This window comes from Paenibacillus sp. J2R1T-4, assembly GCF_059692235.1.
The window spans coordinates 1-57,229 of sequence record NZ_JCAUBA010000024.1; the positions used below are offsets into that span (position 1 = coordinate 1).

A 57,229-nucleotide genomic window follows, 5' to 3' on the forward strand; every position below is an offset into this window, starting at 1 on the left:
ATGGACCAAATGCTTATATGAGCATGTATTTGCAGTATTCGTCATTTCTATGGGTGTTAAAATCCTGCGAGTGAGTGAGCATTCGTGAGAAAAACCCTTAAAACCGAGGGAAGGGCAGGAAAATGGAGCGGAAAAGCGTTAGCGGTCGCATTTGAACATCGCATTCTCACAACTAAAAAATAAATTCAAAGAATACGATTTCAAGAGCGATTGTAGCCCATCTTCCTGCACTCCCACGCGACTAACCGAACTCAACCACCAAGGACCTGGCCACCGGCCAGGTTCTTTAAAAGTAATAATTGGTGGCATCCAACCTCACAACTACTCTACAATCTCCCCAATAAAAGCTTCCCTTACCCGGTTCCAGAAAGGAAAAGGACGAAAGCGAGCGAAGCTGACCTTCTGCTCGGCAACCATACTGCGGATCGATATAATATGATTCATCTGGACGTTCATATGGTCGATCGTGAGCAGCATATTCATTTTTTTCTTGGGATAAATATCGCAGTGATGATGCTTCGGCAGCACAATAGAAGAACCGAGAGAGCGATACACCCGATTGTTGAGAGAGGCCATCTCTGCAATCTGAATCGCTTCCAGGGATGGATGCAGCAAAGCGCCGTTCAAGCTCTTATTATAGCCCGTACTTCCTGAAGGCGTAGAGATGCAGATGCCATCGCCTCGGAACATTTCGAATCGCTCATCGTTAATATGCAGCTCAGCAACTAATGTGGCATCGGCACCCTTCAGAGTGAACTCATTCAGGGCTAAGTGTGTTTGAATCCCTTTTTCCGTTGCAATCTCAATCTGTACGATGGGATATTTGACGGTTCGCAAGGGGGGTGAGTCGGATGCTGCAGCCATACTGTCTACAAGAGACTCTACTTCCTGCGGCTTCCAATCGGCATAAAAGCCGAGATGCCCGGTATGAATACCGACAAAGGAGGTTGTGTCCAACTTGCTTGAATACATATGAAAAGCGTGCAGCATAGTTCCATCGCCACCAACGGAGACGACTAGATCAGGTTCATTGATATCCTGTTTCAATCCGCGCTTGGCAGCAAGCTCATGGAGAAGGTCTTTCGTTTGAATAGATATGTCGTCGCCTCTATGGACTACGTTATATTTCACTGCGGGCTCACCCCTGATTGTGCTTAAACTTAGCTTTATCATAATCAATTCTGCGCCAAGACACAATCCCGAATCGATCTCTCCCTCAGTTAGCTTTGCCCCACCAGCTAAAAACGCTGCGTAACGGTCTTAACAAAGTATAACCTGCAAACATAGCTGCAATAGCAGCAAGCGCGACCACTGACATGGATATTGAAATCGAATAGAGCAGAGGCAATAGGTGAATACCCATCCCCTGTCCTGCATCAATTCCAGTCCCTACCCCAACGCCTGTGCTGACAACGGGGAATCCAAATGTCGGTGCCGCCTTCAGAATGGCATGTCGAAGAGGCTGGAGAGGCGACCAAAGAACATAGACTAACACCAGTGCCAACACAGAGTGCAATCCTCTTGCCGCGACAAAAGGCCAATAGCGCAGATTGGTCCGGTTCAGCAAGCTTACGATTTGCGCATGTACGCATAATCCGCCCCATGACAGGATGAAAGCTGCAACCGCTACTTTATGAATCAGGAGAAGGTGAATACCTGCATCGGATGAGGATCGAGCTCCTAATGTCACCTCGAATATCCCGTTTATGATCGATTGGGACAATTCTTGAGGGATAGAAGCCATTCTTAACACAGAGGCGGTCAATTGCGACAGACTGCTCATAAGATGAGTAATGCTCATGATTTCCAGAATGACACAGAAGAACACAACCAGGCCGCCAATAACCATTACTAGTCGAAGGGAAGCTTGTACGGCGTCCTGAAGCATCAGCCAGAAGCTGCGGCCGTCCTGAAGGCGAGTATGATGCATAGCTTGTAAGGCCCGCCGAAAGATACTAGCTCGAGATATTACTGGATTTGTTGCAGGTCCGGATTCTAAAGTAAGCTTTTTTCCATGCATCCGCATGAGCAGTCCGATTACGATGGCTGAGCCATAATGAGCAACGGCTAGAATAAGAGCCAGGCTCACATCATGGAAGAACCCAACCGAGACCGCTCCAATCAGGAAGATGGGGTCTGAGGAGGTGGTGAAAGCCACTAGACGCTCCCCTTCGTCGCGGGTAACAAGTCGCTGCTCCCAGAGCTGAGCGGTTAATCTCGCGCCTACGGGGTAACCAGAGGCGAAGCCCATTGCCATCACGAAGCCTCCGATGCCGGGAACTCGGAATAAAGGACGCATCATAGGATCGAGCAGGGTACCAAAGAAATGAACCACTCCGAAGCCTAACATAAGCTCGGCAATGACGAAGAACGGGAACAGAGCTGGAAACAATATATCCCACCATATAGAAAGCCCTTGTAAGGCTGCCCTCCATGCATCGGACGGGTAAATCGTCATAAGAACAATTAATAAGACAAGCATAGCTGCGAATACTGCTGTGGACCAATGCCGCAAGGTTAGCATGGGGTGCCTCCTAGTTCGATTATTACCTCCTATACGTATATGTTTACAGTTGAACAGTCATGCGGACAACCCAAATGAAAACGAATACAAAATGTTTGCGGCATTGCTGAAATTTCAAAAAATTTGTGGTACAATAAAAAAAAGAAGGGCGGAGTGATGCCTATGATGAGCGTAGTAGCAGGTCTAATCGTATGTGCCTTCGTTTTTGTAATTAAGGAAACATTGATGAGTTCCGCAGAGGAAGATATGGATAATTGAAGACTTACCAATTCTGTTCAACGATGTTATCTTTTCATAAGAAAAGATAGCATCGTCTTATTTTTGTATTGTATAATAATGGATAGAGTCAACATAGATATATCAGAGTAGGAGATCACAAGAAATGACATCCGAACATCAAGGTTTTACCATATATGAGGCTATTGGCGGAGAGACTGCAGTACGTCAGCTAGTAGAGTATTTCTACCCGCTTGTACAGGCGAATCCGATTATCGGTCCTTTGTTCCCGGAAGATATCACTCCTGTTGTAGAGAAGCAGTATTTGTTTCTGACCCAGTTTTTCGGAGGTCCTTCTTTATATTCGGACCAGTATGGGCATCCGATGATGCGAGCCAGACATCTCCCGTTTCCCATTACCCCTGAGAGGGCGGAGGCATGGCTTTCCTGCATGAATGCAGCGCTTCAGAAATTGGGTATCGATCCAGAGCTCCAAAAGGCAGTTCTACTAAGGCTTAAAGGTCCTGCACACCATTTCGTAAATAAGGAAGCCGAGTAGCCATTTCGATTCATGAATTCACAAAAAAACTCAGGAGAGGGTGGTTTGACTCATAGTGGAAATGGAACCGTTGTACTTGATAAAAGTAAAATGCATGTGCTGCGAACACTCTTTTGAAACATCACGCGTCCGACCTAGTTTCAAAAAATCAAAGGGGTCAGACACCGATTTCTGCCTCCAATACAAAGAGATCAATCCGGACTTCTACATAGTTCGGGTGTGTCCCTTCTGCGGTTTCTCGGTGACCGAGAATTTCTCTAATAAGATGACCCCCAAGCAGAAATCAGATTACTATGATCGAATCGGCAAAAGCTGGAGTCCACGAGAGTTCGGAGGCGAGCGAGACTGGGCTACAGCCCTTCAGACCTTCAAGCTTGCCCTGTTATGTGCACAGATTAAGGGAGAACGAGACCGAATCTTGGCAGGAGTACTGCACCATATAGCCTGGTTATATCGGCATAAGAACGATAAGGTACAAGAGAACAGGTTCTTGCAATTTGCGCTTGAGGCCTACATCCGTGTATTCGAAGCCGGAGAGGAAAAGATGGATAACGCCCGTCTTATGTATCTGATCGGAGAGCTTAATCGGCGCATGAAAAATTATAACGAAGCGGTTCGCTGGTTCGGGAAAGTTATCAACGACAAGACAATTATGGACGCTGCTATGATTCGCGCTTGCCGTGAACAGTGGGTGGTCACTCGGGAGGATATGCTGGCAGATAAGCTGGAGCTTCCAGATGAACTAATGAACAAGCCCAAGGGATAACTCCCTCGGGCTTGTTCTCATTCATTCCTCTCCGTAAGAGCCTCGGAGGGGGCGATCTGCTAATATATAATCGGAATCCACATTGATCGCGGTTACTTTTTCATGGCAACATGGAAATACAAGTAGTCGTTTGCTGCCTTGTTGAATCTGTTGGAGATCTTTCTTCTTGAGCGGAAGCATAACGTTAGGTTTTTGGCAAAAGGGACATTCATGTACATAAATATCTCCGCGGATCGCGTCATAAGGCCATGTGTTACGGAAAGGAATCATTGTTCAGTCTTCTCATTGGACGCATCCGTTTTCTGGCTGGATTGTTCCTCTTGGGCGAGCTCCATGAGCTTGCGTACTAGGATATGTTGCGGCATGTGCATCAGATGTTCCAATGGTACATTCAATTTTGCGGCTAGTTTCACAGCGGTTTCAGGAGATATTTGCAGTGGTTTCATAAGACATTCCTCCGTTGTTCGATTACTTTAGTTATACACTACTTTCTGCGGAAGTCCAACCTCTTCTATTCAAGCTATGGCATTTTATTTCACCTCTGAAGTATGATTAAATGGAAAGGTAGTTGAGTATGAAGTAGAAAGGTGAGATAGCCATGAAGCAACCGCTCAGTCTCGTTTGGGATATGGACGTCATTTTTGCAGGAGGCAGCGCTTCGCCAGCCTTTTCGCAATTTATGGAGGAGCTGGAGGGACAGATTCAACAATTCCGTTCAAGTCTGGAGAAATTCGTTTACCCGGCAAATGATGGAACAGGAGCTCCATTACTTCCCCTTGTGAATACGATGCAGAGCATCCTGCTTAAGATCCGCGAAGCGGACTCGTTCGTAGCTTGTTTGACCGCTGAGAATCAAGATGATAAGAAAGCTGTGCAACTGAACGGTAGAGTAGCTACAATGGGGGCGCAATTCAGCTCAGTGTTAACCCATTTTGACCAATTGTTGAAGCAGATTCCTGATGAAATTTGGAGCCGTCTTCTGCAGGAGGACGCTTTCGTACCAGTTGCATTTCCCTTAGACGAGCGTCGTCAATTAGCCAAAGAGAAGTTATCACCGGAACAAGAATCATTAATCAGTGATTTGTCCGTAGACGGTTACCACGGCTGGGGAGAATTGTACAATACAGCGGTGAGCAAATTCAGAATTCCTTTTGAGGACAATGGTACCATAACGGAGCTGTCAGCCGGTCAAGCGCATAACAAGCTGCATAGTCCAGATCGAGCCGTGAGAGAGAGGGTATTTGCGCAATGGGAGACCGCATGGGCGCAATCCGCTGATTTCTGTGCAGATGCTTTGAACCGTTTAGGCGGATTCCGATTGCAAGTGTACAAGAACAGAGGTTGGGATTCTGTTCTGAAGGAACCCCTCGATATCAATCGAATGTCCGATCAAACCCTGCAAGTAATGTGGAGTGTAATTGAACAGAACAAGCCTATATTCGTCTCTTACCTGCAACGTAAAGCGCAATTGCTTGGCCTCGAGACGTTAAGCTGGCACGATGTGGAGGCCCCGGTGGGCGCAGCAACCAAACCATATCCATTCGATGATGCAGCGACCCTTATCGTTGAACAGTTCCGTCGGTTCAGTCCGAAGATGGCGGACTTTGCGGAGATGGCGTTCGAGAAGAAATGGATCGAAGCGGAGGATCGTGCGGGTAAACGCCCTGGCGGGTTCTGTACATCGTTCCCGCTTAGTGAGCAAACCCGTATTTTCATGACCTATGCCAATACCGCTTCAAATGTATCAACATTGGCCCATGAGCTGGGACATGCTTATCACCAACACGTCATGAATGATATTCCTGGGCTTGCACAAGAATATGCGATGAACGTCGCGGAGACCGCTTCGACATTTGCTGAGATGATCGTGTCCGATGCGGCTGTGAAGAATGCTGCCAATGAAGAGGAAAGACTGGCTTTGTTGGAAGACAAAATTCAACGTTCCGTCGCGTTTTTCATGAACATTCATGCTAGAGTCTTGTTTGAAACGGAATTCTATGAAAAGCGCAGGAGCGGATTGGTAAGTGTCGAAGAATTAAATGAACTCATGATAAAAGCCCAGAAGCAAGGGTTTCAAGACGCATTAAGCGAATATCACCCCCATTTCTGGGCATCTAAGCTGCACTTCTATATCACAAGTGTTCCGTTCTACAATTTTCCATACACGTTCGGTTATTTGTTCAGTGCCGGGTTATACGCCAATGCGCTCAATGCAGGATCTGCATTCGAGGATCAATACATTGCTTTATTGCGTGATACTGGCAGTATGACGGTAGAACAACTAGCGATGAAACATCTGGGTGTAGATCTGACTCAACCTGAGTTCTGGCAAAACGCCGTTGATCTGGCAACCCAGGATGTCAAGACATTCCTGGAAATGACCGAGAAATAATCAAAGCCGCGTAATGCAGTCTCTACAATCGGAATATTTGAATGGTCCGCTGCAGTTGGCTCACGGATTGGGCCATCTGCTCGGACTGTACTACCATAGCCTCAACAGCGGCGATCTGTTCATTCATCGCCAGGGATACTTTTTCAGTACCTGCTGCAGATTGAATGGTGATGGTGGCAATGCTGTCCATAGTTGATGAGATCATCTTGGCGCTTTCTAACATGCGTTCGCTCTCGGCTGCGAACCCAGAGATCTGATCGGTAATGAAGCCGATACTCTCCACAATACGGGCAAAGATTGCCTCGGTTTCCTTGATCAGGCTGGTCTGGGTATCTACGATCCGCTCATTCTGAACGATCTGCTTAAGCGCAAGGTCAATACCTTGTCCAATGCTTCGAACCAGCCCAAAAACCGCCTTAGTAGAAGCAGCGGATTCTTCAGCGAGCTTACGAACCTCCTGCGCCACAACTGCGAATCCTCTTCCTTGCTCACCGGCTCTCGCTGCTTCGATAGAGGCATTAAGCGACAGCAGGTTGGTCTGCTCCGCAATCTCCGAAATGGTATGCGTAATAGTCGAAATTCCATTCGCTTCCTGAGCCAGCTTGTCAATCGTTTTGGAAAGCGTGGAGGTTGCTTCTACGTTGCGCACCATCCCCTCGCTCTGACTCTCAACAGCTGCCCTCCCTTGATTAATCAAGGAAATCATAGCGTCCGATTGAGTATTCATCTCTCTAGTGGAAGAAGCATAATTGGATACCTTCGTTTCAATCTCCTTAATGGCCGACGCCATTCGTTCTATCTCGGTAGCTATTTGTTGGGATCCGGAGGCGAGCTCGTTGGCGCTGAAAGTCACTTGACCCATCACCTGCTTCATGTTCTGGTTCTTGTTGCTGCTATCCCTGGTTGTATCAGCGACATGACGAGTAATCCCTGTCGTTTCGTTCAGAATATCGCGAAGTTTGTCGATCATACGATTGAAGGAGCGTCCCAGCTCACCCAATGCATCATCACTTGTGACGTCTACCTTAATAGAGAAATCTCCTTTGGAGATATTCAGGGCAATGCTAGAAATACTCTCAATTGGTCCTGTAAGCGCTCTCTCGAGAAAGCTGATTAAAGGGTAACTAATGCCGAACATGACTAGTGCAAGCACGATAGCCACCACAATAGACGCATCTGAAGCGGATGCAAATATCAGCAAAACCGCAGAAAATACGGCAACGAGTGAAAAACAACCTACCTGGAGCTTGCGTTTAAAAGATAGTGAATCAAACCAGGACATTAACAATTACCCCATTCCCCATTAATATTAGCTAAGACAGGTAAATTATAACATGTCGAAAGAAATCGGTCTATTACGGACTTGGGTATACACTAGTTCTCAAGTCTCTAGCAAACACTGGGATTTATTTGTATAATCAAGTAGAGACTCCCCCCGCAAATTCGCTGGTCTCAGCGAATGCTGTATACCAGACGGTATCAAATATGCTAAACGGTGGCTATTCACTGTGATTCGCAAAACCGTTTATGTTCGGAAGAGAGGGATACCAATGACATTAAGGAATTGTAAGGATTGCGGCAAGCTTTTCGTGATGCAAAAGGCGGAATACTGCAGTGATTGTCAGACTGCGAATAATCAGCAATTTATGAAAATCCGGGACTATTTGAAGCGTCATCCAAAGAGCACTATTATGGAAATACATACTAAGACAGGTGTCCCAGTCTCCAAGATCCTAGAAATGCGCAATACGGAATATGTTCCTTATGGCTAGCCCAATACACATTATCTATCCATAAAGACCCTCCTTCTAGTTAGAGAAAGGAGGGTCTTTTGTATTATTTTTGTAGTCGATAATACACATATATTGTAAAGCATTGTTGAAATAGGAATAAGTTGCTTGTATACTATGACTTACGACCTATAAATATACATAATATTACAAATTTAGCGAGAAAGGAGGAATTTATGATTATCACAAATCTTCCGCTTACCCGCCAGTTGGACATCGTATTCAGGGAGCTTAGGAATGAATTGTCGCAGTTGTCGTCAGGAACGGTGTTCATCCAGATCCGGAATAACTTGATCGGGAAATTCGGCGTCCGTCATCTGCCGCTTGAGGCTAGAGACGGGAAAGTCGAACAACAAGTGAAGACAGGGTTATCCACGACACAACAAACGTCATTTCTGAGCATGGCTTTGCAATCGTTGGAATACAAGAAGCATTGGACGCATGGCGAGATCTGTTTCGATTTCACCATACGGCAAAGTATGCTCTGTGCAAGCGTTCAGTTTGAGTCGAATTACAACATGGCAAGTTTATTGACGGACAGATAATACTCTTATTTCTACTGCAATTATTCCGATTTCATGCTAAAGTTGTCCGGCAGCTTATTGCTGCAGGGCAGCTTTTTTTCATTACTCGCTCCCTATCTCAATGAACAGCAAAAAGCCTGGCACGTATCCGGGGCGATCTAAAGCACCAGAGGAGCCAGACTTGTTCATTCATTTGGATTAAAAAATTTTGTTTCCGCCTAATTGCTGCTCAGCGATCTGAACCAGACGTTTCGTTATGTATCCGCCCAGTGCTCCTGCGTCCCGAGTAGCCATATAACCCATATAGCCGTCTGTAGGGATTTGTATACCTAATTCTTGAGCAATTTCATATTTCATTTGGTCAATTGCAGCTGAAGCTTGTGGAACCAATAGGGAGTTGCTGCGGCGACTTCTTTGTTGTCCTGCTGCCATTTGATATCACCTCCGTTTGATACGTATTATGGACATTATGGGAAATTATACTCCTTGCATGAATTGGTAAATGTAACCACACCGGGTAGTCTGGTATAATTAATACCATTAGTAGTGTAGGAGGGAAAGGACCATGCAGCAAAGCTTTCGATTGGAATGTAAAGGGATGAAGCTTGAGAAGGAGCTTCACATTGTGCAGGCTGAAGTCATAGTGGAAGCAGATGGGGAGACGGTGATCGATGAATCGATGTGTGTGGATGTAGGCTTGCCTGCCTTAATGCTGAGCTGCTTCCAACCAACACACCCGAATCGGTGGGCGTCTATTGATGAATGGCAATCGATCCCTTTTTTTGTATGCGGCTGCGGAGATCCGGAATGTCGGGGAATCTCGTTCAGGACCCGATTATTGAATGAGGGGAAGGAGATTGAATGGGTACTGGTAGAACAAGCGGAGGATCGGTCCTATAGAGAGCAGGAGACCTATGTATTCAATTTGCGTTCCTACAAACAACAAGTATTACTTGTATCCGATCAATTCCTGACAGTCATAGACGAAAAGGACTACCGCCCTCTGATGAAAGATACAGAAGAGGTAGTCCGCCGTATGGCTGATGATATAAGGACTAGCTTAGCTCGTTAAGAGAGATGTAAGAATAGGGTCCGCTGTTATCTTGGCACGCAGCGTCTTGCAGTTATTCTCGGGGGACTCGATTGTCCATCCGGCTACCTTGGTACCGCATATTACAGCTTGCGAGAGAGGGAGCCCTTGAATAAGCCCCATAACGGTTCCGGAGAAGAAGGCGTCGCCAGCCCCACTAGAATCCTCAACCGATACCGGGAATATCGTCTGAGTGCCGGATTCGTCTGTTCCCTTATCATAATATACGGAGCCCTCAGCACCCAGTGTAATGACTAATTGCTGCAAATCCAGCTTCAAGGCTAATTCACGAATGGCTTGGATTCGGCCAGCCTCGCCCAAGTCAATATAAGAATATCCAAGTAATCTTTCCGCCTCAACATGATTACAGATAAAGCAAGCAAGCTTGGATAATAGCTCAGGCTTCTGAAGAATAACGTCCAGATTGCCTGGAATGCCGTATACGGGCTTCTTGGCCTCCTCGGCGAGCTTAAGAACAGCTGAGGACAGCTCAGCATTGAGGTCCAGCTCTAGCAGGATATGGGAGGAAGTCTGCAGCATCTCCAATCCATGTTGATCGAAGCCGTCTGTCATGGAGGTCAGATCGGGCATCTGGGAGATGGAACCAGCCAGATCTCCGCTCTCATCCAGCACAGCTAACCACATTCCCATCCCTTCCCGTTCCGCCTTGACCATGAACTTGGTATCCACATTAGAAGCTTCAAGACGTGTCAACACCTCTTGTCCTAGTCCAGATGCATCGACTGATGAGAAAAGCCCGGTAGGGACACCCATCAGTCCCAGATTCTCAGCTACATTCCTCCCTACTCCTCCATGAACGAACTGAATCCGCCCCAAATTACGACCTGTCGGAAGATAAGTATTGAAAGGAAATCCCTTACAATCAATAAATACAGTACCAATAACAATAGCAAAACCTTGATTAGATTTCATTGTATAATAACGCTCCTATTCTCGGGTAATCTTCATGTCAATCCACAAGTTCCGTGTCTCCCCTGGAGCAAGTGAGCTGAATCCTGTTATCGCAGGATCCATCCGTAAATTAGGCGCATTGGTTACCCATGTGTAAGGTTCAATGCAGATATAGTCCTGTGCCAATCCCTTGGTGTAGATTACCCATTGTTTGAACGTTTCCGAAGCGCTGTACGTAATCGAGTAGCCTTCCTTGGATAATACAGCTTTTACTGGGTTCGAGCCGATCTGGAATATAGTATCCATGTTCTGGCCTGCCAATGAAATACCGGCAGTCAGCTCAGAATAGGGTCCGGGCGGAAGCAAATTCTCTGTCGGCATTGCATCAGGGTCCAGCTCCCAAATGGATTCGACCGGCAGCTGGAACGTCCATTGCTCAGGCTTCCCATCTAACATAAACCACGTATGCAGACCAAAGCCGTAAGGAGCGTGGAGATCGCTGTGATTCGTGGCGCTTACTTCCTGCAAGAGGCCATTGACAGTGAGGGTATAGGTAACCTCAATGGTTAGATCATGCGGGTATTGCTCGGCCAGTTCAGAGAAATGTGCCGTGCGAAAGGAGGTTGTGATCGATACTCCTGCAGCAGTCTCTTCCGTGCGAGCGATCTGCCAAGGGCGGCTTCTTAATATACCATGAATATGATGTCCGGCCGGTGTGTTAATCGCCAATTGATATTTCCTGCCATCAAATTCGAACGCTCCATGTCGAATCCGGTTCGGAGGCATCATCATAGGGATGCCGAAATGCCCGGGCTGCTCCACAATCGCATCAAGGCTTTCAGGAACACGCAATAGTTCCCGTTCAGCCGCTTTGTCCCACATCCGTATTACATTGCTTCCTATGGAAGGGAGCAGGGTGATCGAGAATTGCTCGTTGTCCAGTATGTAGGAGGGAACACCTTGCCATGTTCCTTGGGTAATAGACATTTGGAATGGATGCTCCTTTAACAATCGGAATACTTTCCTTTAATTTATCTTACTTCAGAAAGAAACGCCTTTAAGCCAAACTCATTTTAACAAAGTTCGCTTATGTCTGTCACGGACTAATGAATAGTGATGTGAAGATTGTTGTGTCAAGCGCCAAATTCATAATTAGGGTAAACGTACAGCTCCTTAGGCGCTTCGATTTTCTGAATTCGACTTGCTTGAATAACCATAAGCTTCGTTCCCTTATATTCGGTTTGGTCAATTTTACCTGTTAGTTGGATCCACTGATCGGTCGCGTACAGATTGCCCTTGTCGAATTGAACAAGCACCCCGTACGGGGCGGCGTCTGCAGAACAGCATTGTACTGTGAACCGTCCGATTACGAACTGATTATCACTCATATCCTCGTCTCGATAGACAAAGCCAGATAAATGGATCGTTTTACCTACAAAAGAATCCGCATACAGGTCTAAAGTTGTCAACGTCTCGATGTACAGTTCTTCTGGTACTTGGATAGTTGGTTCCTTATACAGTTTTTTGGCGTGCTTGGCGTATGGTTCTGTGTATTTGTCCGATGGAAACAGCTGCTTCAATTGTTCTTCGGTCAAGGCTGTATTCACTTCTTGGGTTCTGGCAGGGGGTCCCGGACTGAGTGGCTGTTGCTCTGCTATGACCTCTTTCGATTTGACGCTGCTCGAGCTGTTCAGGTTCATCCCTTTTTTGGCGGCCAGCGCGGTCCCCATAGAGGAGTCAGGCATTAGAAACCCGATCAGGAGCGGGAAAGCGAAAAGTCCGTAAAATATAACATTTTTGAACAGGGAACGGGAAGGCGTATGGTCATGTCCGTCATCTCCGCAATCACAGGCGGACTGTTGGCCCCGGAACAGGCGGAAAGAATCGTATAATTGGTAAGCCCCTACAATGTACAAGGCGATCGCCGACAGCTTGACATAGAGCAGCATACGGGGGGCGATATAATAAAGAATGGCGTCAGATTTGACCAATGTGGCTATATAGGCTGCGAAACCGAACAACAAGATAGCTTTTAACAGCGAATGAATTGCTAGCGTACGGGATGACACGAAACAGACTCCCCTTTCTTACTCCCCTATAAAATAAATCTTTCAAATAACAAGGAGCTTGCCAATACGAGAACAGCAACCCAGAATGTTAATACCAGCACAAACCGAGCACGGAATACGGATAACAGCATTAGTGTGTTTTTGAGATCAATCATAGGTCCAAATACAAGGAAAGTAAGCAAGGAACCGGCTGTAAAAGTTGCGGTAAAGGATGAGGCTACAAAAGCATCAGAGGTCGAGCATAGCGACAGAACATAGGCGAAGCCCATCATGAACAAGTGGGAGCTGTATTCCCCTTGCCCGATTGAGATTAGACTTTCTCTAGAGATTGCAGCTTGAATGCAGGCAGTGAGCATAGCACCAAATATCAGGAATTTGCCCATCTCAAAAAATTCATCTGAAGCGTGACCCAGAATAGAGAACAGTTTATTGCCGCTGGGGCGGGCATGAGTGTGACTGTGTCTTTGTTGATTGTCGTGAATATGAATTTGAGAGGGTTGGCTGATAGGAGCGGAAGGACTGACCCCTCTCAAGGGATTTGTTCTGAAAAAGCGATAAATGATAATTCCGATACAAAAGGCGACTAGAAATGCCATTCCCATACGCGAGTATGCCAGTTCTGGACGTGATCGAAATGCCATATAAGTAGCGGCGAATACTACCGGATTCAGGATGGGGCCTACTAGAATGAATACGACTGCTATGTACAAGGGCATTCCTTTCAACATAAGCCGTCTCACGATTGGGATCATCCCGCATTCGCATAAGGGGAATATCAGACCGAGCAGACAAGCGAATAAAATTCCTAGCACCGGATTGCGGGGAATCATTCTGCGTATCGTTTGTTCGGAAACGAAGGTCTGCAATAAGGCAGAGGTGACTACACCTAGAAGTACGAAAGGAATGGCTTCTAATACAATACTAATGAACAGTGTCTTGAAGTTAGCCCAATCAAAGGAAGCCAGAAAGGATATGTCCGGTAATGGTTTGCGGGTATAGATAAGTGCCATCAAGCTTATACAAGCTAGTCCAATCACAATGTGCAGACGTAAGCGTAATATCGTTTGCAACCGACATTCTCCTTTTAAGAAAGAATAGAACACTATAACGTATGCGGAGATTAAGCTGGATAGGACAAAGTTTGTGCCTGATGTCTGATTACGACAAGGAGCCCTTGCGGTCTTTGTAAATCTCACGCATGACATGCTTCAGCTCAGGTACAACAATCCTTGTCATAGCAAGCTTGACGGCGCCTGATGAGCCTGGCATGGAGAATACAGCTGTATTCCCGCATACACCTGCCACAGCGCGGCTAAGAATAGCGGCGGGTCCGATGTCTTCAGCGAAGCTCAAGTAACGGAATATTTCGCCGAAGCCCGGCATTTCTTTATCTAATACGTCACGCACTGCTTCATAAGTGGTATCGCGAAGGGCGATTCCGGTTCCTCCGTTCAGTAGTACGGCTTCTATATCCGTCGAGGCGGCTGCAGAACGAATCAGATCCTGTATAGGGGCATACTCGTCCTTCACAATGCGGTAATCGGCTATGATATATCCTTCTGCTTCTAATAATTGTTTCATTAGTTGGCCGCTCTTGTCGGTTTCTTCTGTTCGGGTGTCCGACACCGTGATGATCATACAGCGGACTGTTGTTGGAGCTTCTTTGCGATGCTCTTCGGTTGACATGGGAATCCTCCGTCCATAAGTAGGTGATGATACCAATATATCTCGTTTAATCGGTCCGTACAATCTCTTTCTACAGGAAGTTACCCGTCATTTTGCGGGGAAAAGTTAAACTTTATTTGACGCAAGACGCGACGACTGTTATTATATTAATTATGCGATTCTTGCGTGACTTACTGTTATGTATTGTAAAGGAGGTGTGTACCGATGCGCGTTATCGTTACTTTGGCTTGTACCGAAACGGGTGACCGTAACTATACAACCACTAAGAACAAAAAAACTCAAACTCAGCGTATTGAGATGAAGAAATTTTGCCCACGCCTGAAGAAAGTTACCCTTCACCGCGAAACTCGTTAAGTTTCGATCCGATGTTGGAGTGAATGGCGATGACAGGAAAAAGTAGGGAGCGTCTTCCGTTTCAGAGAGCCGATGTTGTAGCTGTGAGTCGGTGCGGAGCGTTTCTCGAATGGGTCCTGGAGCTTGAAGCCGAACCTTCGCATTACATGCGAGTGTGTGTAGGCTTAACGGAAGTTCCCCGTTATCGGAACAATAGGTTTCCATTGGTGAATTCTCTGTTCATGCGGAAACAAATTAGGGTGGTACCACGGCCTCTCGTCCCTTGCGACGAGGGCTTTTTTGTATTTTATTTGCGGTTAACATGTAATAGCAATAAATGAAAACGCGGGAGGTTATTCCATATGAAACGTGTGCTATCAGGTATACAACCAAGCGGTCAGCTTACACTAGGCAATTACATCGGCGCTTTGCGCAACTACGTGCTCCTTCAGGAAGAACATAAGTGTTTTTTCATGGTCGTCGATCTGCATGCTATCACAGTACCTCAGGACCCTGCTGCGCTGCGCGAGCAGACGGAATCGGTTACTGCCTTGTTCTTGGCCTCGGGAATTGATCCAGCCAAAGCAAGTGTCTTTCTTCAATCTCATGTCCGTGCGCATGCAGAGCTAGGCTGGTTGCTCACTACCTTAACTTACATGGGTGAACTAGAACGTATGACCCAATTCAAGGACAAATCAAGCGGCAAGGATTCCATTGGAGCCGGTTTGTTCACTTATCCTTCACTGATGGCTGCTGATATATTGCTGTATGGCACTGATCTGGTACCGGTTGGAGATGACCAGAAACAGCATTTGGAGCTGACGCGTGACTTGGCGGGCCGATTCAACCAACGCTTTGGTGATACTTTCCAGATTCCGGAACCATTCATCCCTAAGGTGGGGGCTAGAATCATGTCTCTTGACGATGCTTCCAAGAAGATGAGCAAGAGTAACCCGAATGCGGGCAGCTATATTGCCATGCTGGATGAGCCAGGAGTGATACGGAAGAAGATCAGCAGGGCTGTTACAGATTCTGGGCGCGAAGTGAAGTTTGATCCGGCGAATAAGCCAGAGATTACGAACTTGATAAGTATTTATGCGAGCTGCTCTGATCTGTCAGTTGCAGAGATTGAAGCGAAATACGAGGGACAAGGCTACGGACCGTTCAAGAAGGATCTGGCGGAGCGTGTCGTGGAAACGCTGGAGCCGATTCAGAGAAGATACAAAGAAATTCGCACCTCTGATGAGCTGGAAACTGTTCTTCGCCAAGGAGCGGAGCAAGCTGCAGCTATTGCGGATGAAACAGTGAAGCAAGTGAAAGAGAAGATGGGCTTCGTCTTGCCCCGCTAGAAGAGTAGAGAGAGGAGGTTTCGGAACATTAACCTCCTCTCTTCCTGCGCATGCGTGCGCTTAAGACGAATCCGTATCCCATGAAGGCTATGGCGCCTACTATGCAAAGAACAGCACCCAAGAGGCTGCGGTAAGCGATAGATAAGCTTACTCCACAGAGTAAGGCAACACTAATTACGGCGAATAACAAGGCTAATGAACGGTTCATACAAAGACCTCCTAAGTGTGTGTGCGGGTCGGAATAGCCCAAAAATTAGTAATTGTAATCTGCATACTCCCTAATCTATCGTAACATAATAAGCTTGCAAGCTTGCAAATGCAACTTGAGTCCCACCAAAGAGAAAGCAGAAGCTGATGAAGCGTATGCCGATTATTTGGACGGGGCCCGGTCATACCCATTACGTAGAATGAAAGGAGTGCTTATTATTATGGCGCGCAGTAACTCTCGGAACTCTCTGGTCGTACCGCAGGCAAGCCAGGCAATTGAACAAATGAAGTTTGAAATCGCTCAGGAGTTGGGGATTCAATTCCCTCAAGGCGGCTATTACGGTGAAATGACAAGCCGCGACACCGGATCAATCGGTGGTAACATAACTAAGAGGTTGGTACAAATTGGTCAACAGTCCATATCTGGTGGTTCACGCTACTAGGGTTACAACATAACAAAGCATGATAGAAGCTCAAGGGATTATTCCCTTGAGCTTCTTTATTGTACATATGAACATGCTCCGAATCAATACGCATCCATCTTCAATCGCTTCTCCAAGCGATCCTCGTTCAACCAGCCTACGTAAGAATCCATCGTATTATATTGCTTATCCATCAGCATTACGGCAACGAACGGATATTGCTTGCGGTGGCGATACCTTACATCTACCCAGCGCACTTCAAAGCCCCAAGAATGCTCCTTGAGCTCCGCGCAGGCATGTGAGGTTAAGTATAAGAAAGCTGCAACATCAGGATGACCCGTGGATTCGTCGATAGCCGGATGGGATTCGCATTCTACCTTGTCAATCCAGCGTAATTTGCCGTTCTTAAATTCTCCAAGCACATAGCGGCCGTTTCCCATCGATTTCACAACATTCCAGTTATACAAATGAATCGTGGGGATGACTAAGTAGCCATGCTCAGCTTCAAAGCTGTTGTCCTGCAGTTTCACTGTGCGAATCGCAACCCAATGGGCAATCGTCCGCCAAACGTAATAAATAGCGAGTAAAACATAAAGGGTTGGAAAAACAACATCTGGCGGAGCTAATCGGACCGACCATAGAAATATGGCAATGACATGACCAGCGAACAGAATAGGGTCGAAAATATGGATAATATTCCACGAAATCCACTTCTCACTGAACGGTCGAATGGCTTGTGTGCCGTAAGCATTGAAGCAATCCATGAATACATGGACTGCAACTGCTATGAAAGTCCATAAAGCTATGTGAGGGATCGAGGCGCCTTGAATAACAATAGCCAAGACTAACGTTATTAACACAGTCCAGATGGCAAGAGCCGGCAAGGAGTGGGACTTGCCGCGGTGGTTGCGGATATAAGAAGCATTTCCTCTGAACCTGAGCAGACCGTCTGAATCGGGAATCTGAGATCCAATAACCGTAGCGATCAGGACGGCGGTTGCGGTCAATGAATCAGAAGCAACAACGGGATCGACATATGCTAACCCAGCCAAGCCTACTCCTACGACTAGATGTGTACCAGTGTCCAAAAGAAGTCTCCTCCTAACAAGTCTGAACCAAATGGTGATACTATTATTGTATCATGATCTTCTTGAAAAAATAAATCTTACGAGGTGATTTAACAATGTATAAAGTTTTCGTTGAGTATAAGGTTAACCCGGAATATCAAGAAGCATACATCGCATTTATGAGCACCGTCCGGACGCGGTATCCGCATCTTGAGTTATTGGAAGCGACAGATCAAGATTCATTGTATGTTGAAATATGGCTGCTTGAAGAAGATGAAGATTTTAATATGTTTAAACAAGAACGCAAGGATGTGAAACACCCGCAATGGTCCATTATACTTCCGTGGATCGTCGGAGGTTCTGAAAAAACGAACATATGGAGGTTTCATAAGATACTATAATCCAATAAATGAATGATAAGATAGTCCATTATTTACGATGTTTATATCCATTGAATGTTCCATATCAGGCATGTAATCTTACAATAGGGATTCAACCTGATAAGGAGGAGAGCGAATGATTAGAAAAAGCATTCTGTGGGGTCATATTGTCCAGTACAGAGTTTCCTATCTTTTCGGTTTTGCATTATTGTCCATTTCTTGTGTGCTGCAGCTAGTCATTCCTAACCTGCTGGGGCGGTTTACAGATCAGTTAGAGGCATCAGAGCTTACCTATGCGGGAGCCGTCGAGATTGCCTTGTGGATGATGGCGGCAGGCTTTGGAGTTGCCTTGTTCCGATCAAGCTCGCGAATTTACTTGTTTCGCTTGTCGCGTGTGTTGGACAGAAAAGTGCGCGACGATTTGTTTCGCCATTGGGAAACCTTATCGGCCCAATATTTCAAGAACAAGCGGATCGGTGATTTAATGTCACACGCGATCAGTGACGTCAGTGTCATTCGAGAGGTGACGATGCAAGGAATTTTTAATACCTTGGAAGCGGCCTTTCTGATTTCAATCACGGTTGTCGCCATGGTTGCTTGGGTAGATCCTTACTTGACTTTGATTACCATGCTGCCCCTTCCCTTCCTCAGCCTGTTAGCCTATCGGTTCAACAAGCGCATTCAGAAGGAGTCGACCGATGTTCAGGAGACGATTGGGGACCTGACAAGCCGGGTTCAAGAGTTCGTGGCAGGAATCAGAGTCGTTAAAGCGTTCGTGCAAGAGAAAGAACAGATTCGTTTGTTCCATGAAGATAATCACAATGCGGTGAAGATGAACCGCAAGCTGGTGCGGACCAATTCCCTATTCGGAGCTTCGAGCTCAGCTGTTGTCGGCATTAGCTTCTTGATCTCGGTTATATTTGGCGGTATTCTCGTTCTGAAAAGAGTCATTACACTCGGAGAATTTGTTGCGTTTAACACTTATTTATCCTTATTGATGGGTCCGATCGAGAACTTGGGAAAAGTCGTTAATACGATGCAGCGGGGCAGAGCTTCAGAGAAAAGAATTCTTGAGATTCTGAATACGCAGCCTGATGTAGCAGATGATAATCAAGCAGATATGAGTATTAATCGGCTCGAAGGAAACATCCAAATCCGTAATTTATCGTTCCGCTATCCCGAAGCGCATACGCTTTCTCTGAAAAATATTTCTATGGATGTTCCGAAGGGAAGCAGTCTTGCTATTGTAGGCCGAGTTGGGAGCGGTAAGAGTACGCTGATAAATTTACTTATTCGTCTCTATAACCCGCCTGCGGGTACCGTGTTTATTGATGGAAGAGATATACATGAGATTCCCCTTAAGGTACTTCGTAAAGAAATCGGTATGGTGCCCCAGGATCAGTTCTTATTCTCCTCCACCATACGTGATAATATCAGCTTCGATCCGAAGCCATACAAAGACGAAGAGGTAGAGGAAGCGGCTAAGGTTGCACAGGTATATGACAACATCATTGAGTTCCCGAATCAATTCCAGACTGCGCTCGGTGAGCGTGGGATTTCTCTGTCTGGCGGGCAGCGTCAACGCGTAAGTATTGCTAGGGCGATTATCAAAAAACCAGCGGTCCTGATCTTCGATGACAGCTTGTCGGCAGTGGATACCGAGACTGAGGACCGTATTCTTGAAGGATTGAATCAGGTCATGAACGACCGTACGACGATCATTATTGGTCACCGCATTTCTTCAGTGAGAGCAGCCGATCAGATTATTGTAATGGATGAAGGAGAAATCGCAGAGCGCGGGACACATGACTCCTTACTAGAGCTGAATGGTTTGTATGCGGATATGTATCATAAACAGCTTTTGGACGAGGCTGCGAAGCAAGAGTTCATTGAGCCAGTATCGCCCGGAACGAACAAGAAAACGCTGCCGGGGGGGAAAGTCGGTTGAGCATTCATTCAGAGAAACAATTAGTGAAAGTAAAAGATTCTCAGCTAATGCGCAAAATGCTTGCTTATGTGAAGCCGCATTGGAAAATGGTCAGCTTATGTATCGTAATGGCTTTTCTCATCGTCATTACCGATTTGGCCAGACCGTATCTTATGAAGGTAGCTATTGATGATCATATTAATGGATTAAATCGGCCGATGATTACCGCTCCAGCTGAGCAGTCGGATCTGTTAAAGGATCAAGGAAAGCCATTCGAGGTCGGAACGCAGGCCTACGTGCGGTTGCCTCAGGGAAGTGAGCTCGAACAACTCCCTGCAGGGACGGAAGCTGTCCAGATCGTAGAAATACATGGGGAGCCTTACTTGATCCGGGGTGGTTGGTTAGAGGATCAGGCTGTAGCTTCGGCGAGTGTTGTGAACGATAATGGACGAGTAAGCGTCAAGACGGATCAGATGGCATATCCGGCCGAGCTGCTTACTAATGAAACCATTGATGAGTTCCATGAAAAGGATATTAGAGGTTTTCTGGTACTCGGTGTCCTGTTCCTGTCAGCTGTATTAATAGGCTCTGTGCTGAACTATTTGCAAACCAATTTCTTGCAGTATACAGGACAGCATATCATCTATAAAATTCGGCAACAGCTATTCGTTCACTTAAGCCGCATGTCCTCGTCTTATTTTGACCGCAATCCGGTTGGACGTTTAGTCGTACGGGTGACACAAGACACGGAATCATTGAACCAACTGTATTCACAAGTCGTCGTCAATCTGGTAAAAGACATCATTATTCTAATCGGTGTTCTCGGGATTATGTTCCATTTGAACGTTCGCCTGACCTTGCTCATGCTAGTGGTGATGCCGCTCTTATTCGGGATGACGTTCTGGTATAGGATGGTTGTGCGTGAAGCGCAGCGTACAATGAGGCTTTTGCTGGCTCGTCTGAACTCGTTCCTGGCTGAGAATTTATCCGGTATTCGCATTACGCAAATGTTCATTAGGGAGCAGAAGCAATGGGAGCAATTCGATGACCTGAATACGCAGCATTACAAAGCCGGCATGCGAGGAACGGTCATTAACTCGGTGTTCCAGCCTGCTATTGGTTTCCTGGGAAACCTGGCGATCGCGCTGCTGATCTGGTATGGGGGCGCGAGCGTATTGGAAGGCTCGATTACATTTGGTATCGTGTATGCCTTTACCCATTATGCAAGGCAGTTCTTCAACCCACTGATGAGCTTGGCGGAGAAATACAATCAGATCCAGACCGCAATGGTCGGAGCCGAGCGCATATTCGACATGTTAGGCGAGAAGCCGGCCATCGTCGATAGCGAGAACACCAAGCCTCTGCCCAGTGCAGTACGTGGTGAGATTGTGTTCGAGAATGTATGGTTCGCTTACAATGAAGAAGAGTGGGTACTAAGAGATGTAAGCTTCCGAATTGAGCCCGGGCAGACGATTGCTTTCGTAGGGGCAACTGGAGCGGGGAAGAGCTCGATCATCCAACTGATCAATCGTTTCTACGACATCCAGAAGGGAACGATCAAGCTGGATGGTATCGACATTAAGGATATTCCATTAGAACAATTAAGGCGAACGGTCAGCATCGTGCAGCAGGATGTATTCCTGTTCACTGGCGATATTGCCTCTAATATTCGTTTGAATGAGTCATCGATCTCAGATGAGCAGGTCAAGGAGGCGGCCAGAATGGTGAATATGACCTCTTTCATTGACAAGCAGCCGCTAGGATTTGCTACACGGCTTGGTGAGCGCGGTGTGAATTTATCTCTTGGTCAGCGTCAACTGCTGTCATTCGCTCGTGCTGTTGTTTTCAAGCCGGAGATTCTGATTCTGGATGAAGCCACATCGAACATTGATACAGAAACGGAATTGGTTGTACAGGATGCGCTTAAGTCTATATCGAAGAATCGCACTACGCTGATCGTGGCTCACCGCTTATCCACGATTCAGCATGCGGATCAAATCATTGTGATGCACAAAGGAAAAGTGCGTGAGATCGGGAATCACTACCAATTGCTCGCGGTAAAAGGGTATTACTTCCGATTGTTTGAGCTTCAGTACAAGGATCAACGTTCTGACCGCGAAGCGGCTGCAACCGTTGATTCGCGTCAGATATCTGCCGGGGCAGGCTGATGAGTAGAAACAAAGACCGTCATGATGAACTCCGAACAAACTTATAGTAGACTTGTCGAAAGCGAAGACCTGTTAAAAGGAATCTTCGCTTTTTTTGTCTATCCAACTATTCAAGCAGGAAGTCAGATGGCTAACCTTACTTAGGGAATGGTACTATATAGTTCATAGCAGTTTATAGGGAAGGTGTACAGGATTGAATACGCATATATTAGTAGTAGATGATGAACCGAACATTCGGGAACTGCTGAGCCTTGTATTGAAGAGGGAAGGTTATGTGGTGCTTGAAGCAGAGAATGGGGAGCAGGGCTCGGCTATAATGGAGCAGGAGCTGGTCCATCTGGCGGTGGTGGATGTAATGATGCCAGGAAAGAATGGCTGGGAGCTATGCGAGGAAATACGAAGGTACTATGATATACCGGTCATTATGCTAACGGCGAGAGGTGAGATTGTGGATAAAGAGAAAGGGTTCCTGTCAGGAACGGATGATTATATGGTCAAGCCATTTGAACCGAAAGAGCTCTTGATCCGGATCAAAGCATTGCTGCGCCGTTATCGGATCCTCTCATCCGAAGTATTGCGATTGAATGAAACTTCTATTGACCGCAACAGCTATGAGGTAAAGAAAGGGGAGAAGGTGCTCACACTACCTTTGAAGGAATTCGAGCTGCTGTCGCAATTAGCAAGTCATCCAGGGCGTATTTATACACGTGAGCAATTGTTGCAGCAAATATGGGGAACCGATTATGAAGGCGACAGTCGGACGATCGATGTGCATATCAAACGGCTGCGCGAGAGGTTCGCAGATCGAACGGATGATTTCATCATCACGACGGTACGCGGGCTAGGATACAAGCTTGAGGTGCAAGGGGTATGAGATCGCTGTATGTAAGGATCGTCGTTACGTTCGTGCTTATTTCATTAGTCAGCGGGCTGATGGCTTTGTTTCTGACTAATTTATATTATGTCGAGAAGCTGAAGGGATATAACGAGAGCCATATTATGGACATTGCCGAGGAAATACGGACGTTATATGAAAAAACACCGTCTCTGGATCTAGGGGAATATTTAGCCCACATCGGGAATATGGGTTTTCAAATCTATTCTGTCGATGACCAGCAGAATGGCAAGTTTTATGGTGTTCCGTTCAAACACCAGCATATCAATAACGAGCAGATCGAACGGGTTCTTCTAGGTGAAATATATAACGGCTTGTCCGAAGATCGGAATCTGCTTATGATTACGAGCTTGTTCGAGAGCAGCATAATGAACAGCATCGGAATTCCAGTTATCTCGCAGGGGAACCATTACGCTGTATTCATACGTCCGAATATGGAGCAGCAAATCGGTGTAGTGAGAATAGTACTAGGGTTGTTGTTAGGTGCGAGTTTTTTGTTAAACATCCTTTTTATTTTCATTTCAACCCGGTATATTGTTATGCCTGTGAAAAAGCTGACTGAGGCTACGAATAGAATCGTTAGAGGCGACTACAACATTAAGATGGATATTGCCCGGCGTGACGAATTAGGCAATCTGGCCCTGCATTTTGCGCAAATGGCAAGATCGCTTAAGCAACTCGATGAGATGAGGCAAGAGTTCGTTGCTAACGTGTCCCACGAAATTCAAACACCTTTAACCTCGATCCAAGGTTTCTCCCAGGCAATACTTGAACGAAGCGTTACGCCTGACGAAGAGTTGCGCTACATGCATATCATTGAAGAGGAGAGCAGGCGTCTATCTTCCTTGAGTAAACAGCTTTTAACTCTTGCAACATTGGATAAGGAAGAACATATTTTGAAGCCAACCTCTTACAGACTGGACGAGCAGATTCGCCAAGTATTAATTGTGACAGAGTGGCAGTGGTCGGACAAACAATTAAGGGTGGAGCTTGATCTGCCGGAAATCGTAATTACAGCGGATTATGGACTGCTGCATCAAGTGTGGCTCAATCTGATCTCGAATAGCATTAAATTCTCAAGGAAAGGCGATACCATTCGGATCGGAATACAAATCAATAACGAGCTTGAAGTCGAAATCACCGATACAGGTCTAGGTATTTCTGAAGCAGAGCTTCCCTACATATTCGATAGGTTCTATAAGGCGGATAAAGCAAGGAATCGCAAACTTTCAGGGAGCGGGTTAGGACTTTCTATCGTTACTAAGATTGTAGACATGCATCAAGGAAGTGTAGACGTACAAAGTCAGCTCGGAGTTGGCACAACCTTCATTGTGAAGCTGCCGCGACTGTAACATTCCGTTCATCCTGCGTTCATATTCCTGTCCTACACTTGGATTGTAGAGAGACAGGAGGTATGACAGACAACAATGATTAATCTTATAACGAAGATCGGCCGATTGACTGCTTATATTAATTTTAACGAATTCTAGTAAAGAGCGTAATATAAATAAGGATGGTGAAGGAGGAAGATTCGATGTTTGAAGTAATGCTATTCTTACACCTGGTAGGCTTGTTAATATGGGTAGGTTCCTTGCTAACGATGATGGTAGTCATGTCTTATTTGAAGAACAAGACTATATCTACAGAGCTTGGCGCGCTTGCCAAGCATTCCATTCGAATAAGCGGCATGCTGGCTCACCCCGCAGCTGTAATTGTGCTTATTAGCGGGATTATTATGCTAGTAACGATGGAACTGGGAGCAGATCGCCCGCTGTGGCTGCTGATTATGGAACGCGGGGGAGGAATGATTATCCTGGTTGCTCTTGTGCTTACGGGTATTTTCGGTCGAAAGGTTAAGCAAAGGCTGACTGCCAACGATGGATCTATCATCAAGTTTTCTGGGTTCGTCCCCGTCATGACTGGCATTCTGCTCTCTATTATTGGTGTCGTATTTGTTGTAAGCATGAGAATATAAAAAGCTAACATTTACAACCAAAGGTAAAACATGGTACAGACTAATTCAAAAAAGAACGAACCTTCAATTCCACTTAGAAGACGTGGTTTTAGTAGGTTCGTTCTTTTATATGTGCTTCTATAAAAGTTTATCGTTCCGCTTCTGCTAGGGCTAAGGGCGAATATCCTGCTGCAGCATAGATAGACTCGGTGAGCTGCAATACCTTCAGCGCATACTCTCCAGGAACTGCAATCTCGCAATTGCCCCGAACGGCATTCACGAAGCTTAGGTCCGTACTGGTTGTTGCAGCAGGCAGCTCTGGTACGATTGGGTCAGCACCGTTCCGACGAAGCACGATTTTGCCGTTGTCATAGAAGATGCCTCCTTCTTCACCAATGAAGGCATACGTCTCTGAGAACATCGCTGCCGGTGATTTGCCAATAATGTTCAGACTGCCTATCGGCCCTTCGGCAAAACGAATGGAGGTAAACGTGTCAATCTCCACGGGAGAGCCTTGATCGTGCATCTGGGTTGTGACCGACTGCGGGGTAAGATCAGTCGTCCATAGCAGAACATCGATAATGTGACTGCCTGAATCCATAAGCATGCCGCCGCCGGACAATGACGGGTTTTGCCGCCATGTTCCCGCCTGCGAATCTTTCCAGTCCTGATATAGTGTAGCGGTCACAGATGTGAGGCGTCCAATTGCCCCGTCGGCAATCGCTTGCCGTATATACATAAAATGGGGGATGAAATGCCTCTGGAATGAGACTTGAAGTACTTTTCCAGCCTGTTCGGCCTGAGCGATCAGTCGTTCCGTGTCAGCGGACGTGCAAGTTAAAGGTTTTTCGACCAGTACATGCTTCCCTGCCGCCAGCACATCCGAGGCATGCCGATAATGAAGCGTATGCGGCGAACAGATGATTACCGCGTCCAATTCGCTTTGTTCCAGCATCTCCTCGTGACTGGCGAATTCAGATGCGTGATCCAATGCGAATTTTTGCTTAAGCATCTGCCTGCTGAGCTCGCTTGGATCAGACAGTGCTACAATTTGTACGTTCTCGATACTTTGCAGATTCTTCACGTGAGTATGAGCAATATTGCCCGTACCGATCATGCCGATGCGTATGGATTCCATATCCAACACCCCTTAGGTAATGTGTATTTCACTGTTTCTAACCTAGTATACGAAACACGGGGCTTGCTGTATTGGTCTCAACCCGTCTAATAATTGTGCAAAAGGCGCTCTCGGAACTGCGAAGGAGAGTGACCGAACGCATTACGGAATGCCCGGCTGAAGGAATTAATAGAGTCGTACTGCATGATGGCAGCGATTTCGGTTATACTGTGATTTCCTTCTCTGAGCAGATCTTTTGCTTTATGCCATTTTCTTTTGGTAAAGTAGCTGCGAAGGCTGTCCCCGGTTTCCCTAGAGAACTGATGGGATAAGTAGGAGAGGCTATAACCAAGCGCATTGGACACCTCTACCAAATCTTTTATTTGCAGCAGTCGGTCATCGATATAATGGATCGCGGAGTATACGACTCTCTTAGCTGCATTGTCGAATCCTTCTCCAGGGTATTTGGCCTCCCAATCAGAGAAAAAATTACGGTACATCAACACCAATATTTGCTCCAGATACACTTGAAGCATAGTGTCAGAAAATCGGCTTGCACTGCTAAGTTCCTTAAGTGCGTTCATGAACGGAGCTCGAATATCCAGACGATCGCGGCACCAAGGGGTTTGGGTATGATCCATCATATTGCGAATATGTAAGAAAGAGTTATCCTCATCCCCGGTTGAATTAAAATGAAAGCCTAAATAGTAATATCGAAACGGGTTCGAAGGATCGACTCCCCCTTGATGGATTTCCTGGGGCTTGCCTATATAGATATCACCTGGTTGAAGATCTGTACGGTTACCGTTGGTGGCAAACCATCCTTGACCCGATACAATATAGGAGATTTCATAACACGGCTGTGTATGGGGATCCAGAATGAAACCGGAATCGCAGATCAAGTCGCCTATCTGATAGAGGGAGATGGCCCTGAATTGCATTTGCATGGGAGCATGCGTGCAGTCAAATTGAAAGCGTCGAAAGCCAGGGACACTCGAAATTTTTGTAACACTGGAAGCACACATCATTCTTAACTCCTTTCCAACTCTAGCCGTTCTCTCTTCGTTCAACACGTAACTCTCTATGCTACCTATTATACAGCGAAAGGCTTTGTGCAGGGGGTAATATATATGACTTGGGAAAACAAAAAAACAGGGCCTGTCAACAGGCTCCTGCTTTTTGTCGTTTGTATATTGCGATTCTCGTCATTCTTATTGCCCGGGGGTAACATCTGTCAATTTCTTGCGATCCCATAGCTTTCGAGCATATTTGCGGACCGTGTAAATCACTAATCGAATAATGCTGTCTGCGCCGTATGCAGCGGCTATGGCAAGAAAGGGAACGGCTGGAGCCTTGTAGCGGTACATACCGTCAATGAAGAAGGCGATACAAAATACAAAAACGGAGAGAATGATAAACCATACGATGGACACCTTGCGGAATACCCCGTTGATAAAGGCAGAAAGGGTACCGATCCCGAACAGAAGCCAAGGCAGCATATTCCAGAAAAATTTCTTGAGTCCAACAATGTTGGTTACATCAATTCTCCACACCCATAAGCCGAGGAAGGCAAAGGCCCTCTTGGCATATAGGATCAATACGTGATCCCAATTGTTAATTAGAAAGCTGAGAATCAAGCTGTTAAAGATGTTAATCGTATAGTCCGGTCTGAAGAAATGATCGTACCGAGTGGGATGATCATATATCCAGCCTTTGGCATACACATTGTAAAGTACCATTTTGGCATTAAACTGAATGGAATGAATAAAGGGTGAAAGCATCTGTCCCGCTAGAATATAAGCTAAGACGGCAATCGCAACCGTGAAGACGCCTCCAACTGCATATTTATGTTTTTTTATGAAGGTGAATATTGCGCGTTTGTCCATCCTGAATACGTAATAGATCATAATAAAGAATATCGTCAACAGGCCGGTTGGCCGGAATACGCATAAGTACAAAGCAGAGAGTACGAAAAGCCATTTATATATCTTCTTCTCGGATTCAAGACTCTTGAGAAGAAAATATACACATAAGAGCAGGAGGCTTATAAAGAAGCTGTCCGTAAGAATGTATGTGGACCATAAAGTAATCTCCCAAGAATACGCATATAGCAGGGAAGCAATAATTGCGGTTGTTTTATTGAACAGCATGTTGGAAATTTTGAACACAAGAATAACGCAAAGACTTGCAACTACGGTCTGAACGAATAGAATCGCAACAGGTTCTTTAAAAATAGCCAGTAGGATGGTGAGTAAAATATTATACCCGAAGTACAGAATGTCGTTCATATGAAGATTCAAATCAAAATCGGCAAGCATAGAACGGGCATACGTAAGGTACCACTGACTGTCAGCAGAGTCAGGGAATCCTTTGCCGGAATTTTTGAGGAAGAAGTAATACCTTAGTCGAACCCAGAGAGATAGCGCAATAAGCGGAATAAGGTAAACAAAATCGTGATTCTTATACTTATGAAATAGCTGAACCATGTGCACTACCCCAAGTTCTTAAGTTAGTTTGTATAGGACTAAAGATGCATTATTTCTACTATAGCAAATGAATATGATACTGACAATCCTTAAGGTTAACTTAAGTTGTTAGTTCAAAATAATGAATCAAGGTCTGTTGATATAGAGCTCTGTGCGCTCTTGGACTTGCCCTTCTCCTACCACTACAAGGATATCGTTCTGCCTAAGAATAACGTGAGGACCTGGTGAAATGGACACCTCTGTGTTTCGGCGCAGCGCCACGATTGTTGCTCCGGTATGCTGCCATATCTGGAGGTGGGCTATCGTCTTCCCAATTGCAGGCGAATGCTCACTCACTTTGATTTCCATAGGGTGGTATGGCTTCAGATTCTGCATGCGATCCGATGCATGAATGATCTCCGAAATAAGCGCTTCAAACTTGCTGTCGACTTCCTTCTTTTGCATCATTAACTGCTGAAGATCTTGCTTCAAAGAATATACGGACTCCAGGTATTTGTTACGGCTAATATAGGCAGCTGCAAGCTGATCCGATACGATTGTGATTTCCTTTCCTTGTGAGACGGAGACAATATTTTCGTTTTTCAACAAACTAACCGCTTTGCGAATCGTTTCAGGTGAGACATGATACTGGCTTGCGAGCAGAGAACGTCCCGAGATCTTGCTCTCCACAGGGAGCTCTCCTCTAACGATTCTATGAGCGATATCAAGTGCTATAGATTTGTAACCGGTCGACTCTGGCATGTTCTAATCCTGCCCCCGTTTATATGTATTCATACGAATTTGGAAATATTAACTGCCATTTATGCACGCTTTCATAGTATAACATCCCATACTCGATGAGTTATAATATTAATATAAATTTATATCGGGAGTGGGTTCCGCTTATGAATGAGGAGAATAGGAAGTCAAACAAAACAGAGATTGTCCATGAGCAGCCTATGACCTACAATGACTATGCGGCAAGAGAGGACGACGGAAATCGATACGAGCTTGCAGATGGAAAATTGGAGCTAATGAGTCCCGGGCCGCCAATTAATCATCAATTTTTTATAAAGGAGCTCTATTCGAGACTTACACAGTCCTGCAATTCACAATACTTTGTTATGTTTGCTCCATTGGATGTCATTCTTAGCCCGACGGAAGTGAGGCAACCGGATATTATGATGGTTCATCGGAGCCGTATCCATATATTAAGTCAGAGAGGGATTGAAGGGCCGCCCGATCTCGTCGTTGAAATCATATCCCCCTCTACAGTAAAACGAGATCGTCTCGATAAGCATATCGTGTATGCGCGTTATGGCATTCCCGAATATTGGCTCGCTGACCCCGCTAACGGAGCACTCGAGCAGTATGTACTAACACAAGAAGCTTATAGGCTTGCTCATGTCTACTCAGGCGATGAAACGATATGTTCTGAGAAATTGCCTTGTGTTTCCTTTACTATGATGGAAATCTTGCAGCTCATCCCGGATGTATGAAGAAACTATCCATCAGCAAAGCAGTCTCCCTGTCGCTCTTACTGGTAGTTTGTCTATATGTCTACTTCGCCCATAATACGTCTGATCAGGATCCGTACCTGATTACGGATTACAGCAGGCTGCATCCGGTAAAAGTCGAACGGGTTGTGAGAGGGAAGGAGGAAGCGCAGTTAATAGCTTTGGTGAAGGAAGCGCGCGAGAACAATTTGAAGCTGTCCATAGCCGGTCAAAGGCACAGTCAGGGAGGACACACCTACTACAAGGACGGTATTGTAGTCGATATGACTCCGTTTCATCAAATTCTCTCCTTCGATTCCGCACAGAAGACGATCCGTGTTCAAACAGGGGCTACGTGGAAGGACATTCAGGATTATATTAATCCTAACGGGCTGTCAGTCAAAACCATGCAATCTCAGAATATATTCACAGTCGGCGGTTCTATCAGTATTAACGCACATGGTCGGGATATCAGGAACGGATCTTTGATCAAAAGCGTGGAATCGTTCCGGTTGCTAATGGCAGATGGCCAGGTCAAGCAGGTTAGCCGAACGGAGAATGCGGAGCTGTTCCCTCTTGCTTTAGGCGGATTCGGGTTGTTCGGCATTCTATTAGATGTAACCTTGTCATTAACGGATGACGAGGTGTACGCTGTGTCTCTTGCTGATACGAATGTAGAGAGCTACAGCGAATATTTTATCAGCACGGTTCTGACAGACCCTGACATCCGAATGCACATAGCTCGTATATCTGTTGCGCCTGATAACTTTCTAACGGATATGTATGCGTTGAACTATTCCGTTGATCGAACAGTTGAGCTAGGGAATCATAACAAGCTCGCTATAAGAGAGAAGGGTGTCGGGATCAGCAAGCTTCTTTTTAATCTCAACCGGACGTTTGACTGGGGAAAGAATGCATTCTGGAAACTGCAGCACTATCATTTCTCCAATCAGGATGTGCAGGAGCGGATTAGCCGCAATAATGCGATGAGGTCAGAATCCACTTTTATGGAATACAGAGCAGCTGGACGCAACGATCTATTACAGGAGTACTTTGTTCCGGTGAACGAATTTGCCGGCTTTATGAAGAATCTACGGGAACTTATGCTGGAGGAAGAGGATTTGGATCTCCTTAATATCACGGTTCGGTATGTGAATGAGGATAAGGAAGCTGTTCTGTCTTACGCAAAAGAGGACATGTTCGCGCTTGTTTTTCTGTTTAACATGCCTTTATCGGACAAGGGGCAAGCAAGAAGCAAGGAGAGTATCGAGCGGATTCTGGACCTGCTTATTTCCCATAAAGGAACTTATTACTTGCCCTATGCACCTTTTCCTACCGTGGAACAATTCCGAACCGTGTACCCGCATTATAAGCAATTTTTAGATAAGAAACTTATGTATGATCCGGTGCAGCTTTTTATCAATTATTTCTATGAACAATATATAGGGGAGGCCGCATCCAAATGAATTTCAAGTGGCTTATTCGATCTCAGAGCGTATTTACGCTGGCGGCAGGTATGATCTACCCTTATTACTTGCTGTTCTTGAAAAATCTTGGTAACAGCTACTCCAAGTACGGGCTCGCGTTTGCTGTGTTTACCATCAGCTCAGCGATCGTTTCCCAGTGGATCGCACCTAAGCTCGATCAGAACGGACGTAAGATCCTAATAGGGAGCGCTCTAGGCATGATGGGGGCCATGTTAAGCTTCCCTTGGGTTATGAGTTATACTGGAGTGATTGTGCTGCAGCTTGTGATTGGGGCTTGCAGTGCGATGCAGCGCATGAGTGAGCGACTGCTGTTAGCCGATAATACGGAACAAGGCGCAAGAGGGGAAGCGATAGGGAGTTATCACTTTTGGACTTCTGTTGCTTCCGGATTTGCGGTTATAGCCGGGGGTTACCTGATTGACTGGCTTACCATTGATGTTTTGTTCTACACCAGTGCGCTCTTGTATGGAGCTAGCGCGTGGCTCGTGTGGCGGCGGAGCTGAACAACAGCCAAAGACCTCTGAAGCGATAGGCTTCAGAGGTCTCTTCAAAGGTTCGGATTAACGGAAGGGATACGTGTAGTTGAGCTCTTCGTCGAATGTAATGTAGTCCAAATTGACCATGAGAAGCAAGTAACGCATGCCGGTAGTGGGGTCGGACACAATGATATGGTCACGTCCTGCTGCTTCGAGTCTGCCTTTGACGATTTGGGCGTTCCATTCCTTATTGTTCTCGTAGGTCATGTACAAGGTAGCCATTTTACCCAGGTTCAAACGCAAAATATTCTCAATGTACGACTCCTCCGCTGGAAGTGGTGCTGAAGGAGCCGTGGTGGCTGGCATTGTCTGTGTGCTCGGCAAGTAACTGCCGCTTGGTGTAAGAGGACCACCTGCTGTTGGATAATGGGCTTGAGGTTGTTGGTACATCGGATACATGAATTGCGGGTTTGGATTCCCCCGATAAGTGTTATAACAGGACATAATGTATAAAAGCCTCCTCTGTGGGATTAATAAGTTTTGTAGACTTCGGGACAGTCTTCATTAGTGGGTGCGAAGAAACAGTGTGCCTTGAAACGACCGGTGTTCGGCTGATTGTACCATGTACTGGGGCAGTCGCCGCTTGGACGGTAAAACCATAAGGCATTGCTGGCTGGATGTACACGTTCGCCATCAATAACCCGCTTTGCAAGACGAATGTCCTTTTCACGTGCTTTTTGATAGAAATAGCCTTTTACAGTGGCTTCGAAGCCGCCGGGCCGTTGAAAGACCATATCTTCAATCGACCTGATGTCTTTGAAATCCATACAATTGCTCTTCACTCGATTCACTCCGACATTGCCAACCATCAGCATGCCTTGTTCGCCTTCGCCTTCTGCTTCAGCACGCATCAGACGTGCTAGCGTTTTGACGTGCTCGGAGTTAGCTTTGATGACTGCCATGTTCTGCTTTGTCACTTCCCTTTCCGTAATCGGATCATTAGTCTAGGCTAAAACCACATGATCATCATATTGGGCGGGTTGCAGATTGGTGACAGTTTTCTGAAATAAGTACAAAATCTTCGATATCGACGCAGTGTTCGACAATTTTATGAATTCGTACCCGCTTTTATTGTAAAAACAAAGGCAGGTTGATATGATAAGTAAGGCGCTTTTCTTGAACAAATCATAAGATATGGCTTTCGAAGTGCCTTTTTTCGAAAAATTATTATAGATTATGCTTTCTCGAAGTCACTTTCCTTCGAAAAGGTAGAGGAGGATACAAAATAATGGACAAACAGCTCCAGATGAATGGGACCATAAGCGTTGACGAGCAAGTTGCGCTTGAGTCACAAGAGCTGCTCGAACCTGTTCGCAAAGCAACAATCAGAGACTATGTAAACTTAGCGAAGCCGGGTATTCTGTTCTCTAATTTAATAGCAGCATTCGGAGGCTATTGGGTTGCATGGGGTGCATCAGGCGAAGCGTTTAATCTTATCACTCTGCTGTTCACTATGGTGGGAACCGCGCTGGTAATGGCTTCGGGCTGTGTTCTTAACAATTATTTAGATCGCGACATGGATACGAAGATGACTCGGACGAAGAAACGCGCTCTTCCGACAGGTGTAGTAAGTCCGAATCAAGTGTTAACCTACGGAATTGTGCTCGGTGTAATAGGCTTAACCCTATTGGTGTTTTTCGCTAATCTGCTTGCGGCGCTTCTTGGTGTCGTTGGGTTATTCGTATACGTCTGGATTTATACGGCTTGGTTGAAGCGCACCTCCACACTCAGTACAACGATTGGTGCGATCTCAGGCGCTATGCCTCCTGTAATCGGCTACTGTGCTGTTTCGGAGACATTGGATGCAGGGGCTTGGATCCTGTTCGGAATCTTGTTTCTATGGCAACCGCCTCACTTCTGGGCTCTCGGTATGCGTCGTAAGGAAGAATATCGAGCAGCGGGCTATCCGCTTCTTCCAGTAGTTCACGGCAATTATGTAACCAAAATCCACATGATGCGTTTTCTGATTATGCTGGTGCCTGTTTCCCTTATGCTTTACTTATACCAGTACGTTGGAGAGATCTACTTGTTAACGGCTGTTATTCTTGGTTTGATCTGGCTGTACCTGGGCTTGATCGGATTCAAAGCTAAGGATGATGACGAATGGGCGAAGAAAATGTTTGTTTACTCCATTAACTACTTGCCAATATTGTTCATTGTTATGATTCTGGATACGATTCGGGTGTAAGCTTCTTGGAATCGTGCAGTGGTTTGTAATGTCCCATGGACCTTCATGGGCTTCTTTTTTTAAACGGATCAAAATTCACTTATAGAGGAGGGTCTGTAATGCAGGAATTTATTACTAAGCATTGGTTCAAAGGGGTTGCTGCCGCCGCTATCATCGCTATAGCTGCTGTTCTTATTCTGAATACGACCGATGTGGGTGCTTCGAAGCTGCCTGTTATCAAGAAAGCGACGGATTTCACGCTCGAGAGCGCGGACGGGGGACAAGTTAGTCTGAATGATGCTAATGGTAAAGTAAGGCTGGTTTATTTCTTCTGGTCCACTTGTCCGGACATATGCCAACCTACAACCTATGAATTATCCAAGGTGAAGCAGGAGCTGGAGAAGGAAGGATTGATGGGGAAAGACGTGATGATGTATTCGATCTCGTTTGATCCAGTGAGAGATACAGCCAAGCAGCTGGAGACGTACTCGGCCAAATTCCAAAAAGATTCGACGAATTGGAAGTTTCTAAGAGGCGAAGAGAAGGCTATGAAGGATTTGGCCAATGCATATGCGGTCAGTGTTCTTAAAGGTCCCGACGGCGCGTTCATTCATACGAATTCCATCGCGCTTCTCGATAGAGAGGGTAACATAAGAAAGTATATCAGTTCAAAGGATGCAGGAGATATTATAGATTACAAGGAAGTCGTTGAGGTCGTGACTCAGTTAAGTAAGGCTAAATAGAAGCGAGGAACTTAAGGTGTCTTACTTTGTTCATATACTACTCAATAATGTAGTCCCACTCAGTCTTATGATTGCAGTGGGCGTTTTGTTACAGATCCTTTTTAAATTAGATATTCGGACTTTATCCAAATTGAATTTTTACTTATTCTCCCCTTGTATTATGTTCCTTATGCTGTATGAATCGGCTATCACGTTATCCATCATGCTGCAAGTATTGCTGTTTTTTAGCGTATTCTTCCTGGCATCTTATGCATTGATGGAAATCATAATGAGGATTCGGCGATATCACGCAGGAATGAAAAGCGCTATGCGAAACAGCGTATTGTTCTATAATAGCGCCAATTACGCGATTCCCTTGAACCAGCTTGTTTTCGTTAACGATCCATTTACTTTGTCGATCCAGATCATTATTATGATGATGCAGAGCTTGCTTCCCAACACCTATGGGATCTATAGCGTCAACTCGCATCGTATGAAGCTGAAGGATACCTTGAAGGTCATAGCGAGCATGCCGACTATATATGTCATTCCGCTTGCTTTAATTATGCGTTGGCTGGATGTGCCGATTCCGCATCCGATCTATATAACCATTAATTACGTAGCCAGCGCTTTTATTGCGACTGCGCTTCTCACCCTTGGCGTTCAGTTGGGCGGGATGAAATGGAAGCTCCAGCTATCGGATGTAGTCCTGTCAAATGTAATGAGATTATGTGTCGGGCCCGTATTAGGATTCCTGATCGTATGGGCATTCGGGATCGAAGGGGATATGGCAAAAGCGCTTGTGCTGTCCTGTTCGGTGCCAACCTCACTCAGCAGCGTCCTGTTAGCTGTTGAATTCGACAATGAGCCGGAATTTGCGTCTCAGGCTGTATTCTCCTCAACTGTATTCAGCATTTTCACAGTAACTATCGTTATTTATTTGCTGCAGTTTATTGGTTGATGGAGAGTTTATTGGGGGACAGAATCAAGAGGCGGGTATTGGATAAAAGGATCCAGTCCCGCTTTTTCCAATTGTTGAATGATATATTCATCTGGCGTTCCTTCCACCCCTGCGTAGCCTTTACGCGTATAGATCTGTTCTGCATCCGGATAGGTGTCACGCAATATGGCACGTATTCGCTTGCCAGAAGGATCATTGTCTGTAAAGAGGAACACTTCTCGATCACCGATCTGTTTCTTCAGCCTATCAAGTTTCTCGACACTTAACGTTCCGTATGTACAAACAATCATAATCGAGTCAGACAAAAGCCGTCTAAGACGGCTTTTGTCATTCTTCCCTTCGACAATAATAGCGATTGACATGTAAGATCACCCTGAATATGTTCATATTGTTGTTGTATTGTTATTTCCCAGGAAATGTCGCAGGATGTCGAACCGGCAGGAGACTCGTTATCCGATCATTATTTTTCCTTCGGGATGCCTGTACAAATCCTTTTTGATTCTTGGCTGCAGCGCGTAAGCTAAAGTCAACGGTCCAAGACGGCCAATAAACATGACGAAGATAATTAAGATTTTACCCGAAACCGTAAGCTGCTGAGTCAGTCCCATGCTTAGACCGACCGTTCCAAAAGCAGAAGTAGTCTCGAATAATATCATTAGAAAGGGCCGGTCTTGCGTCGTGGATAGAACCATAGCAGCAATGGTGACCATGAACACGGCCATAATCGTCAGCGTCGTTGCTTTGTACACTTGATCGGGGTTGATTCGATTCCGGAACAGAACGACATCCTCCTTGCCGCGCAGCATGGTGATAACCGCTCCTATCAGTATGGCGAACGTCGTAATCTTGATCCCGCCGCCCGTAGAACCAGGTGCTGCGCCGATGAACATCATGAGAACCATGAAGAACTGTGTTCCTTGTCTCATGCTTGCTATATCCACTGTATTCGTACCTGAAGAGCGTAGGCTGGTGGACTGGAAAAGGGAAGCAAGGATTTTACTGCCGTCGGGCAGCGGACCGAACGTTAATGGATTCGTATACTCGAATACGAATATGACGAGCGCTCCGATTGCTAACAGGATGCCTGATAGGGACAATACAACCTTGCTATGTAGAGAGAGCAGACGTGTTTTGCGGAATTCAATCAGATCAGACATAACGATGAAGCCAATTCCGCCGCAAATGACAAGAGCGATGGAGACGATATTCACGATAATACTGTCAACATAAGGCGTTAAGCTGCGAAATCCTCCCAGCAACTCAAAGCCTGCGTTATTGAATAGGGATACAGAATGAAAAATCCCGAAGTAGATCGACTTGCCCAGTGAAAACTCGTATGACCAATGAATGGTGTAGAAGAACGCTCCGATTCCTTCAATGGTTAGAGAGTAAAGCATAACTCGTCGAGCTAGCCGAACGATTCCTTCAATCGCGTTCTGATTCATCGCTTCTTTAAGCACGATTCGCTCTTTTAATGATATTCTTCTGCGAAGCAATATCGCGAACCAAGTTGCTGCGGTCATAAATCCGAGTCCGCCCAGCTGCATGAGAAAAAGGATGACAACTTGTCCGAACACTGTGAAGTCGTTCGCGGTATCCAAGACAACAAGCCCTGTGACACAAGCTGCTGAGGTGGCAGTGAACAACGCATCCAGAAAGCTCACTGTCTTGCCTTCAGGGGATGCAATCGGCAGTACTAGAAGTATGCTTCCAAGCAGGATGATCAATGCGAAACCGGCTGCCATAATTTTGGGCGGACTTAATTTAAGAAAGCTTGATAAGGCCTTCATCTTCTTTCACCTCGTATGCATGCAATAGTTACAGTTTATCGAAAATGAACCATTTTAGCCACATTTCCCTACATGGGGTGGATTAAAATCAAAAAAACCTGGCCGCAGCCAGGTTTCCTGTGTGCCTATTGGGGCTGTACTAGCACAAACAACCCATTGTCACGATTACCAGAAGGATAAAAAGGACGAGAATAAACGAAGTTGAATGAAAGTGATCAAAAGAAGACATTACTGTTCCCCTCCTCTCCAAGCTGGAGTGGTCTCCTAACACTACTATCTTATTGTGGAGTAGATGGGATGGACTGTGTATTTACCCATAGCCCGAAAATTGGGTGTTTATTGATGAAATACGGGTTTAATGGTTCGGAATTTGTGGGGTGACAGGAGCGACAAGGCTAACATCAGGAATAGAAAGGCTATGAAATAGGGACTTATAGATGTGCGCATTTGTCCTGCCAGAATGGGGCCGATGAAGGCTCCGATGGAAAAGGACACGGATAATAAGGAGAAGACTCTGCCATATCGACTAGAGCTGGAGACGGTCGCCAGTAAGGTGGCCATTGCAGGAAAGATGATCCCTTTAGACATTCCGATCAGGAATAAGGTGACTGTGAGAGGTAATGGCATTTTCACTGCCAGGCTGAAGAAACACATGGCAAGAGCCAGTGCTCCGCAAACGGTGCGTACGTAGGGAGAGAATCGATTCAGGAACAGCATGCTTAATGTGACGAGAGCGCCTATGCTAACCATGGAGAATAACAGCCCCGATGTCAGGATTGAATTCTGAGCAGCATTCATAAGCGGCAGCTCGAAGAACAAGATGCCCTGTGAACAGGAGATCGCCATCGGAATGCCGAAGAACAACCATGGAATCGCCCCTAACTCACTGCCTGCCCCCTTGCTGTCATCTCCGTTATTATGCGATAGAGCTGGAGAAGGGCCGTGTCCATGCCCGAACGTTTGCTTGTTCTCAATCGCCAGTTGTTCATTGGAATTCGGAACACGCCGGTTCTCGCGTAAACCGAACATGGCTAACACTCCGATGACTATTAGAGCCCAACCAAGGAAGTTGAAGGATGCTGTGAAGCCGTATTTCGCTACCAAATAAGCCCCAGCCGCGGGGGATACAACGGAGGCGAGCGTATGAACCAAGCCATTGCCGGCCATCAGCTTCCCTTGTTGTACACGATTCGTCCCTAACTTGGCAAGCATCGCCATACAAGCAGGGGAGAGAAAGGCGAGCACAAATCCGCTGATCGATCGAATCCATAACAGCTGCCAAGGATCGGTAACTCTGGATTGATAGAGCAGGATAATACCAGCACCTATTAAACTCAACAGGATAAACCATTTACTTCCATAGCGATCGACCCAAATGCCTGCCAACAGGTTGCCAGGGAGATGAGTAATGGAATATATACCCATAATCCAACCGATGAATGTCGGCGCAGCTCCTAGCGACAAGGCGAATGGAGTTAATATCGGATACTGAGCGTGAAGGTCAAAGAAAGCTACGAACATAAACAGGTATAGCCATATAGCTGTTTTCATTCAAGGATCACCCGTTTCCTTTCCGCTTTGTTTCTCTCAAACATGATGTGTTCTCCACTACTTGTACGTGATTGTCCGACAGGATATACCTTTTTTTGGACAAAGGGTAAAAAAAGCGTGATCATGTATGTTTTCGTATAGTATGATGGAGGTTGAAATGAGCATAATTGGTTAATGGAGAGGGTGGAGAAATGGATCAGCTTATTACATTTGTGCAAGATCGCTGGTTAGTCATTGTTGTTGCGATCGTTGTACTCTTTCTGGTCATCAAAATTGTCAAGACCGTTGTCAAATGGGTTATCGTGCTTGCTATTGTCGCAGGGCTGTTCTACTATGGAGCATCCTACACAGACGAGCTTAAAGAGATGGGGACACAGGCCTTAGCAACGGTCAAGGATGCAGCAGCATCGGCCAAAGAAGAGGCGCTTAAGACGTTGGCAGGGAAGGACGCCAAGTTCAAGACCAATCCAGACGGCACTTATACGGTCACATCGGGACAAGTTAAGCTGGAGGGCAAACCGGGGGCATCTGAGGTGAGCGTAAGTATTGCAGGAGCTCCATCCTTCAATATTGCACTCGACGACGCTGTAAAATCAGTCATTGAATCTGCCAAGAAGAACGGATAATACCGAAGTCCATGTTTATGACCATTGTTATAGACTTGGACTGCTGAAGGAGGAAAAGGATTGGACGACTTAGGGTGGAGTGGAGTGAACTTGATCTCTATTGCCATTGTGGTTCTTATAATAGCCTCTGTCGTACAAGGGTGCTTAAGAGGGGCTTCTAGTTCCGCGCAATCGTTCTTATTCTTCGCAGCCGAAGGAGTTATAACCGTAATAAGCATCGTGATGGCTTGGAAAATCGGGGAGTGGCTGTCTCCAATCATCAGGGATGCTCTAGTAGCGAAGAATATCATCATACCTAACGAAGATATGAGTTTCGTTCGCAAGATGTACTATACATTCATTACAGCAATCCGGGATTTCCCCTTGCTGCGCACAGGCACTTTATTCCTGATCGGGTACACGAGTGTAAAGCAGCTTTTGTATTGGATATGGAGGCAGTTCGTGCATGCATCCAAGTGGTTCAATCGGCCGCTGGAAGCCGGTTCTAGCCGAGCTCTATGGAGTAGCGGAGTTGGAGGGGGGATTGGCGCACTAATCGGAGCCGGAAGGTCTCTGATGTTAATTGCCGCTTTATTCGTGTTTACGACCTTGTTCCCGCAGACGGAGTTCGCTAATTACGTGCAATCCTCGGGAATATATGCTCAAGGAGCTTCGCAAGTAATTGCGCCTTTCAGTGGTGATTTCCTGGAGAAACAGCTGCCAGTGCTAACGAGAGCAGTCGGGCAAGAATATAAAAAGATTCTGCAACGCAAGTATGAGGTTGTAGATGCGAAGATCCCAACGGATATTGCCGAAGCGGCCAAAGTGATCGTGGCAGACAAACCAAATGATGAAGAAAAGGCGAGAGCGCTGTATCAATGGGTCGGCACACGAATTCAGTATGATTGGGATAAGGTAGAGCTTTACGAGACCAAGAGAATCTGGAAAGAGCAGACTCCGGAGGAAACGTTCGCGACACGGGAAGGCGTTTGCATTGATTACTCCAGACTATATGCCGTCATGGCAAGATCCGTTGGTCTCGAGGTTAAAGTAGTTACCGGTCAAGGCTATGATGGGCGAGGCGGTTACGGTCCGCATGCCTGGAACGAGGTGTTAATGAAGGACACCCAAACATGGATTCCGCTCGACTCGACATGGGTATCAAGTGGAGACAATTGGTTCAATTCACCTAACTTCGATAAAACGCATATTCGAGATGTATAATTCGATACACCCCAGACCGCAGTCCATGTGGAATGGGGTGTTCTATTTATGGTAAACTGAGTATAGGATTGTCACATAAAAAGGAGTTCTTAAATCCCCTATGCTTCTTAACCCTGCAAATGACTATAAAGCGGTTTTCTTCGACGCCGGAGATACCCTCTTAACCGTACCAGGAGCGCGTGAAACGATGCAACGTTACCTAGGCGAACGGTCGTTTCATCGAACGGCTGAACAGATTGGAGAACGCTTCGACTCGGCATTCCGTCTGCTCTACTATAATAAGCCAGTGCTTGGGAATGAGCTGTGCTCGCCGGAGTCGGACCGGGCTTTCTGGATTCAGCTCTATCAGCACATGCTTGGAGAGTTAGGCGCACCCGAACAAGTTGAGGAAGAAATCATTCATCGATGGTGCCATGAGATGTATGATCTGTTCGTTTCCCCCGAGCAATATGTTCTTTTTGATGATGTCCGTGAAACGCTGGAAGAGCTGCAACGACGGGGATATCGGATGGCCATCATCTCCAATTTTGCCCCGACCCTGCGCAACATCCTGGAATTTATGAAGATTGATCATTATTTCGACCCCATTATTGTCTCAACTGAAGTCGGTCTGGAGAAGCCGAATCCGGCTATCTTCAAGCTGGCGTTGGAACAATCCGGTATGAAGCCGGAGGAAGTGCTGTATGTAGGCGATCATGATCAGAATGATATATGGGCACCTAATCAAGTCGGTATACAAGCAATCAAAATCAAGCGGTACGCTTATCATTCAGGAGACGGCATCCACTCTCTGAGAGATTTGTGGCGGCAGAGCCCCAGTACCACTGCAGAGTAAGGAGTGAGCAGGCTAGCATGACCAGAGAAGATCCGTCCAAGGAAGAGATTACGAAGCACAGACATTTTTCATTTCGATTGAACTTTTTTTTCTTTAGTATTTTTTTGCTATTTTCCATCTTAATCGTGAGGCTGGCTCTGTTGCAATTTGTTGAAGGTAAGGCTCTGTCCGAGGAAGAGGGACGCATGAAGTCCATGAATCACTCGATTCCTTCGATCAGAGGCACTATATTTGATCAGAAGGAATATCCGATTGCCGAGTCGATATCCACCCAATCCTTGTTCTACACAATAGAACCAGGCAAGAAGGATAAGGATGCAATCGTGGAGTTGGCCAAGCGAATTGAAGCGATATTCAGGGATTACGGAGATCCCAAAAAACCAATGACCGCGCAAGAGATTATCAAAAAGATGGATGTCGGCTACGATCTTGACAAGAATACGACTCGCGAGCCAAGTCCTTACGCCGTTCCCCGCCGAATCAAAGCGGATTTAATCAACAGCGAGATTGCATTTATTTCCGAGCATAGAGATGAGCTGCCTGGAATCGAGATCCAAGAGGAGAGTATTCGACAGTATAACGATAAGACGATCGCGGTACAACTGGTCGGATACTTGAAATCTTTTTCAACCGCTAGAAGTGCTCAAGGGCGAGAGTTTTACCGTGAAAAAGCGAAATCCAATGATTTGACAGAGGATTATCTGGACTCGGAGGATGTAGGCTTTGATGGCATAGAATTTATGTACCAGACGGAGCTGCGCGGCAAAAACGGAGTAAAAACGTATCCAGTAAACGCAGCGCAAAAAATCGTGGGCCCTGTCTCCCTAATTAAGCCTGAGAAAGGGAACAATCTGTATTTGACAATAAATAAAGATGTTCAGTTGGAAACCGAGAATGCCATCGTGGAGCATCTGGCCTATATACGCAATCCTGCTCGGGATCGTTGGAGCTATGCACCTAACGCGACAACAGGTTACGCGGTAGCGATGGAAGTAGATACAGGTAAAGTGGTGGCGATGGCCAGCATGCCTGATTACAACCCCAATGTCTGGAAGGGCGGAATTAGTCAAGACGACTACAACAATCTGCAATTTTTCTTTGGAAATGGGACGATTAGTGAAGTAAGGCCGCCTTATAAAGATCAGAAGGAGCTTAACAAGCATCCAACTTCTCTTGTTTATCTTGGTTCAACAATCAAGCCGCTCACGATTTTACTTGGCCTGAATGAGAAGCTGATGGGGATTAATGAAATATATAATGATACTGGGATTTTTTATTACGGGAAAGATAATAATGCCAAGTTGTCCAACTCAGACGGCAAAGCTTGGGGGCCGATTAATGCGCAGAAAGCGATTCAGCATTCTTCCAATACTTATATGTCTGCCATGGTAGGGAACCGTTTATATTTCAGGCCTAACTCTAATGGACTCGAGGTTTGGAACAATTACATGGAGCGTTTCGGTCTAGGCGTCGTCACGGGGAGCGGTTTGCTGGGCGAATCAGCAGGCATCAAGGAATATGATGCAACCAATAAGTTGTATGGACCGCAGGCCGCGCTTATTCCAGCATCATGGGGTCAGATGGGAAAGTATACAGCTTTGCAGCTAGCGCAATTTGTAACTATGCTAGGCAATAGAGGCGAGCGATTAAAGCCGCAATTCGTGGACAAAATCACTTCTTATGATGGGCAGCCGATCAAACAATTTACAAAAGAAGTATTAAGCAAAGAGACATTCCCGAAAGAATATTGGGATGTTCTCCAGAACGGTATGGAGCTGGTAGGTAAGCAAGGATTCGAAGGTTTCCCTTACCGGGTAGCTTCCAAGACAGGTACATCGACCCAATCGGTTGCAGGGAAAGAAATAGATAATGCAGTTTTCATAGCCTATGCGCCTGCAGAGAAACCGAAGCTTGCGGTGGCGGTTATTATTCCTGAGGGTGGATTCGGATCCTACGGAGCGGCGCCAATCGCGCGCAGGATGTTCGATGCATACGATAAGGAATACGGTTTATACGGAGTGCCGAACCCTAATGCAGGGATCAGGGAATAGGTTTGAAAAAGAAGTCTCTCGTCGTTTGTTGACGAGGGCTTCTTTTTTGCCAAAATAAAATGTTGCACAAGAGAAACATTTTTGTGTATAATAAAAAAATAAGGATAACGACAACAAGTGAGGTTGTACGCAACTTTTAGGACATAGGGAAACATCATGGGTGCAAGATTAAGTCAAAGAGAATGCTCAGGGGAGAGATATCAAATGAAGAAGAAGAGTAAGCTAAGTTCATCAATGAAACGATTTATTTGGGGAATGTTATACTTGAGTGTTGCCTTGTCCGTTGTTGCAGGCTGCGCGAACTCTCAGGCCACGTTTCAGAGCGGGGACGACAAGGTTAAGATTACAACAACAATCGGAATGATTGCTGATATAACCAAGCAAGTAGGCGGCGACCATGTGGAAGTGGTCAGCTTGATGAAATCCGGAGTGGATCCGCATCTGTACAAAGCAACACAAGGAGACATCAGCAAGCTGAACAAAGCAGATCTGATCTTTTATAACGGTCTCCACCTTGAAGGTAAAATGGGCGAAATCTTGGAGAAAATGAACAAGAATAAACCGACCATTGCGGTTTCGCGAAATATAGAGGCATCGAAGCTTCTTGCCGTAGCGAATTCAACGGATCATGACCCCCATATCTGGTTCGACGTGCGCAATTGGATGAGTGCTACAGAGGTCATTCGGGATGAGCTGGTGAAAATCGACGCTGCTCATGCTGAACAGTACAAAGCTAACGCTAGCGCATATCTGAAACAACTGCAGGCGCTCCATGAGGAAGTAAAAACCAACATTGCAAGCATTCCAAAAGCAAGCAGAGTACTTGTCACGGCTCATGATGCATTCGGCTACTTCGGAGCCGCTTATGATATTCAGGTCATGGGATTACAGGGTATCAGTACCGCGTCTGAAGCAGGATTGAAGGATGTAACCGATTTAAGGGACTACCTCGTAAATAATAAAATAAAAGCCGTATTCGTGGAATCCAGTATTCCTAAGAAAACGATTCAAGCTGTAGTTGACGGGGCCAAGGAAAAAGGGCATGACGTCAAGATAGGCGGAGAATTATTCTCAGATGCTATGGGTGCTGAAGGCACCGTAGAAGGCACATATATCGGGATGGTTAAGCATAATGTGGATACAATCGTGAAAGCACTGAAGTAATCTAAGAGCAGACAATGAGTCGACATATAGAGAGGAGCAACAATCATGGGGCAAATTCCTTTATCCATTCAAGGGCTGACCGTAGCCTATCAGAAAAAGCCAGTGTTAGAAGATATAAGCATAAGTGTGCCGGAAGGCAAATTGATCGGGATTGTTGGGCCGAATGGAGCTGGCAAGTCTACTCTAATTAAGGCTGCTCTTGGACTTATTCCTTCGGTTACTGGAGATGTACGTATATATGGACGGCCCTATGCGGAGCAGCGGCGGTTGATCGGATATGTGCCGCAGCGCGAGTCGGTGGACTGGGATTTTCCTACGAATGCTCTGGATGTAGTTATGATGGGGCGTTACGGTCATTTGGGTTGGTTCAAACGTCCAGGCGCGGCTGAGCGCAAAATAGCGATGGAGTGTCTGGAGAAGGTAGGAATGGCAGACTTGGCCGGGAGACAAATCAGTCAATTGTCAGGCGGTCAACAACAGCGTATATTCCTGGCGCGCGCGCTTGCTCAGGATGCCAAATTATATTTGATGGATGAGCCGTTTGTAGGTGTCGATGCTGCAACTGAGAAGGCCATTATTACCTTGCTTAATGAACTGAAGCAGCAAGGAAAGACGGTGCTGGTTGTACATCATGACTTATCTACTGTGAAGGAATATTTTGATTGGGTATTGTTGCTCAATGTGAAGGTCATGCAGTTTGGTCCTACTGAGGAAGTATTCACTAAGGATCATTTACAAAAAACGTACGGGGGTCGGCTCACTATTCTGGATCGTGAAGAAGAACCGCTGATCTTAAACTCGAGGTGATGAACAGATGAACTGGTTCGATTTATTGAAGGATCCCAATGCACAGTGGATCTTAATGGCCAGCCTTCTGCTCGGGCTCAGCAGCGGCGTGCTTGGAAGCTTCGCTTACTTGCGCAAGCAAAGCTTGATGGGCGATGCGCTGGCTCATGCCGCTCTGCCTGGTATTTGCATAGCCTTTATGTTGACAGGCTCTAAGAATATATTTTTCTTCTTGATAGGTGCTGCGGTGGCGGGGTTGATTGCTACATTCGGCATTGGCTATATTACACGGAACTCTCGCATCAAACAGGATAGCGCGCTTGGGTTGGTACTATCTGTTTTCTTCGGAATTGGAATCGTCTTGCTTACGCAAATTCAACACGGAGGCAGCGGGAATCAGAGCGGGCTGGATAAATTCCTGTTCGGTCAAGCGGCGGGAATGGTACATTCAGACGTCATAACGATGGTTGTGATCTCGGGCTTGCTCGTTGGGTTATGTGCGTTATTGTTCAAAGAATTCAAGCTGCTTAGCTTCGATGCCGGTTTCGCCAGAGGAATGGGATTTCCGATCGCTATGCTGGATCAACTATTAATGTTCCTGATCGTCGTAGCCGTTGTGGTAGGTATTCAAGCTGTTGGAGTCGTATTGATGGCTGCCATGTTGATTACTCCAGCCGTGTCGGCTCGCTATTGGACAGAGCGGCTAGGCGTAATGGTAGTGCTTGCCGGATTATTCGGAGCGCTGAGCGGGGTTATGGGAACTTTTTTGAGCTCCTTGGTTAATAATCTGCCTACAGGTCCGTTGACTGTACTGTCGGCTACACTGTGGTTCGTAATCTCCGTTCTTTTCGCCCCTCGACGCGGAGTGGTAGCAAAGATGCTGTTGCGACTATCGGTAAAGCGGGATGTTAGTCTTGAGATGGAGCAGCGTCGTGGGAAGGAGGGCGGTTCCGTATGAGTGATTTCTGGATTATATTAACCGGAGCACTTGTGGCGAGTGGATGCGGAATTCTCGGTTGCTTCCTCATTCTGAGGAAGATGGCTATGATCGGGGATGCCATTAGTCATTCCGTGCTTCCGGGAATCGTCATCGCATTCCTGATAAGCGGGTCACGAGATTCCTTCTGGATGCTGCTCGGAGCTTCACTGATTGGCTTGTTGACGGTGTTCTTGATCCAGCTGTTCCACCAGAATGGAGTGCAATCGGACGCTTCGATCGGCGTTGTATTCACCGCCATGTTCTCCATCGGAGTTGTGCTCGTCAGCTTGTTCACAAGCAAAGTCGACTTGGATCTGGATTGTGTCTTGTACGGAGAGATCGCTTTCGTTCAGTTGGATACATTGACTATGTTCGGAGTGGATGTGGGGCCGAAGGCAATCTGGGTGTTAGGTGTAGCCTTGCTGCTGAGCATAAGTGTAATCGGGCTGTTCTACAAACAGTTCAAGCTTTGTGCCTTCGACCCTGCCCTGGCAGCCGCCTTGGGTATACCCGTGGCGTTGTTCCACTACATGCTGATGGGACTCGTATCGGTGACAACCGTTGCATCTTTTGAGAGCGTAGGTGCTATTCTCGTTGTAGGCATGCTTATCGTGCCTGCGGCCACGGCGTACTTATTGACGGAGCGCTTGAGTGTAATGATCCTCTACAGTGTACTGATCGGGATTACCAGCTCTGTCGTGGGGTATATGGTTGCTTTCTATCTGGATGCTTCGATCGCAGGCTGTATGGTTACTGTAGCAGGAGTCATCTTCGTGCTCGCGTTCTTGTTCTCACCAAGTCATGGCGTGGTATGGAAGAAGAGGCGCCGTCAACAAGTGGTGCGCGAGGCTTGATGGTTGTACGGTAAGGAGCAGCAGAATAAGCAAGAGCCCTAGCCTAAGGCTGGGGCTCTTGCTTATGTGACGTATGCTTAGGCCGATCAAGGACCTTAATATTTACTACTCTCCCTATAAGCGCTTGGAGTGACTCCTTCATACTTTTTGAATAGTCGTATAAAGGTGCTGATGCTATAGAAGCCGACCAAATCGCATATATCTTTGATCAGGATTTCCTCATTCTGAAGCAGCATCATCGCTTTTTTTACACGCAGCTTATTGATGTAATCGGTTAATGTGTCCCCAACCTGCTCTTTAAAGTAACGTGACAAATAAGAGGGATGAATATCAAATTTATCCGAAATCGTAGTAATAGACAGGTTGTGATCACGGTATTCTTGATTAATGAACTCCAGCACATTCTCCTTGAGGCGGAAGTTATGACTTTTCTTTTTGGCATGCACGTGATCGCATACTTTTCCCAGAAACACGATCATCCGGTCCCTCATAGCCGAGACAGCTACGCCGTTCATCAGCTCTTCGATGGCCTTCATGTTATCCTCGTACAGCTCGGTTTGGTCCAGATTCACTTCGATCGCGGCCTTCATCATCGTACTGATAATGTCGAACATCAGGCAGCGAACCATCTCGATCGACAAGCTTTGTTGGGAGAGATTGCGGGTGATGACCTCATCGAGAATGCTTTTGGCGTGCTCGAAATCTCCAGCTTTTACGTGGTTAATCAACTGCTGTTCATTCTCGAGAGAGTAAATATAGGAGCGGTTGAAGCTCTGAATCTGATCGTAAAAAATAATCGTTTGGGTCCCAAAAAGCATTTTGTATTCCATCGCATCCATAGCTTCCTGGTAAGCGGCAGGCAGCTCAGAGACAGACCTGCGGATGGTACTCACCGATACAGTAAACAAAATATGGAATCGGCTGCCAATGAACCGTTGGGCCTCTTCCGTTATACGGGTCAGCTCCTGCTTCGCCTCCTCAGGTGAGGTGTCGCCATTCAGGTTAATCATACAAGCGAGCATCTCATCGACCTCGATCATCCAGCCCTGGTGCTGCTGCCCGACCATTTCCTCTACTATATTCGATAGGATCAGCTGGACGAATTCCCGCTTCTTCTCCGCATCCGTTTCTTCCTTTCGGAAGAATCCGCTAAAATCCTCCAAGTAGAACAACAGCACGGCGAAATGATCTGACCGCAGTTTCAAACCATACTCCGCCATGACTTCAAGAACAGGAAAGTCCTGTTCCGTTCGTCCCTTGAGTATTCGAACGAGCAAATTCGAGCGAAGCACATTTTTCTGTTTCTCCATCATCCGGTTCATCTGGTTGTTGATGTCCATCGTATTCTCGATCGCTTCTTCCAAATAATCGTATTCATTGCCTGCTACACCAAGGTCTATCTTGGAGCGCGCTGCTACGGAACGGACAAGCTGCTGAAGCGGGTAATAATTGCGTTTGGCGAGCAGAATGGCAAGAACGGCCCCAATCGCTAAGGCGATGAACAGCGTTAACACGGTTAGGTTGCGTACGTATTCGGCTTTCTGGCTGTACAAGCGCGAGGGAAGGACATACACATATTTCCAGTTTGTGCTTTTAGATTGAATATAGGAAATGACCACCTCTTGGCCATCCCATTGACGATGAAGAGTTCCGGTATCGCCGATCATGCCGTCGAACCTGTGAGTCACCTCTTTGGTCTGCTCCGATGTAGCAAGAAGCTGATTAGCTCCATTCAATATGTACACTTTCCCTTGATTGTAAGATTGGATGTTCTGCATGGCAGCGAGCAGACGCTGATCATTTAACTCAATAACTAGTGTAGCCATAGGGTTGTTGCGTTCTTCAAAAGGTAAAGATTGAGCGAATATGATTCCTTTTGGTGCCTGTCCTTCCCCAGTTTGCATGTTGAAAAATTGCCCTCGATACGACTGAGCCAAGAAAAGCTTCCATTCCTCGTAAGTGAGACCAGAGCCTGCTTGCATCATGTTATAGTACATTGCGGTTTCATAGTAAGAGGATTCCGTCAACACGAAATCGCTTTTGTGGAAGTAAAGATAGAAGCGGTTATAGTACCGGTTGGAGCTATTGTACACCTTGAAATCGGCTAAAGCTTGCACCATGGCTATACGATCCTCAGCACCGATTGTGCCCTGCGTTCGCATAAGTTGGCGGACCTTGGAATTAGTCGAGATCACCTCGCTTAAACGATAGGCATATTCGATCTGATTATCAATATCTTGCTGGAGCTGCGATAAGAGCGACTTGTTGGCGCGGTTGATCTCATCTTCAATGACGTTACGGGTCTGAAAATAAGTAACAAGCATCATAGCAATCGGAATTAACAGAACGATCGCATATGACCGAAGCCATCTTGCTCTTACGCTGTTTATTTTCAGACCGAACACTGACATCACACTCCGCTGCCTTTTTCGTGTAGCCTATCCGTTAACCTTTGATTGAACCTATCATAACACCTTTCACGAAGTACTTCTGCATAAAAGGGTAAATGAACAGGATCGGCAAGGTAGCCACCATGATGGTAGCATATTTAATGCTCTCCCCGACGGATTCGATCTCACCTGCCGACGCTTGACTGGTCATGTACTCGGTACTGTTCTGGATCAGAATCTCGCGGAGGATGAGTTGAAGCGGGAACAAATCGCGATCTCTGAGATATAACATGGAAGAGAACCAGGCATTCCAATGGTGAACCCCATAGAACAGAACCATTACAGCCATGACAGGAAGAGAGAGCGGAACAACGATTCTCGCAAGGATAGTGAAATCATTGGCCCCGTCCATCTTGGCTGATTCGACCAGACTCTCCGGTATGGAAGCGAAGGATGTGCGCAGAATGATTAAATTCCAGGTAGAGATCGCCCCAGGTATAATAAGCGCGAACAAACTGTTGCCCATGTGCAGCCAATTGTTCACGAGCAAGTAGGAAGGAATCATGCCTCCCGAGAAAAACATCGTAAATACAATGAGCAGCATTAACGTGTTCGTCCAAGGAACCCCTTTGCGTGACAGCACATAAGCACCCATACTGGTCAGAATTAAGTTAATCGTTGTGCCCACGGCAACGACGAATAACGTGTTCGCATATCCGCGAATAATATTCGGATTCTGAAAGACGAGCTTGTAAGCCCCCCAAGTAAAACCCTCCGGCCACAGCAGTATTCCCGTATGGGTCATGAGCAGCTTGGAGTCGCTGAAGGAAGACATGAGCACATATACGAAAGGATACAAAGTGATTACGACCATCGAGATCATGAACAAAGTGTTAAACCACTGGAACGCGGTTTCTCCGGTGCTTCTGCGTATTGTGTTTAGTTGCACTTGAATTTCCCCTTTACCATAAGCTGCTATCGCTCAATTTGCGACTAATCTTGTTGGCTATGATGAGCAGCAGGAAATTGAGTGCCGATTGGAACAATCCTACGGCTGTAGCATAGCTGAATTCGAATGATGCGCCGAGACCTTTTCGGTACACGAATGTATTAATTACGTCAGCGGTTACATAAGTGTTGGGATTGTATAAAAGAATGATTTTCTCGAACCCGACGTCAAGCATATGGCCGATCTTCAGAATGAACAAAATAATAATAATGGGCGCAATGCCAGGCAGTGTTATGTTCAGGGTTTGCTTCCACTTGCCTGCTCCGTCGATCCGGGAAGCCTCATACAGCTCGGGATTGATCCCGGTAATGGCAGCGAGATAGATGATGGAACCCCACCCTACGCTTTGCCAGATGTCCGAGACAATATAGATCGCGCGAAAATATTCGGGGTGCGACAGCAGCGCCGTCCGCTCCATCCCAAGCCAAACAAGCAGATCCATGATGACGCCTTCTCTTGCTACGAACTGGGTGATCATCCCGCAAATCACAATGAGTGAGATGAAATGGGGGAGATAAGTAATCGTTTGCACGGCTCTCTTGAAGAAGCGGCCACCGATTTCATTAATCAAGAGCGCGAATATGATAGGCGCCGGAAAGGCGAACAAGAGCTGATATACGTTCAGCAGCAAAGTATTTTTGAGCAGCCGCCAGAAATAATAGCTTTCAAAAAAAGCCGTGAAATGCTTGAACCCTACCCAGGGGCTGTCCAGGAACCCTTGCGCAACTCTGTAATCCTTAAAGGCAATGATGGCTCCATACATGGGAGCATAATGGAATAAAGCGTAATAGACGACAACGGGCAGGATCATGAAGTATAAGTATTTATGTTTGCGGTAATCCAGCAGGAAGCTTCTCATGAGGCACTCTCCAATCTGTATCGGAAAAAGAATTCAGGCAGGGCATGATAGGAGCTAGTAGCCCTGCCTGAAGCAGATCTGATTCTATTTACGCTTGTTATAACGCTCAAGCGCGCTTTGTTTGATTGCAATCGCTCGTTCAATTTTGAGAGTCTTTAGCTGGGCAACATACTTGTCATAATTAGTAAGCGGCTCTGCGCCCATAATGAACTTCAGGAACATTTCGCTCTGATAGGTGTTAACCTCGGCCATGATAGCAGACAGCTCGCTTGCTTCCGCTGATGTAGGCGTAACGCGCGGCATCATGTTCGCGGTAGCGTTTTTCTGATGACGGCTGAATATAACAGACGCGTCCTTCTGACTCTTGAAGACGTAATATTGATCGATGTAACGGTCGTCACCGACTAATCCAGGGGCGGGGGTAGACACCCTCAAATATTTGGACATGGCCTCGCCAACAGATAGCTTATCCGGATTTTTCAATATCAGATCTGTATACTTAGGGTAACCATTCACCATCGTGTAAGTTTGACCTTCTACTCCGAATGACTTCAGCATGTGTCCCTCGTTGGAGTAGTGGTAATCCAACCATTTGGCCGTCTCTGCCGGGAATTTGTTCGAAGGAGTAATACCTGCGCTGCCGCCCCCGCGGTAATCGTAAGGCTTGTTAATGAAACGCGGCTCTTCACCTTTGCGAAGCACTGGATATGGTGCTCCCGCAAGATCATACTTTCCTTGCGCGGCGTTCAAATATTTGCCCATCCCGCTGCCGATGAAGGCGAAAAACGCGCCGGAGCTTCCGTTTGCTGCTTTGGCATCGAAGGACTTGGCATCCTGCGTGGCAAAATCAGGGTCTAGCAGACCTTCCTTGTACCAAGCATTCATCTGGGTCAAATAGTTTTTGTAGTTCTGCTCATAAGGTCCATACTTGACTTTTCCATTCTCCTGATAAAATTCCCAACCGATACCATACGGGCCATTGAACAATTCGCGGTTGAAGTCAGATAGCTTCATCGTAAGAGGTGTCTTGGCATTCTTCTTTTCTTTGAACTGGCGCAGCACATTCGTCCAGTCATCCATCGTTTCCGGTACAGCCAGACCGAGCTCATCTAACCAGTCTTTGCGGAGAATCATCCCTCCGGATACGGAGTTGTTGCCAATCCCGATTCCTGGGAACACGTAGATAGTCCCGTCATCGGTGCTGATCTCTTTCTTCATATCGGGATGCTCATCCAGATACTTTTTCAAGTTAGGCGCATTTTTGTCAATAATGTCATTGAGTTTGATTAAAACTTTGTCGGAGATCGCCTTCTCAGGACCCCCTGGATATGTTGTAAAGTCTCTTTCAATGATATCCGGCAAGTTCCCGGAGGCGATCAACAAATTGAATTGTTCATTCTCGCTGCCGACTGCTGGATGCTGGAACTCGATTTTGACATTCGTCTTTTTCTCCAACTCTTGATAAAACAAAGCTTCGCCATAGTTCTTCAAAGATCGGGTCGCATCTGCAGGAATCCCTGTCCAGTAAGAAAGCTTGACTGGCCCCGATGCCGTTGGTTGGGCGCTAGTGGAAGTAGTTGTACCCTTGTTGTTGTCGGATGAACAGCCTGCCAGCAGGCTTCCCGTTAATGCTATGGATAAAGAATATACGGTTAATTGTTTTTTCAATCTCAAGACCTCCATTGTGTATGTTGGACCATCAGTATTAGATCGAAGGATAGGCGTCACATGGAGCCTACCTCCTGAGTATACTCCGAACAAGCTGCAAAGCTATTAGCAATGTTCCAGATGCCTTTGCAATTGATGACAATTCTGGTTATTGGGACGTAGTAGCCGAATATTGCGTTTGCCACGAGGCAATTATATTTCGCGCGATTCCGCGGACAGTATTTGCCATATCGTAGCTTACATCCCTGGATGGCTTCAGGGTTACATGAACGGTAAAGGCAGGGTCCTCTACAATCGGGACTATCGTTTGCAGGATGTCGCTGCGTACTTCTGGATGACGATCAGCGATGCGGAACAATGCCATCAAGGAGAAGGTGAAGTATTGGAAAAAATATTCATCATTATGATTAATGAATTCCACGTCCGTAGACAGGTTGATGAATTGTCCCCGGCTTTGCATAATTTGCAAAAGCTCTGGTACGATCTCCGCGTCGCCAAGCTTACCTAACAGGTAAATGGAGGCGTACCCCCTTACTTGGTTGTATTTGCGGCTTGTTTTGGGAACGAACGTATCACGCTCTCTCATACATTCCCTAAGCACAGGGATGGCTGCTTTATCGCCTTGCAGAGCTAGTGCAAAAGCACTGTGCTTGCGCAAATGCTCCCGATCAGGGGCTGAGTCGCTCATCCATTCGTTAAGAGATGCGTTGATAGCTGAACCGATTCTTCTGGCAGACCAGATCGCGACTCCCGGCTTGTCGCTGGCTAGTCCCTCTTTGATCAGCTCGTGATCTGTTAACCATACGAGACTTATATTCGATTCATCATCTTGAGTAGTCATGCCATTCTTCATCCCTACGTTATTGGAGGAACGCAGACAACCCGTTTCCAGCAGCAGCGGACGGAGCTGCTCATAAGGGACGCTGCGAAGCGGCAGTTCTTGACTCAGGGCGACGTAGGCAGCAAGTGCAGCGGCTTCGCCGCATTTCTGCATGTCACGCTTCATCCGCACGCAAGCAGCCAGATCATGATCAATGGCAATCGATCGGCCAGCTACGAGGACGTTGTCGTAGCCTTTGGGGATGAGTGCGCCTAACGGAATAGGCACGGATAGATTGAGGCCCCATAGACTGGCTGCGACCGCCCAGTCCTGTTGCAAATCGCTCTCGAAGGCTATGTCTTTGCCGTGATTGTCTACGTTGGAGTAGGCATACAGGAGCGGTTCTTGAGATTGCCGATCCGCTAACAGGTCTGCGAATGTAACCTGCTCTTCACCGAGAATGAATCGTCCTTCCCGAATGCCAAGCTGCGGAGCAAGCTTCAAAAATTTCCTCGATTCCTCGAATCGGTCGGGCATATGGGTGAATATACAGGCGGATTGCATGATGGCTTGTGTTAGGTCTTCCTCGTTCGTCTGATTTACGTAACCAGAGTCCGTATAGAAAGGTTGGACCCAGTCATCCTTTAAAGCGATCAAGGGATGGGAGAACGGCTGCATTTTACCGTCCATCTGTCTGCCGCCCATGTGCATCGCTGCGCCCATGATAGCGCAAACCTCAGCTTCTCCGGAAGCATCGATCAGGATCCGGCAGCCAGCTTCTTGTATACCGCTCGGGCCGATCCAGCGTACACCGCATAAGGTCGTACCTTCCATGTAAACTCCGATTACGGCGCTTTCATATTGAACCGTTACTCCGGCATCCAAGGCTCTACGCTCGAGCACGTATTTCTTGACTTCAGCGTTTGTCCCGCGTGCTTTTGTGTAACCGATCCCCTCAAGCTGTTTCGTCTCTTCATCGATCGATTCGAACAATCCTCCCTTGGAGCCGAAATAATAGCCCACAATCGCTCCGATTGTTCCTGCCCCGCCCATTGCGTTAAGACGCTCCAATCCAAGCACGTGAAGTCCTTTGTTAGCGGCTGTAATGGCTGAGATTGCCCCTGCGGTGCCCAGACCGACAACAATTACATCGAAGTTAAGGGAAAAAGCGTCCTTTGTTGCATCTCTCTTTACCTCTGCAGAAACAACAGCTCCTTGCTCACGCTGAAGCAGATTCATGCTGCAACACCTCTTCTCCGTAATGGTAGCCTTCTTCCAACGCATGCAGCGGATTGTCGAACACACATGACGGCATCCATATCCAACCCTCTCCAAGCTGCTCGAGTCGAGTTGGCGGCTGAATGGCGAACTCGTCAGCTATCGCGGCGATAGTCCAAGGGATCAGCGCTTCCGGTCTTGCTTCCCAATAGTGATGGAGCTCGTACCTGGCTTCATCCCAGGTGGCCGAGGCATCGATCGGAAACCGCAAGTACGACTCTGAAGCGAACAATCCGGCGGTGATGCGATCCGCAAACGCTTCCGGGATGCGCGGTTCGCTGGCTGATGCTGCATCTGCCCGATGGAGCACGGCTCCGATGAACTTGGACCCGAGCGGGAAACGTCCTGTCGCAGATCGGCATTCCGATGTAGTGTCAATGATGCGGTTAGCTTGGATCCGGCGTATACCTGATGCATCGAATAGAGTTACCTCGTAGCCGTGGTCTGGTCGCGGCTTCACCTCTACGATCTCAGTCATTAAACGGATCGACTGTCGCGAATCAAGCAGCAGCTTGTGAACGGTTGGCGCCATGCCTCCCAGGTGAACCCCGCCGTTCTCGGTCAACAAGTTGCGGTCGAGCCATTGCTCGCGCAATTGCTCCGTTAGCGGGAGCTGCGGCGTACGGCTCCAGGTATGACCTGGGCTATAGCTGTTGATGAATTCATGTCCAACCAGCGTTGTCCGCTCCACCAGTAATCCTTGCGCTCCTAAGCGCTGGGCTAACCCGATTCCAGCGAATGTGGCGCCGATCACCAGCACCTCTATAGTGTCTTTCATGCTGGCCCTCCCTCGTTGTGAAATGTATTGGTTTTAGCGATTTCGGCTTCAGTATAGGGAGTGGAGAGCCAGGGTTACAAGCTGCAATTCGCTTCCGGCTGCTCATTTCATGACCATGTCATCACATGGAAAGAGTTGACGGAAATGCACATACTGTGAAAGAAATGCTGGAGCTGCTGCTCCAAACATGAGTTAATGGAAACAGAGCACATCTATTACATATCAGCACAACAAAGGGAGGTCCAACAGATGTCATTAGAGCACATTACGAGGGATACGATTATTCAAACGATAGAAGACGGGTTTATTAAGGATGAGCGAGTGTACGCCTTGTGGCTCGAGGGTTCGGACGGAACGAATACTTTAGATGAATACTCCGATCTTGATTTGGTAATGGACGTGGAGGA

General features: G+C 46.6%; 59 protein-coding genes and 1 other annotated feature (1 of these 60 cut by a window edge). Of the genes, 30 read left to right on the forward strand and 29 right to left on the reverse strand.

The features are described from left to right. Positions 1-321: 321 nt before the first annotated feature. Both AC58QD_RS28070 and ylbJ read right to left on the reverse strand, forming a co-directional pair. Positions 322-1,131 (reverse strand): NAD kinase, encoded by an 810-nt coding sequence (locus AC58QD_RS28070; RefSeq protein ID WP_497338357.1) that lies wholly within the window; start codon positions 1,129-1,131, stop codon positions 322-324. An 85-nt stretch (positions 1,132-1,216) separates the two neighbouring features. Next, positions 1,217-2,524 carry a sporulation integral membrane protein YlbJ gene (ylbJ, locus tag AC58QD_RS28075; protein WP_497338358.1) on the reverse strand — a complete coding sequence of 436 codons (1,308 nt, stop codon included), beginning with the start codon at positions 2,522-2,524 and terminating at the stop codon, positions 1,217-1,219. Positions 2,525-2,906: 382 nt separating this feature from the next. On the opposite strand from ylbJ, the gene AC58QD_RS28080 reads away from it, so the two are divergent. Both AC58QD_RS28080 and AC58QD_RS28085 read left to right on the forward strand, forming a co-directional pair. Beyond that, positions 2,907-3,299, forward strand: coding sequence for a globin domain-containing protein (locus AC58QD_RS28080; RefSeq protein ID WP_497338359.1), 393 nt, complete (start codon positions 2,907-2,909; stop codon positions 3,297-3,299). A gap of 61 nt (positions 3,300-3,360) precedes the next feature. Further along, the gene (locus tag AC58QD_RS28085; protein WP_497338456.1) at positions 3,361-4,065 is read left to right on the forward strand and encodes a DUF2225 domain-containing protein; all 705 of its coding nucleotides are present in this window, start codon (positions 3,361-3,363) and stop codon (positions 4,063-4,065) included. Between the two features lie 21 nt (positions 4,066-4,086). On the opposite strand, the gene AC58QD_RS28090 is transcribed toward AC58QD_RS28085, so the two are convergent. Both AC58QD_RS28090 and AC58QD_RS28095 read right to left on the reverse strand, forming a co-directional pair. Then, positions 4,087-4,335, reverse strand: coding sequence for a hypothetical protein (locus AC58QD_RS28090; protein WP_497338360.1), 249 nt, complete (start codon positions 4,333-4,335; stop codon positions 4,087-4,089). Continuing rightward, positions 4,332-4,511, reverse strand: coding sequence for a YycC family protein (locus AC58QD_RS28095; RefSeq protein WP_497338361.1), 180 nt, complete (start codon positions 4,509-4,511; stop codon positions 4,332-4,334). Before AC58QD_RS28095 ends, AC58QD_RS28090 begins: the two co-directional genes overlap by 4 nt. Before the next feature lie 152 nt (positions 4,512-4,663). Between AC58QD_RS28095 and AC58QD_RS28100 the strand changes: the two genes are divergently transcribed. Further along, positions 4,664-6,457 carry a M3 family oligoendopeptidase gene (locus AC58QD_RS28100; RefSeq protein ID WP_497338362.1) on the forward strand — a complete coding sequence of 598 codons (1,794 nt, stop codon included), beginning with the start codon at positions 4,664-4,666 and terminating at the stop codon, positions 6,455-6,457. A gap of 22 nt (positions 6,458-6,479) precedes the next feature. Here AC58QD_RS28100 and AC58QD_RS28105 read toward each other — a convergent pair whose 3' ends face one another. Next, positions 6,480-7,739: a methyl-accepting chemotaxis protein gene (locus AC58QD_RS28105; RefSeq protein WP_497338363.1), complete on the reverse strand. Its 1,260-nt coding sequence runs from the start codon at positions 7,737-7,739 to the stop codon at positions 6,480-6,482. A gap of 268 nt (positions 7,740-8,007) precedes the next feature. Between AC58QD_RS28105 and AC58QD_RS28110 the strand changes: the two genes are divergently transcribed. Beyond that, on the forward strand, positions 8,008-8,229 hold the full coding sequence (locus AC58QD_RS28110) for a hypothetical protein (RefSeq protein ID WP_497338364.1): 222 nt from the start codon (positions 8,008-8,010) through the stop codon (positions 8,227-8,229). 194 nt (positions 8,230-8,423) lie between these two features. Further along, positions 8,424-8,792 carry an O-methyltransferase gene (locus AC58QD_RS28115; RefSeq protein WP_497338365.1) on the forward strand — a complete coding sequence of 123 codons (369 nt, stop codon included), beginning with the start codon at positions 8,424-8,426 and terminating at the stop codon, positions 8,790-8,792. A gap of 177 nt (positions 8,793-8,969) precedes the next feature. On the opposite strand, the gene AC58QD_RS28120 is transcribed toward AC58QD_RS28115, so the two are convergent. Then, a complete protein-coding gene (locus tag AC58QD_RS28120) occupies positions 8,970-9,203 on the reverse strand; it encodes an alpha/beta-type small acid-soluble spore protein (RefSeq protein WP_497338366.1) in 234 nt (77 codons plus the stop codon). Between the two features lie 133 nt (positions 9,204-9,336). Here AC58QD_RS28120 and AC58QD_RS28125 point away from each other — a divergent pair, with 133 nt between their 5' ends. After that, positions 9,337-9,843, forward strand: a complete 507-nt coding sequence (locus tag AC58QD_RS28125; RefSeq protein WP_497338367.1) for a hypothetical protein — start codon at positions 9,337-9,339, stop codon at positions 9,841-9,843. Here the strand turns inward: AC58QD_RS28125 and AC58QD_RS28130 are convergent. From AC58QD_RS28130 to AC58QD_RS28150, 5 genes are all read right to left on the reverse strand, one after another. After that, the gene (locus AC58QD_RS28130) at positions 9,832-10,794 is read right to left on the reverse strand and encodes a PfkB family carbohydrate kinase (RefSeq protein ID WP_497338368.1); all 963 of its coding nucleotides are present in this window, start codon (positions 10,792-10,794) and stop codon (positions 9,832-9,834) included. The genes AC58QD_RS28125 and AC58QD_RS28130 overlap by 12 nt on opposite strands. 15 nt (positions 10,795-10,809) lie before the next feature. Beyond that, positions 10,810-11,760, reverse strand: a complete 951-nt coding sequence (locus tag AC58QD_RS28135) for an aldose 1-epimerase (protein WP_497338369.1) — start codon at positions 11,758-11,760, stop codon at positions 10,810-10,812. Positions 11,761-11,906: 146 nt separating this feature from the next. Continuing rightward, a complete protein-coding gene (locus tag AC58QD_RS28140) occupies positions 11,907-12,842 on the reverse strand; it encodes a TIGR03943 family putative permease subunit (RefSeq protein WP_497338370.1) in 936 nt (311 codons plus the stop codon). Positions 12,843-12,868: 26 nt separating this feature from the next. Further along, positions 12,869-13,852, reverse strand: a complete 984-nt coding sequence (locus AC58QD_RS28145) for a permease (protein ID WP_497338457.1) — start codon at positions 13,850-13,852, stop codon at positions 12,869-12,871. A gap of 148 nt (positions 13,853-14,000) precedes the next feature. Beyond that, positions 14,001-14,528 (reverse strand): MogA/MoaB family molybdenum cofactor biosynthesis protein, encoded by a 528-nt coding sequence (locus AC58QD_RS28150; protein ID WP_497338371.1) that lies wholly within the window; start codon positions 14,526-14,528, stop codon positions 14,001-14,003. A gap of 204 nt (positions 14,529-14,732) precedes the next feature. Between AC58QD_RS28150 and rpmG the strand changes: the two genes are divergently transcribed. Further along, on the forward strand, positions 14,733-14,882 hold the full coding sequence (gene rpmG / locus AC58QD_RS28155; protein ID WP_497338372.1) for a 50S ribosomal protein L33: 150 nt from the start codon (positions 14,733-14,735) through the stop codon (positions 14,880-14,882). Positions 14,883-14,902: 20 nt separating this feature from the next. After that, positions 14,903-15,148 (forward strand) — a binding site (T-box leader). A 75-nt stretch (positions 15,149-15,223) separates the two neighbouring features. Further along, positions 15,224-16,210: a tryptophan--tRNA ligase gene (trpS, locus tag AC58QD_RS28160; protein WP_497338373.1), complete on the forward strand. Its 987-nt coding sequence runs from the start codon at positions 15,224-15,226 to the stop codon at positions 16,208-16,210. 28 nt (positions 16,211-16,238) lie between these two features. Here the strand turns inward: trpS and AC58QD_RS28165 are convergent, their stop codons facing one another. Then, the gene (locus AC58QD_RS28165; protein ID WP_497338374.1) at positions 16,239-16,418 is read right to left on the reverse strand and encodes a DUF5325 family protein; all 180 of its coding nucleotides are present in this window, start codon (positions 16,416-16,418) and stop codon (positions 16,239-16,241) included. 220 nt (positions 16,419-16,638) lie between these two features. Here AC58QD_RS28165 and AC58QD_RS28170 point away from each other — a divergent pair, with 220 nt between their 5' ends. After that, positions 16,639-16,860 carry an alpha/beta-type small acid-soluble spore protein gene (locus AC58QD_RS28170; protein WP_497338458.1) on the forward strand — a complete coding sequence of 74 codons (222 nt, stop codon included), beginning with the start codon at positions 16,639-16,641 and terminating at the stop codon, positions 16,858-16,860. Between the two features lie 83 nt (positions 16,861-16,943). Here AC58QD_RS28170 and AC58QD_RS28175 read toward each other — a convergent pair whose 3' ends face one another. After that, positions 16,944-17,927: a metal-dependent hydrolase gene (locus tag AC58QD_RS28175; protein WP_497338375.1), complete on the reverse strand. Its 984-nt coding sequence runs from the start codon at positions 17,925-17,927 to the stop codon at positions 16,944-16,946. A gap of 95 nt (positions 17,928-18,022) precedes the next feature. Here AC58QD_RS28175 and AC58QD_RS28180 point away from each other — a divergent pair, with 95 nt between their 5' ends. From AC58QD_RS28180 to AC58QD_RS28205, 6 genes are all read left to right on the forward strand, one after another. Beyond that, positions 18,023-18,307, forward strand: coding sequence for a hypothetical protein (locus tag AC58QD_RS28180; RefSeq protein ID WP_497338376.1), 285 nt, complete (start codon positions 18,023-18,025; stop codon positions 18,305-18,307). Positions 18,308-18,422: 115 nt separating this feature from the next. Further along, positions 18,423-20,234, forward strand: coding sequence for an ABC transporter ATP-binding protein (locus AC58QD_RS28185; protein WP_497338377.1), 1,812 nt, complete (start codon positions 18,423-18,425; stop codon positions 20,232-20,234). Beyond that, entirely contained in the window at positions 20,231-22,381 is a 2,151-nt protein-coding gene (locus tag AC58QD_RS28190; protein ID WP_497338378.1) for an ABC transporter ATP-binding protein, read from the forward strand. Before AC58QD_RS28185 ends, AC58QD_RS28190 begins: the two co-directional genes overlap by 4 nt. A 193-nt stretch (positions 22,382-22,574) precedes the next feature. Continuing rightward, complete coding sequence (locus AC58QD_RS28195) at positions 22,575-23,255, forward strand: response regulator transcription factor (RefSeq protein ID WP_497338379.1); 681 nt, start codon at positions 22,575-22,577, stop codon at positions 23,253-23,255. After that, positions 23,252-24,628: a sensor histidine kinase gene (locus AC58QD_RS28200; protein ID WP_497338380.1), complete on the forward strand. Its 1,377-nt coding sequence runs from the start codon at positions 23,252-23,254 to the stop codon at positions 24,626-24,628. The genes AC58QD_RS28195 and AC58QD_RS28200 overlap by 4 nt, the downstream gene beginning before the upstream one ends. 182 nt (positions 24,629-24,810) lie before the next feature. Continuing rightward, positions 24,811-25,251, forward strand: coding sequence for a hypothetical protein (locus tag AC58QD_RS28205; RefSeq protein WP_497338381.1), 441 nt, complete (start codon positions 24,811-24,813; stop codon positions 25,249-25,251). Between the two features lie 127 nt (positions 25,252-25,378). Here AC58QD_RS28205 and AC58QD_RS28210 read toward each other — a convergent pair whose 3' ends face one another. The 4 genes from AC58QD_RS28210 to AC58QD_RS28225 form a co-directional block, all read right to left on the reverse strand. Beyond that, positions 25,379-26,368, reverse strand: coding sequence for a Gfo/Idh/MocA family protein (locus AC58QD_RS28210; RefSeq protein ID WP_497338382.1), 990 nt, complete (start codon positions 26,366-26,368; stop codon positions 25,379-25,381). Positions 26,369-26,454: 86 nt separating this feature from the next. Beyond that, complete coding sequence (locus tag AC58QD_RS28215) at positions 26,455-27,294, reverse strand: AraC family transcriptional regulator (RefSeq protein WP_497338383.1); 840 nt, start codon at positions 27,292-27,294, stop codon at positions 26,455-26,457. 264 nt (positions 27,295-27,558) lie between these two features. Beyond that, positions 27,559-28,833, reverse strand: coding sequence for a glycosyltransferase family 39 protein (locus tag AC58QD_RS28220; RefSeq protein ID WP_497338384.1), 1,275 nt, complete (start codon positions 28,831-28,833; stop codon positions 27,559-27,561). Positions 28,834-28,959: 126 nt separating this feature from the next. Continuing rightward, entirely contained in the window at positions 28,960-29,574 is a 615-nt protein-coding gene (locus AC58QD_RS28225; RefSeq protein ID WP_497338385.1) for a TrkA C-terminal domain-containing protein, read from the reverse strand. A 143-nt stretch (positions 29,575-29,717) separates the two neighbouring features. On the opposite strand from AC58QD_RS28225, the gene AC58QD_RS28230 reads away from it, so the two are divergent. Genes AC58QD_RS28230 through AC58QD_RS28240 form a run of 3 tightly spaced genes read left to right on the forward strand, consistent with a single transcriptional unit; the run spans position 29,718 to position 32,298 of the window. Then, positions 29,718-30,311 (forward strand): Uma2 family endonuclease, encoded by a 594-nt coding sequence (locus tag AC58QD_RS28230; RefSeq protein WP_497338386.1) that lies wholly within the window; start codon positions 29,718-29,720, stop codon positions 30,309-30,311. Next, entirely contained in the window at positions 30,308-31,774 is a 1,467-nt protein-coding gene (locus AC58QD_RS28235) for an FAD-binding protein (RefSeq protein ID WP_497338387.1), read from the forward strand. The genes AC58QD_RS28230 and AC58QD_RS28235 overlap by 4 nt, the downstream gene beginning before the upstream one ends. Further along, positions 31,771-32,298, forward strand: a complete 528-nt coding sequence (locus AC58QD_RS28240; RefSeq protein WP_497338388.1) for an MFS transporter — start codon at positions 31,771-31,773, stop codon at positions 32,296-32,298. Before AC58QD_RS28235 ends, AC58QD_RS28240 begins: the two co-directional genes overlap by 4 nt. A 57-nt stretch (positions 32,299-32,355) precedes the next feature. Here the strand turns inward: AC58QD_RS28240 and gerQ are convergent, their stop codons facing one another. Both gerQ and AC58QD_RS28250 read right to left on the reverse strand, forming a co-directional pair. Beyond that, a complete protein-coding gene (gene gerQ / locus AC58QD_RS28245; RefSeq protein WP_497338389.1) occupies positions 32,356-32,775 on the reverse strand; it encodes a spore coat protein GerQ in 420 nt (139 codons plus the stop codon). A 26-nt stretch (positions 32,776-32,801) separates the two neighbouring features. Further along, entirely contained in the window at positions 32,802-33,233 is a 432-nt protein-coding gene (locus AC58QD_RS28250) for a cell wall hydrolase (protein WP_497338390.1), read from the reverse strand. 326 nt (positions 33,234-33,559) lie between these two features. Between AC58QD_RS28250 and cyoE the strand changes: the two genes are divergently transcribed. The 3 genes from cyoE (at position 33,560) to AC58QD_RS28265 (ending at position 36,181) form a co-directional block, all read left to right on the forward strand. Further along, on the forward strand, positions 33,560-34,519 hold the full coding sequence (gene cyoE, locus AC58QD_RS28255) for a heme o synthase (RefSeq protein ID WP_497338391.1): 960 nt from the start codon (positions 33,560-33,562) through the stop codon (positions 34,517-34,519). Between the two features lie 98 nt (positions 34,520-34,617). Further along, positions 34,618-35,241 (forward strand): SCO family protein, encoded by a 624-nt coding sequence (locus AC58QD_RS28260; RefSeq protein WP_497338392.1) that lies wholly within the window; start codon positions 34,618-34,620, stop codon positions 35,239-35,241. A gap of 16 nt (positions 35,242-35,257) precedes the next feature. Then, positions 35,258-36,181, forward strand: a complete 924-nt coding sequence (locus tag AC58QD_RS28265; protein WP_497338393.1) for an AEC family transporter — start codon at positions 35,258-35,260, stop codon at positions 36,179-36,181. 8 nt (positions 36,182-36,189) lie between these two features. Here the strand turns inward: AC58QD_RS28265 and AC58QD_RS28270 are convergent, their stop codons facing one another. From AC58QD_RS28270 to AC58QD_RS28285, 4 genes are all read right to left on the reverse strand, one after another. After that, positions 36,190-36,543 (reverse strand): toprim domain-containing protein, encoded by a 354-nt coding sequence (locus AC58QD_RS28270; protein ID WP_497338394.1) that lies wholly within the window; start codon positions 36,541-36,543, stop codon positions 36,190-36,192. An 87-nt stretch (positions 36,544-36,630) separates the two neighbouring features. Further along, the gene (locus tag AC58QD_RS28275) at positions 36,631-37,971 is read right to left on the reverse strand and encodes a TrkH family potassium uptake protein (RefSeq protein WP_497338395.1); all 1,341 of its coding nucleotides are present in this window, start codon (positions 37,969-37,971) and stop codon (positions 36,631-36,633) included. Between the two features lie 139 nt (positions 37,972-38,110). Continuing rightward, positions 38,111-38,200 (reverse strand): sporulation protein YjcZ, encoded by a 90-nt coding sequence (gene yjcZ, locus AC58QD_RS28280; protein ID WP_497338396.1) that lies wholly within the window; start codon positions 38,198-38,200, stop codon positions 38,111-38,113. Between the two features lie 107 nt (positions 38,201-38,307). Next, positions 38,308-39,522 (reverse strand): MFS transporter, encoded by a 1,215-nt coding sequence (locus tag AC58QD_RS28285; RefSeq protein WP_497338397.1) that lies wholly within the window; start codon positions 39,520-39,522, stop codon positions 38,308-38,310. Positions 39,523-39,713: 191 nt separating this feature from the next. On the opposite strand from AC58QD_RS28285, the gene AC58QD_RS28290 reads away from it, so the two are divergent. From AC58QD_RS28290 to AC58QD_RS28325, 8 genes are all read left to right on the forward strand, one after another. Beyond that, positions 39,714-40,148 carry a hypothetical protein gene (locus AC58QD_RS28290; RefSeq protein ID WP_497338398.1) on the forward strand — a complete coding sequence of 145 codons (435 nt, stop codon included), beginning with the start codon at positions 39,714-39,716 and terminating at the stop codon, positions 40,146-40,148. 60 nt (positions 40,149-40,208) lie between these two features. Further along, positions 40,209-41,351 carry a transglutaminase domain-containing protein gene (locus AC58QD_RS28295; RefSeq protein WP_497338399.1) on the forward strand — a complete coding sequence of 381 codons (1,143 nt, stop codon included), beginning with the start codon at positions 40,209-40,211 and terminating at the stop codon, positions 41,349-41,351. A 100-nt stretch (positions 41,352-41,451) separates the two neighbouring features. After that, positions 41,452-42,186, forward strand: coding sequence for an HAD-IA family hydrolase (locus tag AC58QD_RS28300; protein WP_497338400.1), 735 nt, complete (start codon positions 41,452-41,454; stop codon positions 42,184-42,186). A 17-nt stretch (positions 42,187-42,203) separates the two neighbouring features. After that, positions 42,204-44,237 carry a peptidoglycan D,D-transpeptidase FtsI family protein gene (locus AC58QD_RS28305; protein ID WP_497338401.1) on the forward strand — a complete coding sequence of 678 codons (2,034 nt, stop codon included), beginning with the start codon at positions 42,204-42,206 and terminating at the stop codon, positions 44,235-44,237. 204 nt (positions 44,238-44,441) lie between these two features. Then, entirely contained in the window at positions 44,442-45,401 is a 960-nt protein-coding gene (locus tag AC58QD_RS28310) for a metal ABC transporter solute-binding protein, Zn/Mn family (RefSeq protein ID WP_497338402.1), read from the forward strand. 45 nt (positions 45,402-45,446) lie between these two features. Further along, the gene (locus tag AC58QD_RS28315; protein WP_497338403.1) at positions 45,447-46,208 is read left to right on the forward strand and encodes a metal ABC transporter ATP-binding protein; all 762 of its coding nucleotides are present in this window, start codon (positions 45,447-45,449) and stop codon (positions 46,206-46,208) included. Between the two features lie 7 nt (positions 46,209-46,215). After that, complete coding sequence (locus tag AC58QD_RS28320; RefSeq protein ID WP_497338404.1) at positions 46,216-47,145, forward strand: metal ABC transporter permease; 930 nt, start codon at positions 46,216-46,218, stop codon at positions 47,143-47,145. Continuing rightward, positions 47,142-48,020, forward strand: coding sequence for a metal ABC transporter permease (locus AC58QD_RS28325; protein WP_497338405.1), 879 nt, complete (start codon positions 47,142-47,144; stop codon positions 48,018-48,020). The genes AC58QD_RS28320 and AC58QD_RS28325 overlap by 4 nt, the downstream gene beginning before the upstream one ends. Before the next feature lie 95 nt (positions 48,021-48,115). On the opposite strand, the gene AC58QD_RS28330 is transcribed toward AC58QD_RS28325, so the two are convergent. The 6 genes from AC58QD_RS28330 to AC58QD_RS28355 all read right to left on the reverse strand — a co-directional run bounded on the left by AC58QD_RS28330 (position 48,116) and on the right by AC58QD_RS28355 (position 56,822). Beyond that, complete coding sequence (locus tag AC58QD_RS28330) at positions 48,116-50,425, reverse strand: AraC family transcriptional regulator (protein ID WP_497338406.1); 2,310 nt, start codon at positions 50,423-50,425, stop codon at positions 48,116-48,118. Between the two features lie 40 nt (positions 50,426-50,465). Beyond that, positions 50,466-51,293, reverse strand: a complete 828-nt coding sequence (locus tag AC58QD_RS28335) for a carbohydrate ABC transporter permease (RefSeq protein WP_497338459.1) — start codon at positions 51,291-51,293, stop codon at positions 50,466-50,468. Between the two features lie 79 nt (positions 51,294-51,372). Next, entirely contained in the window at positions 51,373-52,278 is a 906-nt protein-coding gene (locus AC58QD_RS28340) for an ABC transporter permease (RefSeq protein ID WP_497338407.1), read from the reverse strand. 84 nt (positions 52,279-52,362) lie between these two features. Further along, positions 52,363-53,946 carry an extracellular solute-binding protein gene (locus AC58QD_RS28345; RefSeq protein WP_497338408.1) on the reverse strand — a complete coding sequence of 528 codons (1,584 nt, stop codon included), beginning with the start codon at positions 53,944-53,946 and terminating at the stop codon, positions 52,363-52,365. Positions 53,947-54,094: 148 nt separating this feature from the next. Beyond that, positions 54,095-56,005, reverse strand: a complete 1,911-nt coding sequence (locus AC58QD_RS28350) for an FAD-dependent oxidoreductase (RefSeq protein ID WP_497338409.1) — start codon at positions 56,003-56,005, stop codon at positions 54,095-54,097. After that, the gene (locus AC58QD_RS28355) at positions 55,986-56,822 is read right to left on the reverse strand and encodes an FAD-dependent oxidoreductase (protein ID WP_497338410.1); all 837 of its coding nucleotides are present in this window, start codon (positions 56,820-56,822) and stop codon (positions 55,986-55,988) included. Before AC58QD_RS28355 ends, AC58QD_RS28350 begins: the two co-directional genes overlap by 20 nt. A 249-nt stretch (positions 56,823-57,071) precedes the next feature. Between AC58QD_RS28355 and AC58QD_RS28360 the strand changes: the two genes are divergently transcribed. Further along, positions 57,072-57,229 carry the start of an aminoglycoside 6-adenylyltransferase gene (locus AC58QD_RS28360; RefSeq protein WP_497338411.1) on the forward strand. The gene runs 622 nt beyond the window's last position, so only the first 158 of its 780 coding nucleotides appear in the window; its start codon is at positions 57,072-57,074; its stop codon lies off the right edge, out of view.

Coding starts and splice junctions, on each gene's coding strand:
- AC58QD_RS28300 (WP_497338400.1), top strand. CDS start 41,452: ATGCTTCTTAACCCTGCAAATGACTATAAAGCGGTTTTCTTCGACGCC.
- AC58QD_RS28285 (WP_497338397.1), bottom strand. CDS start 39,522: ATGAAAACAGCTATATGGCTATACCTGTTTATGTTCGTAGCTTTCTTT.
- AC58QD_RS28105 (WP_497338363.1), bottom strand. CDS start 7,739: ATGTCCTGGTTTGATTCACTATCTTTTAAACGCAAGCTCCAGGTAGGT.
- AC58QD_RS28260 (WP_497338392.1), top strand. CDS start 34,618: ATGCAGGAATTTATTACTAAGCATTGGTTCAAAGGGGTTGCTGCCGCC.
- AC58QD_RS28325 (WP_497338405.1), top strand. CDS start 47,142: ATGAGTGATTTCTGGATTATATTAACCGGAGCACTTGTGGCGAGTGGA.
- AC58QD_RS28110 (WP_497338364.1), top strand. CDS start 8,008: ATGACATTAAGGAATTGTAAGGATTGCGGCAAGCTTTTCGTGATGCAA.
- AC58QD_RS28165 (WP_497338374.1), bottom strand. CDS start 16,418: ATGAACCGTTCATTAGCCTTGTTATTCGCCGTAATTAGTGTTGCCTTA.
- AC58QD_RS28350 (WP_497338409.1), bottom strand. CDS start 56,005: ATGAATCTGCTTCAGCGTGAGCAAGGAGCTGTTGTTTCTGCAGAGGTA.
- ylbJ (WP_497338358.1), bottom strand. CDS start 2,524: ATGCTAACCTTGCGGCATTGGTCCACAGCAGTATTCGCAGCTATGCTT.
- AC58QD_RS28130 (WP_497338368.1), bottom strand. CDS start 10,794: ATGAAATCTAATCAAGGTTTTGCTATTGTTATTGGTACTGTATTTATT.
- AC58QD_RS28135 (WP_497338369.1), bottom strand. CDS start 11,760: ATGTCTATTACCCAAGGAACATGGCAAGGTGTTCCCTCCTACATACTG.
- AC58QD_RS28270 (WP_497338394.1), bottom strand. CDS start 36,543: ATGTCAATCGCTATTATTGTCGAAGGGAAGAATGACAAAAGCCGTCTT.
- AC58QD_RS28120 (WP_497338366.1), bottom strand. CDS start 9,203: ATGGCAGCAGGACAACAAAGAAGTCGCCGCAGCAACTCCCTATTGGTT.
- AC58QD_RS28335 (WP_497338459.1), bottom strand. CDS start 51,293: ATGATCTCGATGGTCGTAATCACTTTGTATCCTTTCGTATATGTGCTC.
- AC58QD_RS28340 (WP_497338407.1), bottom strand. CDS start 52,278: ATGAGAAGCTTCCTGCTGGATTACCGCAAACATAAATACTTATACTTC.
- AC58QD_RS28200 (WP_497338380.1), top strand. CDS start 23,252: ATGAGATCGCTGTATGTAAGGATCGTCGTTACGTTCGTGCTTATTTCA.
- AC58QD_RS28185 (WP_497338377.1), top strand. CDS start 18,423: ATGATTAGAAAAAGCATTCTGTGGGGTCATATTGTCCAGTACAGAGTT.
- AC58QD_RS28215 (WP_497338383.1), bottom strand. CDS start 27,294: ATGCAAATGCAATTCAGGGCCATCTCCCTCTATCAGATAGGCGACTTG.
- AC58QD_RS28250 (WP_497338390.1), bottom strand. CDS start 33,233: ATGGCAGTCATCAAAGCTAACTCCGAGCACGTCAAAACGCTAGCACGT.
- AC58QD_RS28240 (WP_497338388.1), top strand. CDS start 31,771: ATGAATTTCAAGTGGCTTATTCGATCTCAGAGCGTATTTACGCTGGCG.
- AC58QD_RS28115 (WP_497338365.1), top strand. CDS start 8,424: ATGATTATCACAAATCTTCCGCTTACCCGCCAGTTGGACATCGTATTC.
- AC58QD_RS28085 (WP_497338456.1), top strand. CDS start 3,361: ATGGAACCGTTGTACTTGATAAAAGTAAAATGCATGTGCTGCGAACAC.
- AC58QD_RS28150 (WP_497338371.1), bottom strand. CDS start 14,528: ATGTCAACCGAAGAGCATCGCAAAGAAGCTCCAACAACAGTCCGCTGT.
- AC58QD_RS28170 (WP_497338458.1), top strand. CDS start 16,639: ATGGCGCGCAGTAACTCTCGGAACTCTCTGGTCGTACCGCAGGCAAGC.
- yjcZ (WP_497338396.1), bottom strand. CDS start 38,200: ATGTCTTCTTTTGATCACTTTCATTCAACTTCGTTTATTCTCGTCCTT.
- AC58QD_RS28225 (WP_497338385.1), bottom strand. CDS start 29,574: ATGCCAGAGTCGACCGGTTACAAATCTATAGCACTTGATATCGCTCAT.
- AC58QD_RS28275 (WP_497338395.1), bottom strand. CDS start 37,971: ATGAAGGCCTTATCAAGCTTTCTTAAATTAAGTCCGCCCAAAATTATG.
- AC58QD_RS28095 (WP_497338361.1), bottom strand. CDS start 4,511: ATGAAACCACTGCAAATATCTCCTGAAACCGCTGTGAAACTAGCCGCA.
- AC58QD_RS28235 (WP_497338387.1), top strand. CDS start 30,308: ATGAAGAAACTATCCATCAGCAAAGCAGTCTCCCTGTCGCTCTTACTG.
- rpmG (WP_497338372.1), top strand. CDS start 14,733: ATGCGCGTTATCGTTACTTTGGCTTGTACCGAAACGGGTGACCGTAAC.
- AC58QD_RS28080 (WP_497338359.1), top strand. CDS start 2,907: ATGACATCCGAACATCAAGGTTTTACCATATATGAGGCTATTGGCGGA.
- cyoE (WP_497338391.1), top strand. CDS start 33,560: ATGGACAAACAGCTCCAGATGAATGGGACCATAAGCGTTGACGAGCAA.
- AC58QD_RS28210 (WP_497338382.1), bottom strand. CDS start 26,368: ATGGAATCCATACGCATCGGCATGATCGGTACGGGCAATATTGCTCAT.
- AC58QD_RS28230 (WP_497338386.1), top strand. CDS start 29,718: ATGAATGAGGAGAATAGGAAGTCAAACAAAACAGAGATTGTCCATGAG.
- AC58QD_RS28220 (WP_497338384.1), bottom strand. CDS start 28,833: ATGGTTCAGCTATTTCATAAGTATAAGAATCACGATTTTGTTTACCTT.
- AC58QD_RS28290 (WP_497338398.1), top strand. CDS start 39,714: ATGGATCAGCTTATTACATTTGTGCAAGATCGCTGGTTAGTCATTGTT.
- AC58QD_RS28310 (WP_497338402.1), top strand. CDS start 44,442: ATGAAGAAGAAGAGTAAGCTAAGTTCATCAATGAAACGATTTATTTGG.
- AC58QD_RS28145 (WP_497338457.1), bottom strand. CDS start 13,852: ATGGCACTTATCTATACCCGCAAACCATTACCGGACATATCCTTTCTG.
- AC58QD_RS28315 (WP_497338403.1), top strand. CDS start 45,447: ATGGGGCAAATTCCTTTATCCATTCAAGGGCTGACCGTAGCCTATCAG.
- AC58QD_RS28305 (WP_497338401.1), top strand. CDS start 42,204: ATGACCAGAGAAGATCCGTCCAAGGAAGAGATTACGAAGCACAGACAT.
- AC58QD_RS28125 (WP_497338367.1), top strand. CDS start 9,337: ATGCAGCAAAGCTTTCGATTGGAATGTAAAGGGATGAAGCTTGAGAAG.
- AC58QD_RS28355 (WP_497338410.1), bottom strand. CDS start 56,822: ATGAAAGACACTATAGAGGTGCTGGTGATCGGCGCCACATTCGCTGGA.
- AC58QD_RS28100 (WP_497338362.1), top strand. CDS start 4,664: ATGAAGCAACCGCTCAGTCTCGTTTGGGATATGGACGTCATTTTTGCA.
- AC58QD_RS28205 (WP_497338381.1), top strand. CDS start 24,811: ATGTTTGAAGTAATGCTATTCTTACACCTGGTAGGCTTGTTAATATGG.
- AC58QD_RS28090 (WP_497338360.1), bottom strand. CDS start 4,335: ATGATTCCTTTCCGTAACACATGGCCTTATGACGCGATCCGCGGAGAT.
- AC58QD_RS28320 (WP_497338404.1), top strand. CDS start 46,216: ATGAACTGGTTCGATTTATTGAAGGATCCCAATGCACAGTGGATCTTA.
- AC58QD_RS28180 (WP_497338376.1), top strand. CDS start 18,023: ATGTATAAAGTTTTCGTTGAGTATAAGGTTAACCCGGAATATCAAGAA.
- trpS (WP_497338373.1), top strand. CDS start 15,224: ATGAAACGTGTGCTATCAGGTATACAACCAAGCGGTCAGCTTACACTA.
- gerQ (WP_497338389.1), bottom strand. CDS start 32,775: ATGTCCTGTTATAACACTTATCGGGGGAATCCAAACCCGCAATTCATG.